The sequence below is a fragment of the Halalkalibacter oceani genome (genome assembly GCF_023715705.1).
GTDB lineage: Bacteria > Bacillota > Bacilli > Bacillales > Bacillaceae_D > Halalkalibacter > Halalkalibacter oceani_A.
Map to the genome: position 1 here is coordinate 1 of NZ_JAMBOS010000025.1, position 57,671 is coordinate 57,671.

The 57,671-nt window shown below is 48.2% G+C and carries 57 protein-coding genes, 1 tRNA gene and 1 pseudogene (1 of these 59 running past the window's edge); 2 read left to right on the forward strand and 57 right to left on the reverse strand.

Annotated features, from left to right (window positions below; translation table 11 throughout):
• Positions 1-457 precede the first annotated feature (457 nt).
• From lysS to glmU, 35 genes are all read right to left on the reverse strand, one after another.
• Positions 458-1,954, reverse strand: a complete 1,497-nt coding sequence (lysS, locus tag M3212_RS17450) for a lysine--tRNA ligase (RefSeq protein ID WP_251195258.1) — start codon at positions 1,952-1,954, stop codon at positions 458-460.
• 134 nt (positions 1,955-2,088) lie between these two features.
• The gene (dusB, locus tag M3212_RS17455; RefSeq protein WP_251195259.1) at positions 2,089-3,090 is read right to left on the reverse strand and encodes a tRNA dihydrouridine synthase DusB; all 1,002 of its coding nucleotides are present in this window, start codon (positions 3,088-3,090) and stop codon (positions 2,089-2,091) included.
• A gap of 28 nt (positions 3,091-3,118) precedes the next feature.
• Positions 3,119-3,322 (reverse strand): helix-turn-helix domain-containing protein, encoded by a 204-nt coding sequence (locus tag M3212_RS17460; protein ID WP_251195260.1) that lies wholly within the window; start codon positions 3,320-3,322, stop codon positions 3,119-3,121.
• Complete coding sequence (folK, locus tag M3212_RS17465; RefSeq protein WP_251195261.1) at positions 3,274-3,801, reverse strand: 2-amino-4-hydroxy-6-hydroxymethyldihydropteridine diphosphokinase; 528 nt, start codon at positions 3,799-3,801, stop codon at positions 3,274-3,276. The genes M3212_RS17460 and folK overlap by 49 nt, the downstream gene beginning before the upstream one ends.
• Positions 3,798-4,160 carry a dihydroneopterin aldolase gene (gene folB, locus M3212_RS17470; RefSeq protein ID WP_251195262.1) on the reverse strand — a complete coding sequence of 121 codons (363 nt, stop codon included), beginning with the start codon at positions 4,158-4,160 and terminating at the stop codon, positions 3,798-3,800. The genes folK and folB overlap by 4 nt, the downstream gene beginning before the upstream one ends.
• A complete protein-coding gene (gene folP, locus M3212_RS17475) occupies positions 4,153-4,989 on the reverse strand; it encodes a dihydropteroate synthase (protein ID WP_251195263.1) in 837 nt (278 codons plus the stop codon). Before folP ends, folB begins: the two co-directional genes overlap by 8 nt.
• Positions 4,986-5,852: an aminodeoxychorismate lyase gene (gene pabC, locus M3212_RS17480; protein WP_251195264.1), complete on the reverse strand. Its 867-nt coding sequence runs from the start codon at positions 5,850-5,852 to the stop codon at positions 4,986-4,988. The genes folP and pabC overlap by 4 nt, the downstream gene beginning before the upstream one ends.
• Positions 5,837-6,433, reverse strand: a complete 597-nt coding sequence (pabA, locus tag M3212_RS17485) for an aminodeoxychorismate/anthranilate synthase component II (RefSeq protein WP_251195265.1) — start codon at positions 6,431-6,433, stop codon at positions 5,837-5,839. The genes pabC and pabA overlap by 16 nt, the downstream gene beginning before the upstream one ends.
• A 12-nt stretch (positions 6,434-6,445) precedes the next feature.
• The gene (gene pabB, locus M3212_RS17490; RefSeq protein WP_251195266.1) at positions 6,446-7,900 is read right to left on the reverse strand and encodes an aminodeoxychorismate synthase, component I; all 1,455 of its coding nucleotides are present in this window, start codon (positions 7,898-7,900) and stop codon (positions 6,446-6,448) included.
• Positions 7,901-8,150: 250 nt separating this feature from the next.
• Positions 8,151-9,077 (reverse strand): cysteine synthase A, encoded by a 927-nt coding sequence (gene cysK / locus M3212_RS17495; protein ID WP_251195267.1) that lies wholly within the window; start codon positions 9,075-9,077, stop codon positions 8,151-8,153.
• A gap of 100 nt (positions 9,078-9,177) precedes the next feature.
• Positions 9,178-10,056, reverse strand: a complete 879-nt coding sequence (hslO, locus tag M3212_RS17500) for an Hsp33 family molecular chaperone HslO (RefSeq protein WP_251195268.1) — start codon at positions 10,054-10,056, stop codon at positions 9,178-9,180.
• A 24-nt stretch (positions 10,057-10,080) separates the two neighbouring features.
• Positions 10,081-10,845 (reverse strand): type III pantothenate kinase, encoded by a 765-nt coding sequence (locus tag M3212_RS17505; RefSeq protein WP_251195269.1) that lies wholly within the window; start codon positions 10,843-10,845, stop codon positions 10,081-10,083.
• A 237-nt stretch (positions 10,846-11,082) separates the two neighbouring features.
• Positions 11,083-13,092, reverse strand: a complete 2,010-nt coding sequence (ftsH, locus tag M3212_RS17510) for an ATP-dependent zinc metalloprotease FtsH (protein WP_251195270.1) — start codon at positions 13,090-13,092, stop codon at positions 11,083-11,085.
• A 69-nt stretch (positions 13,093-13,161) separates the two neighbouring features.
• The gene (hpt, locus tag M3212_RS17515) at positions 13,162-13,701 is read right to left on the reverse strand and encodes a hypoxanthine phosphoribosyltransferase (RefSeq protein ID WP_251195312.1); all 540 of its coding nucleotides are present in this window, start codon (positions 13,699-13,701) and stop codon (positions 13,162-13,164) included.
• A gap of 25 nt (positions 13,702-13,726) precedes the next feature.
• Positions 13,727-15,148 (reverse strand): tRNA lysidine(34) synthetase TilS, encoded by a 1,422-nt coding sequence (gene tilS, locus M3212_RS17520; RefSeq protein WP_251195271.1) that lies wholly within the window; start codon positions 15,146-15,148, stop codon positions 13,727-13,729.
• Complete coding sequence (locus tag M3212_RS17525) at positions 15,129-15,578, reverse strand: threonine/serine exporter family protein (protein ID WP_251195272.1); 450 nt, start codon at positions 15,576-15,578, stop codon at positions 15,129-15,131. Before M3212_RS17525 ends, tilS begins: the two co-directional genes overlap by 20 nt.
• Before the next feature lie 21 nt (positions 15,579-15,599).
• Positions 15,600-16,352, reverse strand: coding sequence for a threonine/serine exporter family protein (locus tag M3212_RS17530; protein WP_251195273.1), 753 nt, complete (start codon positions 16,350-16,352; stop codon positions 15,600-15,602).
• A 30-nt stretch (positions 16,353-16,382) separates the two neighbouring features.
• Complete coding sequence (locus M3212_RS17535; protein ID WP_251195313.1) at positions 16,383-17,354, reverse strand: serine/threonine protein kinase; 972 nt, start codon at positions 17,352-17,354, stop codon at positions 16,383-16,385.
• On the reverse strand, positions 17,320-18,060 hold the full coding sequence (locus M3212_RS17540; protein WP_251195274.1) for a VWA domain-containing protein: 741 nt from the start codon (positions 18,058-18,060) through the stop codon (positions 17,320-17,322). Before M3212_RS17540 ends, M3212_RS17535 begins: the two co-directional genes overlap by 35 nt.
• Positions 18,061-18,148: 88 nt before the next feature.
• Positions 18,149-20,632: a stage II sporulation protein E gene (gene spoIIE, locus M3212_RS17545; protein ID WP_434084061.1), complete on the reverse strand. Its 2,484-nt coding sequence runs from the start codon at positions 20,630-20,632 to the stop codon at positions 18,149-18,151.
• A gap of 416 nt (positions 20,633-21,048) precedes the next feature.
• Positions 21,049-21,125, reverse strand: a tRNA-Met gene (locus M3212_RS17550).
• A 221-nt stretch (positions 21,126-21,346) separates the two neighbouring features.
• Positions 21,347-21,823, reverse strand: coding sequence for a S1 domain-containing RNA-binding protein (locus tag M3212_RS17555; RefSeq protein WP_251195275.1), 477 nt, complete (start codon positions 21,821-21,823; stop codon positions 21,347-21,349).
• 75 nt (positions 21,824-21,898) lie between these two features.
• The gene (locus M3212_RS17560) at positions 21,899-22,279 is read right to left on the reverse strand and encodes an FtsB family cell division protein (protein ID WP_251195276.1); all 381 of its coding nucleotides are present in this window, start codon (positions 22,277-22,279) and stop codon (positions 21,899-21,901) included.
• A gap of 11 nt (positions 22,280-22,290) precedes the next feature.
• Positions 22,291-22,872: a spore cortex biosynthesis protein YabQ gene (gene yabQ, locus M3212_RS17565; protein ID WP_251195277.1), complete on the reverse strand. Its 582-nt coding sequence runs from the start codon at positions 22,870-22,872 to the stop codon at positions 22,291-22,293.
• Positions 22,869-23,180 (reverse strand): sporulation protein YabP, encoded by a 312-nt coding sequence (yabP, locus tag M3212_RS17570; protein WP_251195278.1) that lies wholly within the window; start codon positions 23,178-23,180, stop codon positions 22,869-22,871. The genes yabQ and yabP overlap by 4 nt, the downstream gene beginning before the upstream one ends.
• Before the next feature lie 68 nt (positions 23,181-23,248).
• Positions 23,249-23,512, reverse strand: a complete 264-nt coding sequence (locus M3212_RS17575) for an RNA-binding S4 domain-containing protein (protein ID WP_251195279.1) — start codon at positions 23,510-23,512, stop codon at positions 23,249-23,251.
• The gene (mazG, locus tag M3212_RS17580) at positions 23,499-24,980 is read right to left on the reverse strand and encodes a nucleoside triphosphate pyrophosphohydrolase (protein WP_251195280.1); all 1,482 of its coding nucleotides are present in this window, start codon (positions 24,978-24,980) and stop codon (positions 23,499-23,501) included. Before mazG ends, M3212_RS17575 begins: the two co-directional genes overlap by 14 nt.
• Before the next feature lies 1 nt (position 24,981).
• Positions 24,982-26,577 (reverse strand): putative polysaccharide biosynthesis protein, encoded by a 1,596-nt coding sequence (locus tag M3212_RS17585; protein ID WP_285874649.1) that lies wholly within the window; start codon positions 26,575-26,577, stop codon positions 24,982-24,984.
• 316 nt (positions 26,578-26,893) lie between these two features.
• Positions 26,894-27,433: a stage V sporulation protein T gene (spoVT, locus tag M3212_RS17590; protein ID WP_251195282.1), complete on the reverse strand. Its 540-nt coding sequence runs from the start codon at positions 27,431-27,433 to the stop codon at positions 26,894-26,896.
• Between the two features lie 343 nt (positions 27,434-27,776).
• On the reverse strand, positions 27,777-31,301 hold the full coding sequence (gene mfd, locus M3212_RS17595) for a transcription-repair coupling factor (RefSeq protein ID WP_251195283.1): 3,525 nt from the start codon (positions 31,299-31,301) through the stop codon (positions 27,777-27,779).
• A gap of 303 nt (positions 31,302-31,604) precedes the next feature.
• A complete protein-coding gene (locus tag M3212_RS17600) occupies positions 31,605-31,877 on the reverse strand; it encodes an anti-sigma-F factor Fin family protein (protein ID WP_285874652.1) in 273 nt (90 codons plus the stop codon).
• 26 nt (positions 31,878-31,903) lie between these two features.
• On the reverse strand, positions 31,904-32,461 hold the full coding sequence (gene pth / locus M3212_RS17605) for an aminoacyl-tRNA hydrolase (protein WP_251195284.1): 558 nt from the start codon (positions 32,459-32,461) through the stop codon (positions 31,904-31,906).
• A 140-nt stretch (positions 32,462-32,601) separates the two neighbouring features.
• Positions 32,602-33,237 carry a 50S ribosomal protein L25/general stress protein Ctc gene (locus M3212_RS17610; RefSeq protein ID WP_251195285.1) on the reverse strand — a complete coding sequence of 212 codons (636 nt, stop codon included), beginning with the start codon at positions 33,235-33,237 and terminating at the stop codon, positions 32,602-32,604.
• A 318-nt stretch (positions 33,238-33,555) separates the two neighbouring features.
• Complete coding sequence (locus tag M3212_RS17615) at positions 33,556-34,506, reverse strand: ribose-phosphate diphosphokinase (RefSeq protein WP_251195286.1); 951 nt, start codon at positions 34,504-34,506, stop codon at positions 33,556-33,558.
• A gap of 40 nt (positions 34,507-34,546) precedes the next feature.
• Positions 34,547-35,911, reverse strand: coding sequence for a bifunctional UDP-N-acetylglucosamine diphosphorylase/glucosamine-1-phosphate N-acetyltransferase GlmU (gene glmU / locus M3212_RS17620; RefSeq protein ID WP_251195287.1), 1,365 nt, complete (start codon positions 35,909-35,911; stop codon positions 34,547-34,549).
• Between the two features lie 179 nt (positions 35,912-36,090).
• Here glmU and M3212_RS17625 point away from each other — a divergent pair.
• Positions 36,091-36,765: pseudogene (locus M3212_RS17625) on the forward strand (IS3 family transposase); the annotation flags it as partial.
• Between the two features lie 60 nt (positions 36,766-36,825).
• Here the strand turns inward: M3212_RS17625 and spoVG are convergent.
• From spoVG to M3212_RS17700, 14 genes are all read right to left on the reverse strand, one after another.
• Positions 36,826-37,119: a septation regulator SpoVG gene (gene spoVG / locus M3212_RS17630; protein WP_251195288.1), complete on the reverse strand. Its 294-nt coding sequence runs from the start codon at positions 37,117-37,119 to the stop codon at positions 36,826-36,828.
• A gap of 176 nt (positions 37,120-37,295) precedes the next feature.
• Entirely contained in the window at positions 37,296-37,673 is a 378-nt protein-coding gene (gene ridA / locus M3212_RS17635; protein WP_251195289.1) for a 2-iminobutanoate/2-iminopropanoate deaminase, read from the reverse strand.
• Between the two features lies 1 nt (position 37,674).
• Positions 37,675-38,526 (reverse strand): pur operon repressor, encoded by an 852-nt coding sequence (gene purR, locus M3212_RS17640; protein WP_251195290.1) that lies wholly within the window; start codon positions 38,524-38,526, stop codon positions 37,675-37,677.
• A gap of 54 nt (positions 38,527-38,580) precedes the next feature.
• Positions 38,581-39,447, reverse strand: coding sequence for a 4-(cytidine 5'-diphospho)-2-C-methyl-D-erythritol kinase (gene ispE, locus M3212_RS17645; protein WP_251195291.1), 867 nt, complete (start codon positions 39,445-39,447; stop codon positions 38,581-38,583).
• Between the two features lie 168 nt (positions 39,448-39,615).
• Positions 39,616-39,798: a small, acid-soluble spore protein, alpha/beta type gene (locus M3212_RS17650; RefSeq protein WP_251195292.1), complete on the reverse strand. Its 183-nt coding sequence runs from the start codon at positions 39,796-39,798 to the stop codon at positions 39,616-39,618.
• 124 nt (positions 39,799-39,922) lie between these two features.
• The gene (veg, locus tag M3212_RS17655; protein WP_251195293.1) at positions 39,923-40,189 is read right to left on the reverse strand and encodes a biofilm formation stimulator Veg; all 267 of its coding nucleotides are present in this window, start codon (positions 40,187-40,189) and stop codon (positions 39,923-39,925) included.
• A 248-nt stretch (positions 40,190-40,437) separates the two neighbouring features.
• On the reverse strand, positions 40,438-41,298 hold the full coding sequence (gene yabG / locus M3212_RS17660; protein WP_251195294.1) for a sporulation peptidase YabG: 861 nt from the start codon (positions 41,296-41,298) through the stop codon (positions 40,438-40,440).
• Positions 41,299-41,348: 50 nt separating this feature from the next.
• Positions 41,349-42,230 (reverse strand): 16S rRNA (adenine(1518)-N(6)/adenine(1519)-N(6))-dimethyltransferase RsmA, encoded by an 882-nt coding sequence (gene rsmA / locus M3212_RS17665; RefSeq protein WP_251195295.1) that lies wholly within the window; start codon positions 42,228-42,230, stop codon positions 41,349-41,351.
• Positions 42,227-42,787 (reverse strand): ribonuclease M5, encoded by a 561-nt coding sequence (gene rnmV / locus M3212_RS17670; RefSeq protein WP_251195296.1) that lies wholly within the window; start codon positions 42,785-42,787, stop codon positions 42,227-42,229. Before rnmV ends, rsmA begins: the two co-directional genes overlap by 4 nt.
• Before the next feature lie 453 nt (positions 42,788-43,240).
• Positions 43,241-44,461: a G5 and 3D domain-containing protein gene (locus M3212_RS22155; RefSeq protein WP_285874657.1), complete on the reverse strand. Its 1,221-nt coding sequence runs from the start codon at positions 44,459-44,461 to the stop codon at positions 43,241-43,243.
• Positions 44,462-44,690: 229 nt separating this feature from the next.
• The gene (locus M3212_RS17685) at positions 44,691-45,458 is read right to left on the reverse strand and encodes a TatD family hydrolase (RefSeq protein ID WP_251195297.1); all 768 of its coding nucleotides are present in this window, start codon (positions 45,456-45,458) and stop codon (positions 44,691-44,693) included.
• 205 nt (positions 45,459-45,663) lie between these two features.
• Complete coding sequence (gene metG / locus M3212_RS17690) at positions 45,664-47,727, reverse strand: methionine--tRNA ligase (RefSeq protein ID WP_349774205.1); 2,064 nt, start codon at positions 47,725-47,727, stop codon at positions 45,664-45,666.
• A gap of 294 nt (positions 47,728-48,021) precedes the next feature.
• A complete protein-coding gene (locus M3212_RS17695) occupies positions 48,022-49,854 on the reverse strand; it encodes an ATP-binding protein (protein WP_251195298.1) in 1,833 nt (610 codons plus the stop codon).
• Positions 49,855-49,878: 24 nt separating this feature from the next.
• Positions 49,879-50,847, reverse strand: coding sequence for a DNA double-strand break repair nuclease NurA (locus tag M3212_RS17700; RefSeq protein ID WP_251195299.1), 969 nt, complete (start codon positions 50,845-50,847; stop codon positions 49,879-49,881).
• Between the two features lie 184 nt (positions 50,848-51,031).
• On the opposite strand from M3212_RS17700, the gene M3212_RS17705 reads away from it, so the two are divergent.
• Positions 51,032-51,322: an AbrB/MazE/SpoVT family DNA-binding domain-containing protein gene (locus tag M3212_RS17705; protein WP_251195300.1), complete on the forward strand. Its 291-nt coding sequence runs from the start codon at positions 51,032-51,034 to the stop codon at positions 51,320-51,322.
• A gap of 81 nt (positions 51,323-51,403) precedes the next feature.
• Here the strand turns inward: M3212_RS17705 and rsmI are convergent, their stop codons facing one another.
• The 8 genes from rsmI to M3212_RS22320 form a co-directional block, all read right to left on the reverse strand.
• Entirely contained in the window at positions 51,404-52,270 is an 867-nt protein-coding gene (gene rsmI / locus M3212_RS17710; RefSeq protein WP_251195301.1) for a 16S rRNA (cytidine(1402)-2'-O)-methyltransferase, read from the reverse strand.
• Complete coding sequence (locus M3212_RS17715; protein ID WP_251195302.1) at positions 52,254-53,042, reverse strand: tRNA1(Val) (adenine(37)-N6)-methyltransferase; 789 nt, start codon at positions 53,040-53,042, stop codon at positions 52,254-52,256. The genes rsmI and M3212_RS17715 overlap by 17 nt, the downstream gene beginning before the upstream one ends.
• Before the next feature lie 136 nt (positions 53,043-53,178).
• Positions 53,179-53,532 (reverse strand): DNA replication initiation control protein YabA, encoded by a 354-nt coding sequence (yabA, locus tag M3212_RS17720; RefSeq protein ID WP_251195303.1) that lies wholly within the window; start codon positions 53,530-53,532, stop codon positions 53,179-53,181.
• A 15-nt stretch (positions 53,533-53,547) separates the two neighbouring features.
• Complete coding sequence (locus M3212_RS17725; RefSeq protein WP_251195304.1) at positions 53,548-54,375, reverse strand: PSP1 domain-containing protein; 828 nt, start codon at positions 54,373-54,375, stop codon at positions 53,548-53,550.
• A 4-nt stretch (positions 54,376-54,379) separates the two neighbouring features.
• Positions 54,380-55,369, reverse strand: a complete 990-nt coding sequence (gene holB / locus M3212_RS17730; RefSeq protein ID WP_251195305.1) for a DNA polymerase III subunit delta' — start codon at positions 55,367-55,369, stop codon at positions 54,380-54,382.
• A gap of 13 nt (positions 55,370-55,382) precedes the next feature.
• The gene (locus tag M3212_RS17735) at positions 55,383-55,712 is read right to left on the reverse strand and encodes a cyclic-di-AMP receptor (protein ID WP_251195306.1); all 330 of its coding nucleotides are present in this window, start codon (positions 55,710-55,712) and stop codon (positions 55,383-55,385) included.
• A 26-nt stretch (positions 55,713-55,738) separates the two neighbouring features.
• Positions 55,739-56,383, reverse strand: a complete 645-nt coding sequence (tmk, locus tag M3212_RS17740) for a dTMP kinase (protein WP_251195307.1) — start codon at positions 56,381-56,383, stop codon at positions 55,739-55,741.
• Positions 56,383-57,671, reverse strand: the 3' portion of a protein-coding gene (locus M3212_RS22320) for an aminotransferase class I/II-fold pyridoxal phosphate-dependent enzyme (protein WP_251195308.1). The gene runs 154 nt beyond the window's last position; the window shows 1,289 of its 1,443 coding nt (coding positions 155-1,443); its start codon lies beyond the right edge, outside the window; it ends in the stop codon at positions 56,383-56,385. The genes tmk and M3212_RS22320 overlap by 1 nt, the downstream gene beginning before the upstream one ends.

A 57,671-nucleotide genomic window follows, 5' to 3' on the forward strand; every position in this document is an offset into this window, starting at 1 on the left:
CGCCGCCAGCGTTCGTCCTGAGCCAGGATCAAACTCTCCATGAAAATGGTGAGCTGATTAAGCTCTTAATTTTTTTAAAACCGCTCCACTCTGCACTCAGCAATAGCCGAAGAAAACCACTTCGTCTTTTGCTTCCAAAACCTTGTGCAGGCTCCGCTGGCTTTTTTTGACGGTGACATTCGTCACCTTTTTTTCGCTTGGCTTTTGTTCAGTTTTCAAAGAACTCGAATCGCCAATGGCGACTTTCATATCTTAACAAACTCTGTAGAGCTTGTCAACAATATTTTTTATTTTTTAAATCGCTGTCTTAGCGACAAGAAATAATATAACACTAATAATTTCTCTTTGCAATACTTTTATTTCATCTTTTTTAAAAACAATCGCTGCACACTACGAGAATCATGTGCAGCGTTGTTGCCAGTTGTTCTTACGGAACAGTTATTGCCGTTTTTCGTCCTTATTCCCCTTCACGATGTCTCATCTGCGGGAACAGGAGAACATCACGAATGGAAGGCGAATTGGTAAGTAGCATAACAAGACGGTCAATCCCGATTCCCAAACCGCCCGTTGGCGGCATTCCGTACTCAAGTGCTTCTACGAAGTCCTCATCCATCATTTGCGCTTCTTCGTCACCTTGCTCCCGTTCAATCAGCTGCTGTTCGAAGCGTTGCCGTTGATCAATCGGGTCATTAAGCTCCGTAAAGGCATTGGCATGCTCCCTGCCGACAATAAATAACTCGAAGCGGTCAGTGAAACGCTCATCCTCGGCGTTCTTCTTAGCCAAAGGGGAGATCGCCACCGGATGGCCATAGACAAAGGTCGGCTGAATTAATTCTTCTTCAATAAAATGCTCGAAAAATTCATTGACGACATGTCCATACGTCATCGTTTCTTTTACCGGCACGTTGTGTTCCTTAGCGATAGCCCGCGCTTCTTCATCAGACATCTCCTGCCAGAAATCAACACCTGTCTTTTCCTTAATGGCATCCACCATATGAACCCGTCTCCATCTTGGTTCCAAATCCACCTCGTACTCGCCGTAAGTCACCTTTGTCGTTCCAAGCACTTCCTGGGCGATATGGGCGATCAGCTGCTCGGTCAGCTCCATAATATCCTGATAATCGGCATAGGCTTCATACAGCTCAATCATCGTGAATTCCGGATTGTGGCGCGTCGAGACGCCTTCATTACGAAAAACACGGCCGATTTCATATACCTTCTCCAGCCCGCCGACAATCAGCCGCTTAAGATGTAACTCAATCGCAATCCGCATATAAAGCGTCATATCTAACGCATTATGATGAGTAATGAATGGACGAGCTGAAGCTCCGCCTGCAATCGAATGCATCGTCGGTGTTTCCACTTCGAGATAGCCCTTTGAATCAAGATACCGGCGCATTGATTGTAGGATTTTACTGCGCAAGACAAACGTATTCCGCACCTCTGGATTCATAATTAAATCAACATAGCGTTGGCGGTAGCGCTGCTCAATATCCTTTAACCCGTGGAATTTATCTGGCAATGGTCTCAATGCTTTTGATAACAGTTTAAAGTCCGAAACCTTGACTGACAGCTCGCCAACTTTTGTTTTAAAAGCGGTTCCTGTCACCCCGACAATATCGCCAATATCAATCGAATTAAATAGCTGGTACTGCTCTTCTCCGACTGCGTCCTGGCGCACGTATATTTGGATTTGGCCGCTCAAATCCTGGATGTGGGCAAATCCAGCTTTACCTTTTCCTCTTTTCGTCATAATTCGGCCAGCCAAAATCACTTCATGGTTTGTTTCTGAAAGTGCCTCTTTCTCCACTTCCCCAAATGCCTCATTCATTGCAGCCGCTGTATGAGTCCGTTCAAACCTCGAACCGAATGGATCATGGCCCTGCTCCTGTAATTGAGCCAGTTTTTCTCTGCGGACTGTCAGTTGGTCATTTAATTCAAGCTCCTCAGCCATACATGTATCATCTCCTCTTTATCATTAAAAGAACCGCTTTTATGTCAAACGTACTTTATGTAGAAAAACTGCCAGCGCTATACACTGGCAGTACACTTGTCCCAAAGGCATTATAGTGAAGTCAAGCGCAAAAGTCAAACCGCACTTACTTCCTTGGCTACATTCTCTTCCAATTCTTCCACATAAGTATACAATGTTGTCGCGACATCTTCTCTTGTTTCAAAGCTGTTAATCTTGTCGCGAATCCGGCCATTCCCGGACATTCCCTTCAAATACCACGCAGCATGCTTGCGCATTTCCCGAACGGCGACATGCTCACCTTTTAGATCAATTAGACGATCAAGATGCGTCATGCAGACATCAATTTTCTCACGCGGGGCCGGCGGCTCTAACAGCTTACCTGTCTCAAGATACTGCACGGTCTGGTAAAGCATCCACGGATTTCCGAGGGCCGCCCGGCCAATCATCACTCCGTCTACTCCTATCTCATCGAGCATCCGGCGCGCTTCCTGTGGTGTCGTCACATCGCCATTGCCGATGACCGGAATGTTGACAGCCTGCTTCACTTCCTTAATAATGCTCCAGTCAGCCTTCCCTTCGTACATCTGCACGCGGGTACGGCCATGGACGGCGACTGCACTGCCGCCTGCACGCTCCACTGCACGGGCATTTTCCACAGCAAAGATATGATCGGCATCCCAGCCGATCCGCATTTTAACCGTAACGGGCTTGTCAACTGCCTCAACGGTCGCTGCGACCATCTCATAAATTTTATTCGGGTCGAGCAGCCATTTCGCCCCGGCATCACACTTCGTAATTTTCGGAACCGGACAACCCATATTAATATCAATGATATCGGCATTTGTATGCTTATCAACAAACTTGGCAGCTTCAACGAGCGTTTCCTTTTCTCCACCGAAAATTTGTAAGCTTAACGGCTTTTCACGTTCGTCGACATACAGCATGCTGAGCGACCTTTCATTCTTGTTAAGAATCGCTTTATCACTCACCATCTCTGCACAGACAAGGCCCGCTCCGAAGTCCTTTGCGATTAAGCGGAAAGCCGGGTTACAAACTCCTGCCATCGGCGCCAAGACAACTTGATTTTTCATTTCGATATCGCCAATTTTAAGCACAAGCTTCACCTCCCTGTAAATCTGTCTTTTATTTTGAAGTTAATTCTGCTCTTGTAATTTGGAGCACGGTCACGATTTGAGTAAGCAATTCCTCATCAGGCTGACGTTGGCCTCGTTCCACTTCACCCAGAACAGAGACAGAGATGCCCAATTCCCTTGCAAAAGCTTCCTGCGTATAGCCCTTTAACTTTCTGAATGCTCGAATGCGTTTTCCGTATATGCTGGCTTCCATATTTTTATCCCTTCTTTATCCGGCAGCTTTTCACATAACTCTTCGATAGACGTTCTTTTTGTCTCCACATAGAGCTTAGGTTCAAGCTCCATAAGGGGAACCATTACAAAGGCTCGTTCCCACATCCGTGGATGGGGAATGATCAGATGCTCCATCTCCATATTTTCTTGATCAAACAGCAGAATGTCAAGATCTATTGTCCGTGGTCCCCACCGCACCTCTCGCTTGCGCCCGCATTGGAGCTCAATCCGCTGGGTAACTTCCAATAATTCACTTGCCGTCAAGGAGGTTGCCACCTCAATGACCATATTTAAAAAATGTTGCTGGTCAACATAGCCTACGGGATCGGTTTCATAAATCGAGGAACGGCGCAGGACCTTGATCGCTCCCTCATCACGAAGCAGGTTGATAGCCTGTTCCAAATAAGCCTGACGGTCCCCTAGATTTGAGCCTAAGGCGATAAATGCATGATGGTTCATGAGCGTGACCTCGTCAGCTCAACAGCCACGGAGCGGTAGTGCCCCGGAATCGGCGGGTCAGGCTTGATCACTTTGACGGTGCAGAATTGAAGTCGTTCATAAGACCGCAAAAGCTCAGCGGCGATTTTTTCGGCCACTGTCTCGACCAGCTTGACAGGCTTCCCTTCAACAATTTTGCGAACCTGCTCATACACAGCGCCATAGTCAATCGTTTTGTCAATCGCATCGGTGCTGCCGGCCTCCGACAAGTCCATCCCTAGAACGAGGTCAACGAGAAAGCGCTGACCCAGTTTGTTTTCCTCCGGGAAAACACCGTGGTATCCATAGAAGGTTAGTTCATTTAAATAGATTTTATCCATTTTTCTCTCCCTTCTTCATAAGCACGTCCATCATTTTCACCATCCGCGCCATTTCCTTAACATCATGAACACGCATGATCTGACAGCCTTTCATCACCCCGTAACATACCGTGGCACCCGTTCCTTCTAGCCGTTCATCAACGGGCAGCTCAAGTGCCTTCGCAATCAGAGATTTCCGCGAAGTACCGAGCAAAACCGGATAGCCAAGCTCGACGAACACATCAAGGTTCCGCATCACATCAAGGTTCTGTTCATGTGATTTCGCAAAGCCGATCCCGGGGTCAAGGATAATCTGGTCGCTTTTGACTCCAGCTTCACGACAAAGCTTGATGCTTTCCCGCAAATCTGCCTTCATATCCTCGATTAAGTTGCTGTAGACGGCTTCACGGCGATTATGCATCAAAATAATTGGCACCCGATAATCAGCGGCGACATGGGCCATTCTTTGATCCCATTTTGCTCCCCAGACATCATTAATCATCGTCGCTCCTGCTTCAATCGCCTGCTTCGCCACTTCTGCCTTATACGTGTCAATCGAAATGGGCAGAGGAACCGCCTCGGCGACCGCATTAATCACGGGCAGGACACGCTTCAGCTCTTCTGCTTCATCGACAGGAACGGCATTGGGCCTTGTCGATTCACCACCGATGTCAATAATATCAGCACCCGCTTCATAGAGCTCACGCGCATGGGTGACCGCCGCTTCCACTTGATTGAACTTTCCCCCGTCCGAAAAGGAATCAGGCGTTGCGTTCAAAATCCCCATCACGAGCGTACGCTGCCCAGTCTCTTGTAAAACACGGTTTTTCTTATTTCGTCTTTCCCTCATACTGAACCTCCAGTAAGTTCATCTTTACTCCATAACCGTTGCCGATAGTGTTGAAACGCGTCCGACAGCTTCCTGATAAGGAGCTGATCTGTTTGATACGTTCGCTGACCACAAGAGCGTAATGGCACGATTTCCTGAATCGAATTCGTGACAAATGCCGCATCGGCCTCAAGCAGCGCTTCCGCTTTGTAGCAGCCGATCTCGACGGGAATTCCCCACTGTTCTAACAAGGCCAGCACGAACTGCCGTGTAATGCCGTCTAAAATGCCTGTCTGCAAAGCTGGCGTATAGACGACGCCCTTTTTGATCCAAAATATATTGGAGACAACACCTTCAGCTACGATGCCTTCTTCTGTCAAAAAAATACCTTCCTGATCAGAAGCATCTCCCAATTCCCGCTTTGCCAGTACATTATTGAGATAATGATGGGATTTCAGCCTCTTTTCCCCTTCTGGCGTGTTTCTCTTTATCTGTAACAGAACCGCATCCTTCAGCTGAGCTTTCACCGGCGGCAGCGGCTTCATATAAACAATGACCGTCGGCTGCTCATAACGCCCAGTATACAGCCCTAGCTCCGCCGGTCCGGCTGATACATTCCAGCGCACATACGCATTTTTCAGCTGATTGGCTCGAAGCAGGTCTGAAAGAATGGCCAGTGCTTCTTCCCGCTCCATCCGCCATTCAATCGCCACTGTCTGTAAACCGGCATGCAAACGGCGAAAATGGTCATCCAGTAAAAACGGATGACCACCATCTACGCGAAATGTTTCAAACAGCCCGAGCCCGTACATATAACCATGATCAAACGCCGAAATTTTCGCTTCGTCCCGACCGACAACCTTGCCGTTTACGTAGATGAACACACGCGGTTCTCCTTTCGATAGGTGTCAACGAAATTGCGGAGCAGCTGCTTGCCGGCCGCCGTCATGATCGATTCCGGATGAAACTGCACGCCTTCAATCGGCAGCTCACGGTGCCGGATTGCCATAATCTCACCTTCCACGGTTTCTGCGGTGATCTCAAAACAGTCAGGCAATGTCTCCCTTTTGACGATCAAAGAGTGGTAACGCGTCGCAGTTAACGGGGAGGGCAGTCCCGCAAAGACCGTTTGGCCTTGATGAAGGATGTCCGATGTCTTTCCATGCATAAGCCGTTCAGCGCGGATAACGTCGCCGCCAAATACCTGGGCGATGGACTGATGGCCAAGACACACACCGAAAATCGGGATCTTACCTGCAAAATAACGAATCGCCTCCATGCTGATCCCCGCTTCATTTGGACTGCACGGACCAGGGGAAATCATTAAAAAGTCAGGATTTATTTCCTCGATTTCAGCTAACGTCACCTGATCGTTACGCTTCACTACCAGCTCATGGCCCATTTCCCCTAAATATTGAACAAGATTGTACGTAAAAGAATCGTAGTTATCAATCATAAGAATCATTGCTTTTCCTCCTCAGCTCAGCTGTTTCTGTTTACTCATCTCTTCTTCACTAAGCTCAAGCGCCCGCCAAAGCGCTCGCGCCTTCTTCAACGCTTCTTTATATTCAAATTGCGGCTCTGAATCAATCACAATACCGGCTCCCGCTTGAACATGCGCCTTGCCATCGTGACAAAGCATCGTCCGGATCGTAATATTAAGCTCCATGTTCTCATCAAAGCCGATCCAGCCAATCGAGCCAGTATAAATCCCCCGCCTCACCGGTTCGAGCTCCTCAATAATTTCCATCGTTCTTACTTTTGGCGCCCCGGTAATCGTTCCTCCCGGAAAGGTCGCCCGGATGACATCATAAAGATCATAGCCGTCCGCGAGCGATCCTTTTACGTTCGACACAATATGCATCACATGCGAGTACTTTTCAATTACCATTAGCTCATCGACTTCAACCGTCCCATAGGCCGAAACACGACCGAGATCGTTTCTCTCAAGATCGACAAGCATCACATGCTCGGCCCGCTCCTTTTCATTATCAATCAATGTCGCAGCAAGCTGCGCATCCTCTGCATCCGTGCGGCCGCGCGACCGTGTGCCGGCGATCGGCCGCGTACTTAGCTGCCTCCCGTCCTTTTTGACAAGAAGCTCCGGCGATGCACTGACGAGCTGAAAATCAGGCGTATGAAAATAGCTCATATAAGGGGACGGATTGAGCTTCCGCAGTCGGTCATAAACATCAAGCGGCGCCGTTGCCAGTGCCTTTGTTTGCCGGACAGAAAGATTGACCTGGAACACATCTCCCGCCGCAATATATTCTTTTATTTTCATAACCGCCCTGCAAAACTCCTGTTCCGACAACGAGGCTTCTACCGAAGCTTCGCCGTTTTCTTCGGTATCCGGCCGATTGTTCCTTACTGCTGGCGCCGGCGACTGCCATTGCTGTTTGTACTGCTGCAATCGACCCTCGATTTCTGCCTCCGCCTGCTGGGCGCCGTGAACGATGATCCACAGCTCGCTTTGTTGATGATCATAAATAAACACATCATCAAACAGCATAAAATAAACGTCCGGCAAGCCTATATCATCGCCCGCCTGTACAGGCAGCTGCTCAATTTCGCGGACAATATCATAGCTAAAGTAACCAATCGCTCCGCCTTGAAAGGGCGGCAGCTCAGGAATCGTCTCAAACGTATAAGGTGAGAGAATGCTTTTTATCCCTGCTAACAGCGGCCCGTGCTTCACTTCTGTTTTTCCATTCTGCACCACTGTTAAACACTGCTCTTTCCCTGATAAAATCGCAAACGGCCTTAATCCGATAATACTGTACCGTCCACCGCGGCCGCTTTCCAGCAAAACATGGTGCGGCTCTCCGGCTGCAAGACCTTTATAGCGCTCATACCAACAATCTTCTGCCAAAGAGAAGGACGACACTTTTTTGACCCGGCCTGACTGACAGTTCACAAAACGTTGCTCCAAAGAGGTCCCTCCCATTCCAGTTCCTTTTTGTCTATTCTACATGAGAACGGAACGAAAACACAATAAGCGATCAAGAGCGGCTCGTTTTTCCACCCTGAATAATAAAAAAAGTCCAGAGCTTGAGACAAAAACGAGCCTTCGACCGATTGGCAGTGGCCTCACACAATCGGCCACGCCTACGCTCATGACGAAAAAGCTGCTGAAAAAGTGAAAATCGCACTTTTTCAGCAGCTTCCTCGCCACAAGCAACTTATTGTTCTTCAAATTGATAAAGCGGCGTACTGAGATAACGCTCACCGTTAGATGGAATAATGGCAACAACCTTCTTGCCTGCTCCGAGCTTTTCGGCGACCTGTAAGGCAGCGTAAATCGCGGCACCTGATGAAATACCCCCAAGAATTCCTTCTTCGCGGGCAGCACGACGTGCATATTCAAACGCCTGCTCCGTTGTCACTTGAATGACTTCATCATATATTTCCGTTTTCAGGATCTTCGGCACAAAGCCTGCACCAATACCCTGGATTTTATGCGGTCCAGGATTTCCACCGGATAGAATCGGTGAATCTGCCGGTTCAACAGCTGCAATATGGAGGTTCGGGAAATGCTCCTTTAAGAAGCCGCCTGCTCCTGTGATCGTTCCTCCTGTACCAATCCCTGAAATAAAGCCATCCAATTGGCCTTCAGCCTGCTCAAGCAATTCTTTTCCTGTCGTCAACCGGTGAACTTCAGGGTTTGCTTCATTTTCAAACTGCTGTGGCATGAAATAGCCATTTTCCTTCGCAAGCTCCGTTGCTTTGCGAATCGCTCCACCCATCCCTTCAGGACCAGGAGTGAGAACAAGCTCGGCTCCGTAAGCACGCAATAGGTTGCGGCGCTCTAAACTCATTGTTTCAGGCATGACCAGCTTTGCTTTGTATCCTTTGGCGGCAGCGACCATCGCTAAACCGATTCCTGTATTTCCACTCGTCGGCTCGACAATCGTGTCGCCGGCCTTAAGGGTACCGTCCTTTTCCGCCGCCTCGATCATGGCAAGCGCGATCCGGTCCTTTACACTGCTTCCCGGGTTCATAAATTCAAGTTTTAAATAAACATCGGCATGTTTGTCTGAGACTAAGCGATTTAATTTGACTAATGGCGTTTGACCTATTAATTCAGTAATAGATTGTGCAACTTTCATCGTGACGCCTCCTCAATACCAAGTATTTTTATTGGTTTTATTAAGATTATAGTAGCAGACGTTTTCAGATAAGTCAATTAAGTTGTTTATTTTTTTCCAACTATTTTGACTGCTCGTATAACGCTTCCAATTCTTCCTTGGAAATGTGGTACGTTTCGTTGCAAAAATGACAGCGTGTCTCTGCTCCGCCATCTTCCTCGATCATTTCCCGGATCTCTTTTCTTCCTAAACTGACGATCGCATTTTCGACCCGTTCTTTCGAACAGCGGCAGGCAAAGCTGATCGGCAGCTTATCAAGCAGCTTTACGTTATCATCGCCAAGCAGTGCCTGAAGAATTTCCTCCGGCGGCATTCCGGCTTCAACGAGTTTGGAGATCAGCGGAATGGAGGAAAGACGCTTTTCAATTTGATCAACAATCGCATCGTCCGCTCCCGGCATCAATTGAATAATAAATCCGCCGGCCGCAAGAATCGAATTATCCGGATTGACCAGCACCCCTACACCGACAGACGACGGCGTCTGTTCGGAAGAAGCGAAATAATAGGTGAAATCATCACCAATTTCGCCTGATACGAGCGGCACACTCCCGGTGAAGTTCTCTTTTAAGCCAAGGTCCTTGACGACGGACAGGTATCCATCCGTGCCGACCGCTCTGGCGACATCAAGCTTTCCTTGCTGATTGAGCTCAAAATGGGTTTGCGGATTGCTTACATAGCCCCGCGTTTCTCCAGTCGTATTAGCATCGACAATAATCGCTCCAATCGGTCCCTTTCCTTCAACTTTGATCGTCAGCTTTGAATCACCTTTAAGCATCATCGCCATCATCGTTCCCGCCATCATTGTGCGCCCTAAGGCAGCCGAGGCCGTCGGCCATGTCCCCTGACGGCGCACCGCTTCATTGACCATGTTCGTCGCGACAAGCGAATACGCTCTTACTTTTCCATTAAATGCTGTGGCCTTTATTAAATAATCTTCCATATGATTGTCTGTCCTTCCTTCTTCTTAAATATTTCTTTCATAAATCATCTGCAGCCCTTTTAGGGTTAAAAATGGCTCGACGACATCAATTGAGGTTGCTTCAGAAGCGATCAGCGCCGCCAGTCCTCCTGTCGCAATGACGGTAGGCTCCTGTTTCGCCTGCGCTTTCATCCGGTTGACAATGCCGTCAACCTGACCGACATAGCCATAATAAATCCCGGCCTGCATCGCGTGAACTGTATTTGTTCCAAGCACTTTGGCAGGCTTGGTTATTTCGATTCTCGGCAGCTTTGACGCGCGAGTGTAAAGCGCCTCAGCTGAAATTGATATTCCCGGGGCAATAGCGCCACCCATATAGTTCCGGTTCTCATCAATATAGCAATACGTGGTTGCCGTGCCGAAATCGACAATCACAAGCGGGCTTCCATATAAGTGTATCGCGGCGACTGCGTTGACAATCCGATCAGCTCCGACATCTTTTGGATTATCATATTTAATGTTCAGCCCTGTTTTGATGCCTGGTCCAATCACCATTGGCTTAAGTTCAAAATATTTCTTACACATTTGCTCAAGCGTGTACATTATCGGCGGGACGACTGAAGAAATAATGATTCCCTTAATCGCGTCAATCGAAACATCCTCATGATTAAATAATGCCTTAATTGACATTCCCCATTCGTCCTCTGTTTTCTGCCGGCTTGTCGCCATCCGCCAATGATACCGAAGCGACCGCCCTTCATATACACCAAGTACAATATTTGTATTCCCGACATCAATCACTAATATCATGATCCACCACCGCCAGCTTTTCTTATTACAACATCCTCGGCAAATTCCCCTCAATTATAAAACATATCCGCCCGTTTTGCGAAATGTAGGACCTGTTCAGGACAGCCATGTACGGAGGTTTAAGAGCTTACGGATGACCAAAGTGCAAGTGAAGCCATTGAATCCTTCTGCCTTTTTCTTTCAAAAAAAAGCGGGAAGCGAACCAAGTCGTCGCTTCCCACCCGCATTACGGCTGCTTTAGTTATCTTCTTTTTTAGGTGGCACTTCATCCTCAGGAGACGTTTCAGCTGCATCCTCAGCTGTTGGCTCAGATTCATCTTCGCTCTTACGCATCTCGTCATCCTTTTTTGAATGGATATTCACCTTAACGTCACCATCTTCAGAAGGCTTTTTGTTCGTATGATGGTTCTCTGGCAGCTTGCCTTCGTTAATCAGTGATTTAATCTGCTCAGCATCAAGCGTCTCAAGCTCAAGCAATGTCTCAGCAACGAGATCGAGGCTCGCTTTGTTTTCGACAAGGATTTCCCGACAGCGTTCATAGCACTCTTTAATGATACGCTGTGTCTCCATGTCGATTTCGTGGGCAATCGCATCACTGTAGTTTTGTTCATTCTGAATATCCCGGCCTAAAAACACCTGACCGCCGGAATTAGAACCGAATTGCATGGGTCCAATCTTGTCACTCATCCCGTATTCAGTCACCATTTTACGGGCAATCGCAGTCGCACGCTGGAAGTCATTATGCGCGCCTGTACTGACCTCGCCAAACTGAACTTCCTCGGCAACACGTCCCCCGAGCAACCCGACGATCTTATCAAGCAGCTCCGGCTTGGTCATGAAATAGCGGTCTTCCTTTGGAAGCATGACGGCATAGCCGCCCGCCATTCCCCGCGGAACGATCGTCACTTTGTGAACCATATCGGCATTTTCGAGCTTCACCCCGACAACGGTGTGACCCGCTTCATGCCACGCGACGATATTCTTTTCCTTTTTCGAGATCACACGACTCTTCTTCGCCGGACCGGCAATGACCCGGTCAATCGCTTCTTCCACATGAATCATGCTGATCTTCGTCTGGTCGTTTCGCGCAGCGATTAAAGCCGCTTCATTCAGAAGGTTTTCAAGATCGGCCCCGGAAAAGCCTGGCGTCCGGGTCGCAATCGCCTTCAGGTTGACATCATCATTTAACGGTTTATTGCGGGCATGAACTTTCAGAACCGCTTCACGTCCAATCACATCCGGACGGTTGACCATAATCTGACGGTCAAAGCGTCCCGGACGCAATAAGGCCGGATCTAGAATATCAGCACGGTTCGTCGCGGCAATAATGATGATCCCTTCATTGGCGCTGAAACCGTCCATTTCAACAAGCAACTGGTTTAATGTCTGCTCACGCTCATCATGTCCTCCACCGAGACCTGCGCCACGCTGGCGGCCGACGGCATCGATTTCATCAATAAAGATAATACATGGAGCGTTCTTCTTCGCATTCTCAAATAAATCACGGACACGGGATGCCCCGACACCGACAAACATCTCAACAAAGTCAGAACCACTGATCGAGAAGAACGGTACACCGGCTTCCCCTGCAACAGCACGCGCCAGCAAGGTTTTCCCTGTTCCTGGAGGTCCAACGAGCAGGACACCCTTTGGAATCCGCGCACCAATGGCCGAGAATTTACGTGGATCTTTTAGAAATTCAACAACTTCGACAAGCTCCTGTTTCTCTTCATCAGCACCTGCCACATCTTTGAACTTCGCTTTTTTCTTATCATCGCTAACGATTTTCGCCTTACTCTTACCGAAGTTCATCACGCGGCTGCCGCCACCCTGAGCCTGGCTTAGTAAGAAGAAAAAGAGAATGAAAATAATGATAAACGGAATGATCCCTGTAAAAAAGGTCACCCAACCGCTCGTTTCATCCGCCGGCTGGAAATCTAATTCAAACGTGCCCCCCGTAGCTGACTGGGCATTCATCAACAGCTCAGCCGTTTGCTCGCTTTGCAAGGCGTACGTTTCAAAGAACTCTCCTTCACCATGATTCGTAAACTGCCCCCGTACAAGGTATACCTGGCGAACAGGCTTCACTTCAAGGTCGCGCACCTCACCCTGTTCGAGTCTCTCTGTGAATGTGGTAAACGTAACCTTTTCTGTATCTGTCTGATCAGAACTAAATACATTTACAATCCCGACAATAACGAGAAAGATAAGTAAATAAAAAATGGTGTTACGAAATATACGATTCATCCTTGACCTCCTCCCACAAGCAATATAGCTTTGTTTATCGTATCACAAATGATCTTTTGTCCACAAACGTTAACTCTCATAGATCTCAGGCTTCAGGATACCAATGTAGGGAAGATTACGATACCGCTCAGCATAATCCAGCCCGTATCCTACTACAAATTCATCGGGTACGATAAACCCAGCCATATCTGGTACTAAATCGACCTTTCGTCCTTCCGGCTTGTCTAAGAGGGTCACAACCTTCACTGTTTTCGCCTTACGATAATGAAACAGCTGAACAAGATAGCTTAACGTCAAGCCACTGTCGATAATGTCCTCTAATATCAGCACGTCCCGTCCTTCTACGGAAGTATCGAGGTCCTTTATTATTTTGACCTCTCCTGAGGAAACCATACTTTTTCCGTAACTTGACACATCCATAAAATCCATTTCAAGATGCGTATCAATTCGTTTCGTCAAATCGCTCATAAAAGGCATCGCACCCTTTAGAACCCCGACGACAAGAGGGAAACGCCCGCTGTATTCTTCAGTAATCTGTCTACCCAACTCGCGGCACTTTTCCTGAATCTGTTCTTCCGTAATTAATATTTCTTGAATTTCGTCCCTAATCAATGGCCAACAAACCTCCTGTTATTCAATCGGAACTATCGGTTAAGTCCGCTTTCATTTTCCCTTGACGGCAGCAAACAACCACGCGTCTGCACTGGCTGTCATCCACTACCTGTGCCATTCTTGTACGATGCAGGTAAGGAACCCAAAGGACTTCCCCGTTTCCATCCACAAGGATTGGCCAGCTTTCACGTTCTTGCCTTGGAATCTTACGGTCAATAAACAAGCGTCCCACTTTTTTCGTTCCTTCCATCCCTCTGCAAGCAATCCGGTCACTGCTCTGTCTCTTTCTGATAATAAGCGGCTCAGTAAGCGCCTCCTTATCAAGAACGATCTCGTTTTCCGCTTCGGTAAAAGTGGCATCCTCTGTTATGTATGCCTCAATCACCCAGCCTCCAAACTCAACACGCCCCGGAACCGGGAGAATATGCTCCTGCTCTTCCAACGTATTCCCCTGAGCAGTTGAAAAATGACAAAAATCATACTCGCGGCGAACGATACATGAGCGGGATAGGTGATATTCCCATGTTGTTTTATCCTGAATCATCAATTCGAGGATCTGCTCAATATGTATTGAGGTAATCGATGGAGAATTTTTCCCGTAAAGATAATTTAATATTAGATGAATCAACCTTCTTTGTAAAGGGAGTGCTACGCTCAGAAGGGCCTCACAGGAAATTGTAACGTTTCGTTCACTTTTTCCAATCATCACGGACGATAAACTTTCCTCCGCCAGCTTTTGTAACATTCGTTGATCGTCATCCATCCATTCGTGCCATCGCTGCATATGAGTGTGAAGCTGTTGATTTTCCCGTTTAAGGACAGGCAGCACATCCTGCCTGATCCGGTTCCGCGTATAGGTCCGGGCGTGATTGCTCGAATCAAAGCGTGCGTTTAAACGGTGCTGTTTACAGTAATGCTCAATCATTTCCTTTGTTATTCCTAAAAAAGGGCGAATCACCACTCCATCCCCAAGCTTTCTCATAACCGGAATACCATAGGCGCGTAACGGCAGCCCTCCTCTGATCATTTGCATCAGCACCGTTTCCGTCTGATCATCGCCGTGGTGGCCCGTCGCCAGCTTGCTGTTTGGAATGTCCGCAAGCAGCTCACTAAACCATTCGTAGCGCAGCTTGCGGGCTGCCACCTGTGTCCCCTCACCACTGGACGCGGCATACTTTTTCACGTCAACCCGCTTGCTGTACAATGGAATCCGGCGCTCCTGACAGAACTGGTAAATATACGCCTCATCTTCATCAGCCTCTATGTCACGCAGCTGGTGATGAACGTGGCACGCGCGGACGTCGATCAAATAGCGCGTCCGCTCCTTCCATAAAAAGTCGAGCAAGGCGATGGAATCCGGCCCCCCGGACACCGCGACAATAATCGTCTCGCCCGGCGTAATCAGCTGATGCCTGCCAATGAACCTATGGACGTCGTGCTTCATAGCGTTGTCCGATCCCTCCTTTTCCAAGTGAGAAAACGGAAAGGGCAAACACAAGACCCGCGGCGATCGCTCCAGCCTGAAGCATCGTTTCAATTCCTATTTGCAGCCCGTTTAAATAATCCCCGTCGACAAAAGCCAGCATCGTAAAGTACGCCTTACTTCCAGGCACGAGCGGAATAATGCCAGGAATACTGAACGTTGTCACCGGCACGCGGTACAGCTTCGCCATCACATGCGAGCATGTCGCGCTTGCCAATGCGGCCACGGCCGTGGCAAATACGACGGTAATCCCTAAGGTAGGTAAAGTCGAGTATAAAAACCATGCTAATGCCCCAATTGCTCCACCAACCCAGAGTACCCGCTTCGGCACATTAAAAATTACACCAAAAGCGACGGTTGCAATAAAACAAAACAGCAGTTCAACCCACATTCGTATCTCCCCTTACTAGGCTTACAAAAACAAGGCGATCGCCAACGCAATTCCTGTTGCAATCGAGAGGGCGGTAATAATAGCCTCTGCTCCCCTGCTCACTCCGGCAATAAGGTCTCCCGACATCAAATCACGAACCGCATTCGTCAGGGGGATACCCGGCACAAGGGGCATGAGCGTTCCGATAATAACCTGATCAAGATTTTCGCCCAACCCGAACCAGACAAGCCCAATCGCCAGCATGCCACTGAAAAAGGCCGACATGAACTCCGCAAAAAACTTAACCTTTGTATATTCCTGTAACGTGACGATGCTCCAGCTTGCGGCAAAGCCGGCGATAAAGGCCGGCAGCGTATCGGATACGTCCCCGCCAAATAAATAGGAAAAAGCCCCGCCTGCTACACCAGAGGCAGCGTGTAAGAGCAGGCCAGGATAATGGCTCGGTGCTTTCGCGATCTCATTCAGCTGCCGCAGCGCCTCGTCGGCATCGATTTGTCCATTAACAAGCTCCCTGGAAACCTGGTTAACGAGCGTTACTTTATTTAAATCCTGATTGCGATCATCAACACGGATCATTTGCATAAAGTCTCCGCGTCCTTTTTCTTCAAATGAAAGAAAAATTCCCGTGGTGGTCACAAAGCTGTGAACATTATGAAAGTGAGCCGATTTTGCCATCCGCTCAAGCGTTTCTTCGACGCGATAGGTTTCTGCTCCGTAGGTAAGCATGATTTCGCCCGCTAACATGCAAATATCCATCATTCGATCCGCATTCATGCTGACGCTCCACTCCTTCTCGCTCGATCCCTACATCATTTGTCCAAATAAGTATAGGATATATGCCAGTAGAAGAAAAGAGGTTAACAAGAAGATTTCAACAAAGTAGGAAGGTTTTCTTTCCTTCTTTTTTATCGTCCTCCGCTTTGTTGATTTGCTTTTTTTCACCTTTGAGCGCGGGGACTGCACCGCATCTTTGGAGAGAATATCCAGCAGACCGGCCCTCATGGATTGAGCGTCATCATATTTCCCTTGAAGCGCACGCATAAGTACATCACGGTACCTTTTTAACGACGGATGGCTCTCGATCCGCTCTTTCAACAGCGCAAGCGGCTTCTCGCCCCGCTTTTCAAACCGGTTCGGATAGGCGCAGTTGATCATAATCATCGCCACTGCAAACAGGTCGTAGCCCGGCTCCGCCTTCCGGGAGCCAAGACCCCAGTAACCACGGTCAAAGAACTCGGTATATTCCTTGATCGAGCGTCCGAGCAATGTGGTCCCTCCGACATCAAGCCAGCGAATTCGCGGAGGCGGGCCGACGACGAGAATATTATCCGGCTTTAAGTCGCCAAACACCCAGCCGGCGGCATGGAGGCGCTCCAGATCACCGAGCAGCTGAACCATCAACAGCCCAAGCCATTCCGCACCACGGTTTTGCATATAATGAATCAGACCCGGACCTTTTAAGTATTCCATTGCATAGAACGGGTAGGTACCACTCGTTGTCACGAGGTCATCAACGTCAAGCAAAGAAGGTCCAAGGACTTGCCCTTGGACCTTTGAAAAATGTTTAAGCACATTTACTTCGGACGTGATTGACATATTATTGATGCCAACTTTCAGGGCAACAAGTCCGCCGGCTGATTCAGCTAAGTAAACCGTTCCGTTCGCACCCGCCCCAAGCGTCCTGACAATATGATAGGGATTCCGGTGCCATTTCCCGACGATTTTTGTACCAGCTAATAGCTTACATTCCTGACTCTTTGAGTAGCTGTTCCTCATCACCAGCAATCAAACTCCTTCTTGAGCCTGACGTTGAAAACTTCGAGAGCGCCTCTCGCAAGGCCGGCCCAGTCGGTGTCACTCCACCGGAAGACAATTTTTGGAAAATTCCTGTCAATGCCGTCAATTGAGGTGTCCAATCCAGCAGCTTGTCGACATCCTTTCGTTTCCCGGGAAACGAATAGAGAGAGAAGCGGTTCGATCCCATGCGTGACGTGAGACTAATCGACAAATCAATCAACGACTCCTGCACCATTGGCAATTTATTGTTCATGCTGGCACTCGTATCAACAAGGATTAACACCTCAAGGCTCATCGTTTCCCCGAGCTCGTCCACGACCTCCATCACCTGGCCGCGTTTTTCCGGAGGAAGGTCCTCCATTTCCTGATCCGCTCCGAGAATCTGTTGCAGCTCTTTGTTCACGACACCGTGAATCGTCTGTGTCATTGCCTTTCGCGTCACCATTTGCACCGTTTTCGTCAGCTGCTTCGCGTAGACAATTTGGCTCACCCCGCCACCCGACAACGCGATTGCTTCAATTTCCTCAATTCCCTGCTCATTTAAGTGATTGTCATCAACAATACCAATCACATTTACCGTAATGCCCTGCTCCTTTGCCAAGGCGGCAATCGCCACCGGATCTTCACCTTGATTTGAATGACCGTCAGTAAGTAACAAAATTTGCTTTAGCGTTCCTTTACTCATGATTTTCCCCCCAAGTCATTTGAATGTTATCATCATTCACTAGCTTGCGAGGTTTTATACATCTATCTAGTAAGGAGTTTCTTCTTGTTTAAGAGAACGAAACAGCCCGCTGTGCCTTTTTCCGTGTAAAGGAAGGCGCTTTATAGAGCGGGATGGCCGCCCACTTCGGTGTATTCCGCTTCACCTTGGCGACGATCACCGTCATGTCATCATTGATCGAACCTTGTTCGGAGCGGATGATCTTCTCCAGCAATAGGTCCGCCACCTCCTGCGGATCATCGGTTTTCAGCTCGTTAATCACCCGCTTCATCCACATTTCCTTGTTCTCGACATGCTTCGGCGCATCATAAATCCCATCGCTCATCATGATCAACAGATCTCCCGCCTTTAACTGTTCGCTCACGACATCTACGTCAAACTCCTGGATCATCCCAATCGGCAAATTATTCGCCTCCACTTTCGTGACATTGCTTCCCCTTTTAATAAAGCTCGGAATCGAGCCAATTTTCAAAAATTTTGTCGTAGCATCCTGTAAATCAATCATCGCCAAATCAAGGGTTGAAAAAATTTCGTCCGTCGAGCGCAATGACAGCACAGAATTGACCGACTTGATCGCAATCGTTTCCTCAATGCCCGACTGTAAAATCTTTTGCAGCAGCTGTAACGTCTCATTGCTCTCGAGATGGGCTCTTTCCCCATTGCCCATTCCATCACTGATCGCGATCGCGTACTTCCCCGATCCAAGCTCAATCGTCGAATAGCAATCGCCCGATACCCACGCACCACCCTTGGCGACATGGGCAACTCCTGTCTCGACGACAAACTGTTTTATCGAGCTGAATGAAACATGGCTGTATCCGTTCGGATAAAAAGCCGCTTCCTCCTGTTTAACGACAACGGTTTCATTTACAATGTCGGACAGCATCGGGGCGATTACCTTTTCACATTGCCCATGCCCGTTATCAGCAGAAATGCTCATTTCAATTTCAATGTTCCCTTTCTCGAGACTATATATATCAATATGACCGATTTCCAGCCCTACACCGCGCAAGGCGTCAAGCATTTGCTCCTCCTGATAATGATGGGCCTGCTTTTCCTTTTGTATTTCCTTCGCGAAGTCACCCATCACGCGCGACACCCCTAATAATTGGTCGGCGACGAGCTTACGGCTTTCCAGCACCTGCCGCTTCAATTTCTGATTCACCTGATAATACTCATGTTCACTCGCGATCGTCTGAATGACCTTTTCCGGCTTAATACACAGCTTCTTCCATTCTGAGAGCAGCATTTGATTTTTGATTTCCCCATGCTCCTCTGTTTCTGTCATAATCCTTTGCATCGAATCATATGTTTTAGAAAAGTTCTGCACCCAGCAGCGTTCTTTTTTAAAGCAGGTTTGGCAGGTTTTTTCGGTAACATTGCTCAGGAAATAATCGGTCTCCCTTTCCTCCTCCTCTTCATTCGCTGTTTGAGGGAAGGCCTGAAAGCTGCTGGAAAGTGTCTGAAATAAAGTCGAGAACTGTTCGACGCGACCTGCCGTCAAATCACGGATTTTCCTTACATATTGCTGCTGCTCCTTCGAATGCTCAACGGTTCCCGGAATAAAGCGGGCAAGCCGCGTAATCAGATCTTTAGGCGTTAAGAAGAAGATCAGTATCGCCGCCATTGATTCCATTAAGGTGACCGATACTTGTGTAGCTCCTTCACTATAGAGACCGATTAAAAGGGTTCCGACAAGCAATCCGAGAGCGACGCCGGTTCGCTTTCCTTCTTTTAATAAGCCCCCGAGCAGTCCGGCGAAGGCGAGCAAACTCATCTGGTATAAGCTGGCAACACTCGCCAGGCTGAGAATCAGCCCGGTCACGACACCGACCGTTGACCCGATTGCCGCCCCGCCAACGAAAGCGAACAGCAGAACGAGATAGCGCGCCAAAATATGTTCAACTGTCATATCATACATCATCCAGCCGATTGTCCCCGTCATTACAGAGGCAAGCATAATGATTAAGCAGACAATTTCTTCATTTTTTAACGGCTGCTGAATTTTCTTCGCCGTAATCAACGGCACACTTTGCATAAAAATCATCGTTAAGATAAAGCTTAGTCCGGCTTCAACTGTCGCCATCATCAGCGCGTAATTCGTCACGAGCCCTTCACTGACATAGACGAGCCCCAGCCTCGTCACCATGCTGGCGATAAAGACGGTATAGGGGAGAAAACTCTTCCGCTCCGTGATAAATTTCGTCACGACCTTTTGAACGAGAACAAAGGTGATTATCGCGGCAAGGACAAAGACAACTTGTCCGTGATAGCTCAAGAGCGCACCGGCAACAAGCGAGAGTGCGGCGATTCCTGCCCGTTCACGCTTAAGCAAGTAGACGGCAGCTAAATAAGGGAGAACAAACGGGGTTAACTCGGATAAAATCATCGCTCTTCCTAACAAAAAACCAATGATTGCTACCAAAAGTCCATATTGATAAAAAATGGTATTTGCCATTGCTGAAGCTTTTTTTCCGGCGTTTCCGATCATCGACCAGTCTGTCCATTTTGCTTTTGCTACCTTCCACATCATTTCATCCACCACCCTAATCAAATTGTTGTCCTAATTATAAACAGAGGATGCTTTCATTTTTTGTCAAAACAGCCAACGAAAATCAAAAAAACGTTCGACTCGTTTCGTCCTAAATAGGTAGCGATAGCTATAGTATTCAAAAAAAGTCGGCGCCTTCTCACTCTTTATGGAAGATAATTGGAGTCTGTAGGGAATGCTGAGGAACAAAAAAAGGTTGATTTTCTCTGAAAAGAGGAATATGTGAATTTCGCATAAGAAAAACGCGTAGCGTCCTTTCTTAGAAGCACTTTGCGGAGCGAGTGGTGCAAATTACTTTGAAAGAACTCAGAAACTTTTTTAGAAAGCTACGCCCTCTTTCTTAAAACGCAAAAAAACAGCTGATCATCGTGATCACCTGTTTTATTCGTAATATGTATTGGTAGCGGCGGAGGGAATCGAACCCCCGACCTCACGGGTATGAACCGTACGCTCTAGCCAGCTGAGCTACACCGCCATTTCACTTATTTGCGACAAGTATTAATATACTTGTTTTATCCTCATAAGTCAAGCATTAATTTCAGATAATGATTTCGGCGCAGCATTTGGTCCCGCATCTGACGTGCTCCTGAAAAATCAAACCGTTGTATCAGCGCTACAAAACGCTTCGACATTCATTAAAAAAAGCCGCCCCGCTCTCGCGAGACAGCTTCATTCTATTCCAAAGATAGCAGCAAATTATCCTCGACGGGCTCCTCGACCTCCACGCTTCGCTTCTGTTTGACGCTTCAATGTTGAAATACGTTCTTCGCTGTCCTTTAAAAACCGGCTCATCTTGTCTTCAAAGGAAATGCTCGCACGAGCTTGATTTGGTCTCGGGCTTCGTCCTCCACCTTGGGGACGAGAGTTGTAAGGGCGACTTGGTCTGGCTGGACGCTCAGCACCTTCTGGTCTTGGAGGACGAGCAGGTCGCTCAGGTCGGTCTTGGGCTTTGCGAATCGACAGGCCGATTTTCCCGTCCGCTTCCACGTTAACGACCTTTACCAAAACCTCGTCTCCAACTTTCAAGAATTCATTAATATCCTTGACATAATTGTCAGCTACTTCACTGATGTGTACAAGGCCAGTAACCCCACTCGGCAGCTCTACAAATGCACCAAAATGAGTGATTCCCGTAACCTTCCCCTGTAACTTGCTGCCTACTTCGATTGACATGAAAAAATAGATCCTCCTTAAGAAATCTTAAAAATGTTCACTTGTATATATTATACCTGAATGCGAAAAAGAGTGTCAATCTGACGAACGTTCCGGTAATTTAAATAGGGTTTCACCCGGTTTGGACAGGTAATAGTCACGTCGCGCCACCTCGGCAATATAATCCAGGTTATTGTAATTCTCTATTTCCTGCTCCAACCGCTGCTCCTCAGCCTGAAGCTGCTGAAGCTGCTCTTCCAGAGCCAGTTTCTCTTGTCTTTTCTCTTCCAGTGAACTTGTTTGCGCATAAATCGTGGCGATGCCAACACATCCGACGACAATGGCCAGAATAGCCAGAGCACTTAATCGTCGTATTAATCCCCTGCGCTTTTTCGTTTGAAGTTGAATCTCCTGTTCACGCTGCTGAGTATATGCTTTATCCAATGTTCGAACCCTGGTTGCACGATTTGCGGACATGTTATCACCCCTTACTCTTTCTTTTTCCTCATCGCACTAATAAATTCCTTTATTTTCTTCAACATCGGTTCCAATTTCTTTATATGCTTTAATAGACCTGTCCATCTTAACAGCAGGAGGACCAGACCTCTAAGCGGAACAAAAACAAGACGGAGCAAAAACAGGATGACAGCGATACAGCCTGTTACTATCATCATACATAAGGAATACAGCAGTTTCAATATGAAGGTGACCGGCTTAATGACAAGATATTGAAAAAGACTGACAATGCCCCTGTAAATTGAAACCGTCAGCAAAATACACCGTTCCAACAAACCTCGATAAAAGCGGCGGAGAATTGCCTGATAGGCAGCATAGCCGCAAATAAGGGCTAAGAAGACATAAAAACGGATTTCCCCGTGATTGGTTTGCAGCAGAACATAAAATACGACAAGCGCCTGCATCAACCAAAATAGCACATCGTTGCAAGCAACAAACCAATGAAAGGAGTTCCTGCGCTTCGAAAACCGGTGATACGTATCAATCGCCGCACCAATATAGCTGCCCATCGCCACCATGGACAGCATCGTATAAAGTTGCACGCTTAAGCTCACTTGAATAACTTCCCGAAGAAGCCTTTCGATTTATCCTGATGACCTTGATCAAGATAAACGAGGTCAAAGATCTTCCCTTCGATGGAGACATTCCCAAGCTCCACGTTCAGGTTTTTCATATGCAGGTTTTGACCGCGCACAGACAGGAAGCCCATCACCGTTTCGAGCAGAAATTCCTCATTATCGAAGCTTTCAACCTGCTTCACTCCCGTTATATCAAGCTGTCTCCGCCCTTTTAATGTAATATCATGGTCATTACTTTGCCGCTCTCGCCCCATCGGTGTACCGAATTCATATGAATGATCCATCCCATGACCCTCCTCTTTTTTTACTCTCACCGCATTATATGAAAGGAGGAGGGAAATTAGAACAAGCCCTATTCAGCGGTATTCGACGTTTCGCTGACGATCGTATACATCGTACCGGCTTCTTCCTTGCGTACAATATCACGGATCGCCTCGACCCTGACGGTAACCGTCTTCTGGCCAAACTTAATGACAAGCTCGTCTCCCGCCTTCACCGTCGAACCGGCTTTCGCCACCTGTCCATTAATTTGAATTCTGCCTTTGTCACATACTTCCTTCGCCAATGTTCTTCGCTTAATTAATCGTGACACTTTTAAAAATTTATCTAAACGCATCGCTATTCTCCTCCCGTTCCAGCTGCTTTGCCTGCTCCCATCTCTCATCAAGCTCCTCAAGAGTCAGCTCAGTCAGCACCCTGCCTTCCGCACCGACCGATTCTTCAATATAACGGAAGCGTCGTTTAAACTTCCGGTTAGTTCGCAGCAAAGCCTCTTCTGGATCAATTTTATAATACCTTGCTAAATTGGCAAGCACAAACAGGATATCGCCAAATTCCTTCTTCATTTCCTCCCCGGCTCCCGCTTTCAATTCGACCATAAACTCGTTGATCTCCTCCTGAAGCTTCATCCAGATCGGCGCCGCCTCGTCCCAATCAAAGCCGCCCTTCGCAGCCTGCTTTTGCAGCTGTTCCGCTTCCATTAGCGCTGGCAAACCTTTTGGTATACTGGCCAATAGGGAGCTGTTTTCTTCTTTCCCTTTTTCCTGCTTTTTAATAGCATCCCAGTTAACAACGACTTCCTCTGCATCACTCACGCTCGTTTCGCCAAAAACATGGGGATGACGCCGGATCATTTTTTCCGTGATCGCATAAATAACATCCTCAATCGAAAAATAGCCTTCATCCTCGCCGATTTGCGCATGCAGCAAAACTTGAAGCAGGACATCGCCCAGCTCTTCAACAAGATGCTCCTCATCCTGCTCATCAATCGCTTCAAGCACCTCATATGTTTCTTCCAGCAAGTACTTTTTCAGCGACTGATGGGTCTGCTTCTGATCCCACGGGCAGCCGCCCGGACCACGCAAGGTTGCGATCACCTTTCTCAGCTTTGTGAATTCACGATAAAGCATCTCCTCTTTATGTACCGGGGGCACATAGACCGCGGTTAAGTTATTCAGTGTCGTCCGTCGATCAAGATCGTAAAGCGGGACCCGGATCAGCTCCTCATCACGTGAGCCGGCAGCAGTGACGATCGTCACCTCATAATCATCCGGCAAACGCTCCATTAATGTCAGCTTAACCTCGGAAGCAATCATCGCATCATAGACCTGGACAATGATAATATGCTCGGTCAACACAAGCTGATCGCGCTGCAGCGCTGTTCCATCAACAATTTGACAGCCTTCAATCGGATCGATCCGCAAGGCAGTATACATCGCATCCAAAAAGCTTTGCCCGCCCAAAATTTTCAGCTTAATCGTACCCTTCGCTTCCTCCGCGACAAGCAGCTGAACTGTACGCTCTGCTACAAAAGGATGGCCGGGAACGGCATAAATGACCTCATCTTCCGCACTTGCTATCAGCTCGCCGACAATCGCCTGATAGACAGCATCAAAATCCTCGTGCTGTTCATACAAGGCATCAAACGCCTTAACAGCAACCCCTTCCTCCTTTAATGCCTGGACAGCCGGATGCTCGGCCGTCCGCACATAAACGGCCTCCTGCTTTACTAAATAACGGTAGATTCCGAGCGGCATTTGCTCAATGTCACCGGCCCCTAAGCCAATAATGATTATTTCTTTCATCTCATCCGCTCCTTTTTACTAATCTTCTGATCCGCTTCAGCTTAGGAATCGTCCGCCACTCCCGTTCTGAAAAAATCGGGAGATAGACAACACCTGCCGCAATAACACACGCTCCAAGCCCGGCCGTACTGAGGGCGACGACTGCATCACCAAGTCTGCTGTCAGGAATGAGCAAGCCGCTCGCTTCTCTCCAGGCGAGAGTAAGCAGTCCCATTGCCAGCAATAGTCCTCCTATCCAAAAATAAACCTTGCCGCTCCCGAAAAAGAAAAGTTGATGCCGTTGCAGCACGACCACCGCATAGATGACCATTACTGTCAGCGCGGCAACGGTCGACCAGGCAGCGCCGAATGTGCCGAAAACCGGGATGAGGACGATATTACCGATTGTTTTTACACCGAGTCCAATTCCAACAGCCAATGCAGGATAACGCTCAAGGTGATAGCCTTGCAAAATACCGGCAAGCGTGGCAAATAAGGAGCCGACGACAATCGCCAAAGCGACCACTTGTAACACGTCCGAGCCAGCACGATCTGTAAACAGCATATGATTTGTCGGTTCAATAATGACGAGTAAGCCAACCGTTGCCGCTCCTCCTACTAAAAGCGCCAGACGATAACAAAGATATTGATACAATCCGGCCCGTTTCCCACGCTTTTGCGCAACCATGTTGGCAAGCAAAGGCACAATCGCCAGACTAAGCACGGTCGCCAGCACCACGCCAAGCTGGAGCAATGGCTGGCCCCGGTCATAAACCCCTTTAGCAGCATAGGCCGCCTGCTCTTGAAGCCCGTTTCTCGCCAGCAGCCGAATCACGGTCAACGCATCGACGAGCTGAAAGAGGATGAAGACAAGTGCGCTCATGCTGATCAGCAGTGCCTGGCTCCATAAGGCGGTCATTTGCTTTCGCAGGCGCTGCCACGGAAGATGCTGCGGCAAAATAAGCTGCCGCAGCCACGCCCCCTTGTTCAACAGCTGAAGCACGAGAAAGCCGGCCGTCACCCCAGCAATCGAGCCGACCGCCGCTCCGGTTCCGATTTGATACACATCAGCCCCTTCATGGAGAAGCGATATCGTTATCGCTAAAATACTGCCGACGCGCACAAGCTGCTCGATCATATGAGAAGCCGCTGTCGTTCCCAGCTCGCCCCGACCCTGGTCATAGCCCCGGCTCGTACATAAAGCCGGCAATAACAAAAACAGAAAACTGATCGCCCGAATCGGTCCCGTCAGCCCGCGGTCTCCCATCAGCACCGCAAGCGGTTCAGCCAAGCTAAAGAGAGCAATCCACCCTAGCAAGGCGCCGAACAGCTGACTGTAAAAAAAGATACTGACGATTTCGCTCGCCTGTTGCTGATCAGCTTGCCTGAGCCCGGCGAGCTGCTTCGACAGCACGACAGGAAAGCCGTACATCGCCAAAACCGCCATAATGCCATATAACGGATAGGTTTGCTGATAGACGTAAAAGCCTATATCGCCAACCATATTTTGAAAAGGAATTCTGTAGATCGCACTTAGCAGCTTTGCCAAAACCGCTGCCCCTGATACTAATAAAAAGCCATACCAAAAAGAAGGCCTGTTCTTCGTTTCTATGTCCAATCACCTGTCGCCTCACTTTATGATCCAATGCTCCTCTATCATACTAGAATAAGAGGACCGACGCCAAGCCGATCCGCGAACATAGCGCTCAGGCGAAAGATTTTTTTACCCTTTGCCGAGTCCCCCAAGCATGAGCGTAAGCGCCCTGCCTTCTAAAGTCACGAAAAAAAGCCCGCCGCCATCCCGTTTCCGGGACGGGCCGACAGACCAAGCACCTTAAAACTCTCGTCCACTTCCTATCATCGTTTTCCCCGCTTCCCCCATTCAAACAAAAGAGCCGTGACAAAAAGGATCAATCCCCCTTGTCACGGCTGCTTTATTGTTCCATTTGCCGGGCGAGAAAACTTGCTGCCGTTTCGGCAAGCTTCTGTTCAATTGTCCCGGATAGCTCCTGGTCCTTGCTGAATAAGACGACGGCCCCAATCGGATCCCCATTTGCAATGATCGGAGCAATGACATAGCCTTTCAGATCATCCAGATGGTCACCGACAAGATTATATTCTCCACTCTTGACCTCAACCTTCGTTTGTCGCTCGTTCATCACCTTCTCAACGATCTCACCGACACTTTTGTTTGTATATTCCTTTTTCGGTGCGCCTGCTACAGCAATAAATGTGTCGCGGTCAGCAATTAAGACGTAATGATTTAAGCTATCATATAAGGCCTCAGCATATTCCTTGGCGAAGTCGCCAAGCTCTGAAATAGGTGAATATTTCTTAAGGATGACTTCACCATCGCGATCAACAAAGATCTCCAATGGATCTCCCTCGCGAATTCGCAATGTTCTTCTAATTTCCTTCGGTATGACCACACGTCCTAAATCATCAATGCGACGTACGATTCCTGTTGCTTTCATATTGACTAGCCTCCCTTTCTAATGATGTGAGTACTTGGTGAAGTGGAATTATCTATAGTATCTTTCTTAGAAAAAGAACTATTCACCAATACATGAATTTCTTTGGCTGCTTACAACATCAATCCATAAGAAAAGACAGACGCCTGTATCGTCTGTCTTTCCTTTGAAGCAGCATGCGAAGCCGTTACAATCTGTTGAGGATGACTGAAAACGGGGTTCTTTCAGTCACCCGTGTAACGCGCTAAGCCGACGCCCTTCCTCGAATCAACCCGAAAATGTTCAGCCCTCCTTTAAAAAACCAAGGAAAGGGTTTCCCCGGATTAACCACTGTCCGTTTTCCTGTTTAATTCTTTTTCGCGTCTTCAATACCACCGATGATCGTTTCAATCATCGTCAGGAGCTGTTCATCGCTTAACGTCTTCGTTTTAATCGAGAATTTGATTTTTTCTCCGGCTGTGCCGAGAGCAACCTCGCGCCCAAGCTGATGAGCGACTTCAAACAGCTTTGCCCCGTCAAGGTTCTGTGTCGCTTCAGCCGATACGAGAATGGTCACCTGATTTTTGCCTTCAACAATCTGCTCGATTTTCTCCTGATTGGCTTTCAGCTTTATCGCCGTTAAGCGCAACAGAAAGTCCACCTGCTTCGGGTATTCGCCAAAGCGGTCGAACATCTCCTCCTGGAGATCCTTTATATCTTCAACCGTTTCGGCTCCCTTAAACCGTTTGTACATCTCGATCTTTTGCTTTGCATCATTGATGTACGTCTCCGGAATATAAGCATCGACCTTAACATCAATTTCTGATTGGAAACGTTCTTTCTTCGGCTTATCGCCTTTTCGTTCCTCGATTGCCTCCTTCAGCATTTGCGAATAAAGGTCAAACCCGACCGATTCAATAAAGCCATGCTGCTGCGACCCAAGCAGATTCCCGGCTCCACGGATCGTCAAATCGCGCATTGCAATTTTAAAGCCTGATCCAAGCTCGGTAAATTCCTTAATCGCCTGCAGCCGCTTCTCCGCTACTTCCGTTAATACTTTATCACGTTGATACGTGAAATAGGCATACGCGACACGATTGGAACGTCCGACACGTCCACGGATTTGATAAAGCTGGGAAAGACCCATTTTATCGGCGTCATAAATAATGAGCGTATTTACATTTGGTATGTCGACCCCGGTCTCGATAATCGTCGTCGTTACCAATACATCGCTGTTGCCTTCCAGGAAGTCAAGCATGATCGTCTCTAATTCCCGCTCGTTCATTTGCCCATGAGCGTAGCTGATACGGGCATCCGGCACGAGCATCGACAGCTGCTCTGTCATCCGCTCGATATCCTCGACGCGGTTATAGAGAAAATACACCTGACCTCCGCGTGTTAACTCCCGCTCAATCGCCTCGCGCACAAGGGCGGCATTGTATTCAACGACATACGTCTGAACGGGAAAACGGTTTTCCGGCGGCGTTTCAATAACCGACAGGTCGCGAACACCAAGCATCGACATGTGCAGCGTCCGCGGAATCGGAGTCGCCGTAAGCGTCAATACATCGATATTTGCTTTTAGCTGCTTAATTTTTTCTTTATGCGTCACACCAAAGCGCTGCTCCTCGTCTACAATAAGCAGGCCAAGATCGTGAAACACCACATCCTTCGAGAGCAGCCGGTGCGTCCCGACAATCAAATCAACCGTTCCGGCCTTCAAGCCTTTAAGCGTCTCTGTTTGTTCCTTTTTTGAACGAAAGCGGCTCAAGACGCCAATTTTGATCGGATGCTCGGAAAAGCGCTCCTTAATCGTTTCATAATGTTGCTGGGCAAGGATCGTGGTCGGCACAAGGATGGCGACCTGCTTCCCGTCCATGATCGCTTTAAAGGCGGCGCGAATCGCGACCTCTGTTTTCCCGTAGCCGACATCGCCGCATAATAAACGGTCCATCGGACGCGGACGCTCCATATCCTTTTTAATTTCGAGGATCGCTCTTTTTTGATCCTCTGTATCCTGATAGGGAAAGGAGGCTTCAAATTCAGCCTGTTCCGGCCCATCGCCTGAGAAGGCAAACCCTTTGCTCGCTTCACGCTCGGCATAGAGCTTGATTAAATCATCGGCAATATCTTCGACCGATGACTGCACCTTCTTTTTCACCTTTTTCCAATCACTTCCACCCAATGCATAAATTTTCGGATCCTTCTCTTCCGATCCGACATACTTTTGCACCTGATCAATCTGCTCGACCGGTACGTATAACTTATCGTTTCCTTTATAGCGTAGGTGGAGATAATCCTTGTGGAGGCCATTAATTTCTAATGTCTCCACGCCTAAATATTTTCCGATACCATGATTCGTATGAACGATTAAGTCACCGACTTTAAGCTCTGAATAGCTCTTAATCCGTTCGGCATTCGATAATGTTTGCTTTCGCTGCGGACGCTTCGCTCTTTTCTTCGCGAACACTTCTTCTTCCGTAATCACAACTAACCTGCTCGAAGGCAATTCAAAGCCGCTTTGCAGGTTTCCAACCATAATATACGTTTGACCTTCCCGTAACTCTGTGGAGCGTTCCACAAATCCGGCTTCTATTTGCTCGGCCTCAAGGTTTAAGGAGAGCCTCTGCGCCCTTTCCTTGGAGGCGGCAATAAAAACGACCGTCTGTCCCGCCTTTTTCCAGCGCGCCACTTCAGACTGGAGCAACTGCATTTGACCGTGAAATTGTTGCATCGATTTGCACGTGATGCTGATCACATTCTCAGGATTGGTCTGTGCGACATGCTTCAAAAATAGCGATAAATAGATAATCGGATAATGAGAATGCTTTAACTGCTCGAAAACCGCCACCGACATTGAGACGTCGTGAATGATTTCCCCTTGTTCCAGCAGGGCGATATTCCACTCCGCTTCTTCCTTATCGAGGCTTTCGGCCATTTCCTTGACCCTTGCCAATTCATCAACGATCAACACGGCATTGGCTGGAAGAAACGACAGCAGGGAGTGCTCACCTTCATAGTAAAGCGACATGTATTTATACATTCCCTGAAAGGTCGACCCTTGCTTCAGCTGTCCGATCTCATAAGAAATATTTTGCGAAAGCTTCTCCTTCGTCTCTTTTGCGCGAACTTCCTTAAGCGTCTTCGCCAGGCCTTCCGTCAAAGCAGCAGCCGCCTGCTCATAATGTTTCTTCTCGAGCAGCACCTCCTGAGCCGGACCGATCCTGACCGCCTTCTTCTCTTCTTTTGAGCGCTGATTCTCGACGGAAAAGGTTCGAATTGAGTCGACCTCCGTGTCGAACAGCTCGATTCGAATCGGATCCGGTTCAGTCAACGGATACAAATCAATAATGCCTCCGCGCACGCTGAATTCACCGGGCGAGGCAATCATATCGACACGCTGAAAGCCCATTGCCACTAGCTTACTTATCAACTGGTCAATATCGCCGATATCGCTTCCAAGCTCAACATCGATTTGATGATGTCTCCAAACGCTTACCGGGGGCAACTGGCGTCTGACTCCGGCAAGCGGGGCGATGACAACCCCTTTGAATCCATAAATCAGCTTATTTAACACGTCAATACGTTGCGCCTTCATCTCCGGGCTCGCTATGGCGATTTCTGCTGAAATAAGCTCATTGACTGGATACAAAAGAATCTGGTCTTCCCCTAATAAATCAACCAAGTCATCATACAACTTCTGAGCCTGATACAAATTATGTGTAACAAGCAGCATCGGCCGCTGCGCATCACGGTAAACCGTAGAAATAAATAACGTCCGTGCCGATCCGGTTAAGCCCGATATAAGCTGCTCCTTCATATTCGCTTCAAGACTCGTTGAAACCGCTTTTATCTCATCATTATTTTGATAATATTGCTGCAATCCTAACATGCTGTTCCCCCTGTTATTCCAGTAACGCCATGGTTAGTGTTCAATTTATATTTATTCTGTTAATCTCATAAAAGCACTGTTTACTGTTTATTCTTGCTAGAAGCCTAGAATCCTGCTTTATCCTGATAAGAGACAGAGCTTCGCCCATTGCTTAAAGGAGGTCCGCACGATGGTTTTTCAGCCGGTTTCCTTTGTTTGCTTATCCAGAGCGGAACGACCGCCTGTTGCTGAAAGGCGGTTCATTGCTTAAAGAGGTTGTCCCAAAGCGTGGCTTTTGGGACAACCCCTTTTGTACTGCTCATTCTATTGTATCATTCTGTCCAGCTCATGTAAGCCGGGATTTCGCATAAGAGCCTCGTGACAGTCCTCACATATAACATTCACATGTATATCACCATTCGGCTCATATGTCAACATATCGGTTCGTTCCGTGCTCGTCAAACTGTCAAAGCCTAGCGCTTCAGCCCGCAGCTCTTCATCAATCGCTCCAAGCTCGACCTGGCAATGACGGCATTTGTAATGAATCGCCACCGTATCAAGCTCCTTTCCCGCTACTCCTACCTTTAGTATGAGCAAGGCGGAAAAACTCTATACGACGACGCTCAATTAAATTGATTCATCACTTCAAGAAACGGCTTCGTTGTCCACGCCTCGACGGCCTTGGCTACCAGTTCAACCGACTCTCTAACCGACTCTATTTCCTCGGGATAATAGTTCCCCAATACATAATTAACGACCGTCTCCCCGTTGCGCGGCCGGTCAATTCCGACGCGAATCCGGTTAAACTCCTGTGTACCCAAATGCGAAATGAGCGACTTAATTCCATTATGACCGCCGGCACTTCCTTTTTGCCGCAGCCGGATTTTCCCCGCCGGCAAATCTAAGTCATCATAGATCACAACGATATCCTCAATCGGTATTTGATAATAATCCATCAGCGGACGTACGGATTCCCCTGACAAATTCATATAGGTCAACGGCTTCAACAGAAACACTTTCTCACCGTTGACGACACCTTTACCAAACACCCCTTTAAATTTGCTTTGGTCGAGTGCAATTCCCCACTCTTCTGCACAGCGATCGACACAATCAAAGCCAATGTTATGGCGCGTGCCATCATACTTGCTTCCTGGATTGCCCAGCCCGATTATTAATTTCACCCTCACCCGCTCCCAACTTTACTTCATCTCGCTCATCAAAAAAGATTCCCTTCCTGTAAAAGAGGCGCCGCATCTGTTAAAAGCCTAGAGTGGAGTGGGATTCTCCTCTCTAGGCGGGTGCAGCTTTATTTATTTGAATCTTATTCCTCTGTTTCTTTCTGCTCTGTCTCTCCAATCACTTCCGGCTCTTTCGCCTCAGCCTCTGTTCCTTCAGGCTCGACTTCTGCTGCCGGCGGCTGGACTGTCACAATTGTTTCTTCATCATCGCTCGTGACCTCAACCGGGACAGTTGACCGAATATCAGCTACTTGAATCGAGTCGCCAATCGTCAGCCCGGAAATATCGACGCTGATTTCCTCCGGAATATCCGACGGCAAACATTTCACGTTAATTTCGTACATTAAGTGAGAGACAATGCCGCCTTCCTTCTCACCCGGTGCATCACCTGTTAACCGGACCGGCACCGCCGCATCAATTTCCGAACTCATATCGACTTCAAAGAAATCAATGTGGAGATATTCGTTTTTCAGCGGATCGATTTGCAGATCATTGATCATAACCTGATGCTTACTCTTCCCGGATACGTCCAAAGAGAATAAGCCGTTTTTTCCAACCTCTCTAACCGTTTTCAGAAGGTCTACTCCTTCCACCGCGACAGGCTGACTTTCAATTTTGTTTCCGTATAATACAGCCGGCACATAGCCGTCCTTACGCAATTGTCTCGTTGCCGAACCTTTCAAATCATCTCTGGGACTTGCTTTTAAGATCGTAGTCATCTCGCCTCACCTCAATCATTGTTTTCAAGTCTATATCACTTGTATTCCCTAAATGAGTCAATTTAAACCACTTACTTACGTTTTCGCAATATCCCGCTTCCTATGAAGCTGCTGAAAAAGTACGATTTTCACTTTTTCAGCAGCTTTTTCGTCATGAGCGTAGCCGTTGCCTGATTTTGAAAGCCTTGCTACGAGTGGGTTTCTCGAAGCAAGGCGCGCAACGCGCGGAGCCATTACTCTTCTTCGAGTTACGAAAAAGGATGTTTTTCAGTGGCCTCCTTCCTATCGGGGTTCATTCACCAACGACGGATCGCTCTATTAATCAAACAATGTGCTGACCGACGCATGCTCATGGACGCGAATAATCGCTTCAGCCATCAGTGGCGCTACAGAAAGCTCGGTGATCTTCTCGCTTTTCTTATTCTCATCAAGCTCGATCGTATTCGTGACGACAAGCTCTTTAATTTTTGAATTGTCAATCCGCTCCATCGCCGGCCCTGAAAGCACTGGATGCGTACAGCATGCATACACTTCCTTCGCTCCGTGCTCCACCAACGCGTTCGCCGCCAAAGTAATCGTTCCGGCTGTATCAATAATATCATCAATAATAATCGCCGTTTTCCCTTCAATATTCCCGACGATATTCATCACCTCGGCCACATTCGGACGCGGACGGCGTTTATCAATAATCGCGATCGGAGCTTTTAAACGGTCAGCCATTTTTCTGGCACGGACTACACCACCGTGATCCGGGGAAACGATAACAATATCTTCTAATTGCTTTCCTGAGAAATAATCGGCTAAAATCGGTACACCCATCAGCTGGTCAACCGGAATGTCGAAAAACCCCTGGATTTGCGTCGCATGAAGATCAAGCGTCAATACGCGCGTCGCCCCTGCTGTTTCAATCAGATTCGCGACGAGTTTCGCCGTAATCGGCTCACGGGCGCGTGCTTTCCGGTCTTGACGCGCATAGCCGTAATAAGGGATAACGACATTAATCGTTTTGGCCGATGCGCGCTTCATCGCATCAATCATAATTAACAGCTCCATAATATGTTCGTTGGCAGGAGCTGAAGTCGATTGAATCAAATACACATCGCAACCGCGGATGCTTTCTTCAATGTTGATCTGCACTTCTCCATCGCTAAAGCGCGTCACTGAGCTTTGACCCATCGCGACACCGATATGCTCTGTAATTTCATGAGCAAGACCTTTATTTGAATTTAATGTAAAAACCTTTAAACTTGGATCACCGTATTTAGCCATTTTTATGATTTCCCTCCAAAAATTCATTACACCTTAGTGGTTATTGTTTGCCTTTTTGATACTCTTCTTTATTTGTCTGTCTTGCCCGCGCGATGGATAATGCTTCACTCGGCACATCATCGGTAATCGTAGAGCCTGCCGCAACTAAAGCGTTTTTTCCAATCGTAACCGGTGCAATTAAATTCGCATTGCAGCCGATAAAAGCCCCGTCTTCAATGATCGTTTTAAATTTGTTCTTGCCGTCATAATTAACGGTTACAGCCCCACAGCTGAAATTAACCCCTTCGCCGATTTCACTGTCACCGATGTAGCTTAAGTGGGAGGCTTTGCTTCCATTTCCAATTGTCGATTTTTTAATTTCGACAAAGTTACCGATCCGCACGTCATCGCCGATCGTCGACTGCGGGCGAATATGGGCAAACGGTCCGATCCGTACGGCCTTGCCGATCTCACTATCATGAATGACCGACTGTGAGATCACAGTTCCGTTATCGACGACACTATCTTTAATTTCGCTGTGCGGCCCAATGTCACAGTTCTCTCCGATTACCGTTTTCCCGTGGATGATCGTCCCCGGCCGGAGTACGGTATCCCGACCGATTGTCGCCTCACTTGAAATATACGTTTGCGCCGGATCGATCATCGTCACTCCCTGACGCATCCAATAATGATTAATCCTTCTTTTCATAATATTCTCTGCCTCTGAAAGCGCTATCCGGTCATTGACCCCCATTGTTTCTTCGAAATGCGGTGTTTGATAGGCAGCGACTTTCTCTCCGGCATTTTTCAATAATTCAATGACATCTGGAAGGTAATACTCCCCCTGAACGTTGTCATTGCCGACCTGCTTCAGCATCGCAAACAGGCTCGCGTTGTCAAAGCAATATGTCCCGGTATTAATTTCACAGACGTTCCGTTCCTGGTCGGAGGCATCCTTGTGCTCAACAATTCGTTCAACAAGCCCTTTTTCGTCGCGGATAATCCGTCCGTATCCGGCAGGGTCTTCCGCTATCGCGGTCAGGACGGTTGCCTTCGCTCCTTCTTTTTCATGACAGTCTAGCAACTTCCCGATCGTCTCGGCCGTCAGTAAGGGTGTGTCTCCGCATAGGACCACCGTTGTCCCTTGCTCTCCCTTTAACAGGCTTTCTGCCTGCATGACGGCATGACCTGTGCCAAGCTGTTCTTCCTGGACAACGTAGGAGACCTGATCTCCCAGCTGCTGCTTGACAACTTCAGCGCCGAAGCCGACAACTGCCACCTTTTTTTCAAACCCTAACGCTGTGACTTGATCAACGACATGTTGAACCATCGGTTTTTCACATACTGGATGAAGCACTTTATACAGACTTGACTTCATCCTCGTTCCCTGTCCAGCTGCTAATATGACCGCAAAACGACTGCTCATGGTTTCCCCCCAGGTGTTCCTTTTTCCCTTACGAATATATCCTAAAACCAAGGGTATTTCAAGGAGATGTCGCAAAAGGGTATTTTTAATCTTTTGTGACATCGCCAAGTTGAAAACCGTCCTTGTGCACGCGACCAAAAGAAAGGAACCGCTTGCTATTTTTACCAGTCAAACTAACGGGAGTGCTTACGATTAGTGATGAGCTTGCGAATCGTGGGCAAAAAGTGAATCACAAGAAGGTTCAACGGATTATGAAAGAATTAGGTTTAAAGTGTATTGTACGTATGAAAAAATATAAGTCTTATAAAGGGACTGTTGGGAAGATCGTACGAAATATTTTAGATCGTCATTTTACGGCAGACGCCCCAAACCAGAAATGGGTAACGGATATTACGGAGTTTACATTATGTGGCGAGAAGATTTATTTGTCACCTGTTTTAGATTTATTTAATGGAGAAATTATTACCTATACACTTGGCTCTAGACCAACGTATTCGCTTGTTTCAGGGATGTTGGAAAAGGCTTTCGAACGCCTACCGGAAGAACATCAACTATTGATGCATTCAGATCAGGGATGGCACTATCAAATGAAGCAATATCGTCAAGCGCTAGAATCGAGGGGAATTGTACAAAGTATGTCTCGTAAAGGAAACTGTTACGATAATTCTGTAATGGAGAATTTTTTCGGGATTATGAAGTCTGAGTTTCTCTACATAAAAGAGTTTGAAAGTGCGGAGCATTTTAAAAGCGAATTAGAAACGTACATAACTTATTACAACACAAAACGGATTAAGGCAAAATTAAAAGGCATGAGCCCGATACAATATCGAACTTATGCCCAACCCGTTGCCTAATGAGATAACTGTGTCTAACTTTTTGGGGTCACTTCATAGTCGTGGAACCCTCATTGTGATTTAAGAAGCACCCGCTTCTTCATATTCAACTTCTTCATATTCGCCTGCTTTGTCGTATTCAGCCAGCACAGCCGTTTGAATCTTTTCTCTTGTTTGAGAAGAGATCGGATGGGCAATATCACGGAATTCTCCATCAGGCGTTCGCTTGCTCGGCATAGCTACAAATAGGCCGTTATTACCATCGATTACTCGAATATCATGCACCACAAATTCATGGTCAATCGTAATGGAGGCAATAGCACGCATTCTGCCTTCTGTATTGACTCGACGCAATCTGACATCTGTCACCTGCATGTTGGTCACCACCTCTAGAATGTTATTCTTGCTATAACAATTCTCTAAAAAGATGGCAATTCCTTCTTCTAAATCAAAAAATTAAAAAACATTTTAAATGTAAAGGTACCATCGTCGCACAGAAGTTCCCGAAACCGTTTATTCCCCTTCCATTCCGGTTTTCCGGCAGATCCTTTTTACGCCTTCACAAGGGCGATCACTTCAATTTCTACCAAAACATCCTTTGGCAGACGAGCGACCTCCACACACGAGCGGGCGGGCTTGTGCTCACCGAAATACTCGCCGTACACCTCGTTAATAACAGGAAAATCATTCATATCCTTAATAAAAACGGTCGCTTTGACGACGGAGTCAAGAGACGCACCCGCCTCAGCCAATACCGCTTTTAAATTGTTGAACACCTGGTGAGTCTGTTCTTCCACCGTGCCGTTGACAAGCTCTCCTTCAGCAGTGAGCGGAATTTGACCGGAGCTGTAAAACATATTATTGACAATGATTCCCTGAGAGTAAGGACCAATGGCGGCTGGCGCATTGTTTGTATGTACAATTTTCATTTTATTTTTCATCCTCCAATGTGACTGTTTTTAATAAATCCAACACATTTCCTGGTTCGACCGTAATCGTCCGGTCTTTAACATTGACTTCCGAGAGCCGTGTGATCGACATGTATTCGTCAACAAGTCGTTCTTCGACCCCGACCGATTCAACGAGCACGCCAATTCCGACAAGCTCCGCCTGAAATTCATCAAGCAAGTCCATCATCCCGCGGATCGTACCACCGGCCTTCATGAAGTCATCGACAATAAAGACGCGGGAATTTGGCGCAAGGCTTCTGCGGGCAAGCGTCATCGTCTGAATACGCTTTGATGAGCCCGAGACATAGTTGATGCTGACCATTGAGCCTTCGGTAACGAGATGATCCCGCCGGACAATGCTGACCGGAACGTCCAAATACTGGGCTACGGCATATGCAAGTGGAATCCCCTTTGTCGCCACTGTCATGACCGCGTCAATATGTTTATTCGCCAGCACGGACGCAAACACCTGCCCAACGCGCTGAATAAATCGCGGGCTACCGAGTAAATCCATCATGTATAAATAACCGCCTGGCAAAATCCGCTCCGGCACGGCAAGCTGATCAATCAACTCCCGCATAAACACTTGAGCCTGGGCATAGTCAATTCGTGGAATAAACTTCACCCCGCCGCTCGCTCCCGAAATCGTCAGCAAGGTGCCATAGCCTTCATCCTCGAAAATTTCTTTAATAATCACCAAGTCTTCGCTGATCGAAGACTTTGCCGATTGATACCGTTCTGAGAAATGAGTTAGTGAAATGACCTCGTGTGGATGCTGGAGCAAATAATAGGTCATATCAACAAGACGACCGCTTCGTTTAAGCTTTTTCATGCTACCTCCACAAAACCGAATATTTTCCTTTAACATAACATTTTTATACGGTTTCTAGCAAGTATCTGTTGAGCGAATCAGGCGTACCGCGTACACATCCTGACAAAAGCCTCGCAACCCGTTATAAATGCGGTGGAGCCGTGATTCGTGTTCGACCAGGCCGAATACCGTCGGTCCGCTGCCGCTCATCAGGACGCCGTTCGCCCCGAACCGAAGCATCTGCTCTTTAATATGGCGCACCTCTGGATACATATCCAATGTCACCGATTCCAATACGTTATGGAGGTTGGCGCATATCCCGGTGAAATCCTGCTGTCTGATCGCCTCGATCATCCGTTTTGTTGGCGCATGCTCAATGTTTTGAAGAGTGAGCCGCTTATAAATATCTGCCGTCGAAACGCCAATAGGCGGCTTTGCCAAAATCACCCAGCAGGAAGGAGGAGCCGGAATCGCCTCAATGATCTCTCCTCTGCCAGTTGCCAATGCTGTTCCACCATAGACACAAAAAGCGACATCCGAGCCGATCTCCTTGCCGATCTCCGCCAGCTCGTCCAATGAGAGCTCCAGCTTCCACAGCTTATTTAGGCCTTTTAACGTTGCAGCGGCGTCACTGCTTCCGCCAGCCAGTCCGGCAGCCACGGGAATCCGCTTTGTAATATAAATCGAAACGCCCTTTTTCACATTCATTCGCTTTTGTAATAATTCCGCTGCCTGATAGGCCAGATTCCGCTGGTCACTCGGGACAAACCCTTCGGAAACATCGATGACAATTTTCCCGTCATCGGTTTCGGTTAAATCAATCCGGTCGGCTAAATCAACTGTTGTCATAATCATCTCCACCTCGTGGTAGCCGTCCGGTCGTTTATGAAGAACATCCAATGTTAAATTAATTTTTGCTGGGGCCTTTACTGAATATCTCACTTTTGTCACCTTCTACTCATTCCATTTGCTTACGCTATTTTATCACTTGTTTGCTGAACATACCACTCAAGAAGTATCCCGTCGCTTCCCGACAAAAAACAAAGGATGCCCAGAAGGTCAGTTTCGACCCGCCAGACATCCTGTATACATAAGAGAATGACTCTTCTCTTATGAATTGTCACGATTTGCTAATTGGTTTTCTGCTATTTCAATGGCCCGTTTCACCATATTCCCGGCATCTCTCGCTTTAATACCGCCCCAGCCTTCCTTTTGGACCGTATCATAGAAGCCAAGCTCCTTTGCCAGCTCTTCCTTAAAGCGCTCTGACATGACTCCTCTGCGTCTGCTCATGTCTCAACCACTCCTTTTTGTAGGTTAGCAATGTCGTGACATTCTTAGTGTGGGCAGCCGCAACACAAATATGCCTCCCTGAAATTAACAGGAAGGCATATTTGACTTTGTATCCAATCGACGCTTACGCTTTGGAAACCGTTGAATCAACGTTATCCTCGCAAAGCATAAGTTCAACTGTTTCTGTAAGGATATCAGCATAGCTGTATGAAACTCGCTCGAAAGCATTTTCTTGTTCATCTAATTTCACAATGAAAACAGACGGGTATGTTTCTTCGAGTAGACCAGTACGCTCTGACGTTTTACGACGACCACCATTTGCTTTAATTGTAATCCTCTTACCAACATTAGCATCCAAGGCACGCTTAATGTCTATTAACGTTTTTGCCATAACTACACCCACCTCACTCTGTATTTAGTATAGCACAGCTTGCATAATTCGTCAAATAAATTTTAAATTATAACAAGCAAACAAGAATATTGTCAATAAATTTCTCTTCAAACAACGGTTTTTTTACGTTCCTGTCATTCATTGTTCGTTAGTATGCCTTATTCACCGCGTAATATGTATGGAAATAAAATCAGGAAAAACCAAAAAGGATATGCACCCCGGTCTGGTTTTGCACATCCTTCAGCTGTTCAATTATCGACTTTCAGCGGCATCCCCCGCCTCATGACACCCTTCGTTTCAATCCCTCCGAGTCCTTTCTCCCCCGTAATCGTATTGCGCAGCACATCCGTTAACCGGATCGATTCCATAAACGATGTCAGGCTGATTCGGGCGGCAATATAGACAGGATCAAGGGCGTGAATATTGACGCGGTCCGGTGAACTGGCGAAATTCGCTCCCGCTTTAATTAATGTCTCAAAGTGAGATTGGCACGCTCCGGCAAAGATGATCAGCTCATCGCGGTGCCATGTCTGCTTCCGCGCCACCCGGACGCACTCGGCGAAATATTTTGTATGCCGATATGCGCGCAGATCCCGTTCATCGCCTTTTGTTTTTAAATAGGCGTCATGCCCGGTGATGACGACAATGTCTGGTTGTACCATTTGCAAAAGCGACTTTATTTGTTCAGGCATTTCTTTCTCATGTAAATGAACTCCGTATACCGGCACACCAAGCTTTTCATACAGATCGGTGCACTTCCGCAAATATAAGCTATCCCCGTCGATATGAAGCACTCGTCCCCTCAGCTCAAAGTAGTTCGGACTCGTCGTATATTCCGACGTTACCTCGTACTCGCTTCGCTGCTTCATCAGCTTCGCATCTTGTCTGAACAAGCGATAGGAGTTCTCTTCAAGGGCTTTGGCTTCCTTCTGATAAACTGTCCGTTCTTCTTCGGAAATGAGAACGAGGTCCTCCACCGGCGCATCCGCGAGCAGACGCATATCCTCCCCGGCCAATTCGGCTGTATTGTCCCTGATGGAAACGACCCGAAATAATAAATCGCACTCGTATGAAAGGCGGGCAACGATATCTCCTTTTTTCAGTTTCATCGGCACGGCCTCCTCTCCCCTTAGGCTATGTCAAAAGAGGAGGGAGTGTGCTAGGCCTTCGGCAACCTTTTATATAAGCTGTCGCTCAGACGGGCAAATTCCTCAAGCGAGAGTGTTTCTCCCCGGCGCTGCGGATCAATTCCAGCCTCCTCAAGCGCCGCAAGCACTGCTGGCTTCTGCTCCTTCGTGCTGTGATTATGAATCAGATTATTTAATATCGTTTTGCGGCGGTTCGCAAAACAGGCATGGAACACGCGGAAAAAATAAGCCTCATCTTCGACTTGAACGGCCGGCTTATCACGCAGCGTCAATCGCAAAACAGCCGAATCGACCCGCGGCTGCGGAACGAAAACCGTTGCTGGGACGGTCATGACTTTTTCGGCTACCGCATAATATTGCGCGGCAATGGAGAGCGCACCATAATCCTTCGAACCTGGGGCAGCGGCGATCCGGTCCGCCACCTCGGCTTGAATCATCACCACAATTCCGCGAATCGGCAGCTTTTCTTCGAGCAGCTTCATCAGAATCGGCGTCGTCACGTAATACGGCAGGTTGGCGACGACCATCACATCGGATACATCGGACAGTTCAGCCGCCAGCGTCGCCTGAAGATCGGCCTTCAACACATCTGAATGGACAATCGTCACATTCTCATAGGGAGACAGTGTTTCTTCCAGGACAGGCAAGAGCCTCTGGTCAATTTCAAACGAGACAACTTTTTTCACCCGTTTTGCCAGCTGCTCCGTCAGCGCCCCGATTCCCGGACCAACCTCCACCGCGCCGGATTCCGGGCCAAGCTCGGCCGCCTCGACGATTTTGTGAAGAATATTCGTATCGATCAAGAAATTTTGCCCCAGGCTTTTTTTAAAGCTGAAGCCGAATTTATCGAGTATTTCCTTCGTTCGCATTGGTGTCGCAATATCTTTTGTCATTCGTTGTTTTCCTCCTCAAACAGCTGATGAACAGCCCGGGCAAATTCCTCTGCTGTAATTCGAAACTTCTGCAACCGTTTATGAAATTGCTTTCCATTCGCGTAGCCGATGTTCAATATGATTCCAAGACGCTCCCGGCGCTGTTTCGCTTTCGGCCCGGCAATTAATCCTGCGTCGAGAAGAGCCTGCCGGTCAATAAGCTCTTTTAGCGCTTCCTCTTCTTTCTTGGCATGCCTCAGGGCGTACCTGATTGCCTCCGGTGAGGCGTTCTCTACGCCCAAATCGTCTTTCTTCCGCGAAAGAGCTTCTCGCTTTGGTAGAAATGCATGCTTACAGGCGGGGATGCGCTCACTGATAATCCGTCTGATTCTCTCTCCGGGATAATCAGGGTCCGTTAAAATAATTACCCCTCTCCGCTGCTGAGCCAGCTCAATTTGCGCCAGCACTCTTTCATTTACCGCCGAGCCGTTCGTTTCAATTGTATCGGCGTCGACAGCCCGCTTAATCGCGACTGTATCGTCTTTTCCTTCCACCACAATCATTTCTTTAATCTTCATCATTATTCTCCTAACAACATTCCTTATTCCATTGTAGCTTGTCTTGCGGCTGACGGCAAAAAAGCGCTGACCCCAAAAAGGTTGATTGGTACCCTTTGGGATCAACGCCAAAGCAATGCGGAGCCCTGCATCATTTCAAAGCTTATCTTAAAAGTGACTGCAATCAGCAAAAAACCAAGGCGCAGCGCCCTGGTTTTCTTATCAATGGTGGTTGCTTGAAACGCGAAATCGAGATTCTGATCAAGCTAAGAACAACGCTTCGCGACAAGGTGTGCCACGAAGTCTCCCCAAATCAAAACAGGCCTCTAGCGGTCCGCTGAATTGCCGCCCGGGCAAGAGGCGTTATCAGCAGACTTACCTGTTCTGAATAAGCCTTTTTCTTTCCTGCGGCCAATTCAAGCAGGTGTGGCTTACGGGGTTTTTTTCCCTTTGCCACACCACAGCTTGTGTGTTTTAGTTCAGAATCGTAATCTTTACTTGCTTTCTTCCCCATCGTTGCGCATCTGCCTTTGTCGGCACATGAACATCAATTTTATTCCCCTGAATCGCTCCACCTGTATCCGCAGCGACGGCTGTTCCATAGCCCTCTACGTGGACGCGGGAGCCTAACGGGATCACATTGGGATCGACCGCAATCACTTTCGCATTGCGGTTGTTATTTAAATTGATTCCTGTTGCCGTTACACCGCTGCAGCCGTTGCACTGAGCCGTATAAGCGGTTGCTGTAACCGTCAGCGTGCGGCCTTCCCCGCCCTGACTGGCAGAAGCTGTTGATGGAGCTTGACTTCTCGCAACAGTCGGAGCCGCCGGACGCGTTCCAACCGCGACGATTTTGTCTGTGCTTTCCCGAACAGTCTCTGTCTTCACCAGCTCGCGGGAAACCTCTTTGCCATCTTCAAGCACGACTTCAAAGTGCTTTTTCACCCGTCCTTCTTCGCCTTCCTGAACGACGGTTTCCTTGCCGCTCTCCAAACTGCTATCCTTCCGGGTTACCGTCCCGAATTCAACGGCCTCTTCCACCACATCGGTGACTTTTTCTACACGTATCACTTTAATGTCTGTCTTCTCGTCTATCCGTTCTTCCAACGCTGGTTCGACGCGATCAAGTTCACCTAATGAAACATCCTCTTTCTCTAAAAAGTCAGCGACAGTCGTCGAAGTTGTCCAAAAATCCTTTTGTTCACCGTCACTAGAAAGCACTACCTGAAAGGCAGATTCATAGACCAGGCTCATTTCGTCCGCAATTTCGGTTTCGAGTGAGGGCTTAAGTAAATCGTGCTCTTTGTACTCAATATTTAGTTCATGTATAAGTTGTTCGACATTATCTGCTGTGGTCCATACCGACTCTTCTTGTCCGTCAATGGTGACAAAGACCTCCTTGGCCCTATCCCATGTAAGAGCCATATTGCCTGATATCTTTGTATCTAAACCAGGTTCAACACGGTCATACTCTTGGACATTCCAATCCTGCTCTCTCATCAATTCGGCAACTGTAGATGCGTGCGTCTGCACCGTAAGATTCTCACCATCAATCGAGATCGTTACCGTAGCCTTTGTCGTCTCATAAACTGCGTAAATCATTCCGCATACGAAGAGAATAAGACTGATGACGGAGAGTACCACATTTCTCCAAAAGTGGTTGACTGGAAGAATTCGGAGCTTATTGGCTTCCATGTCATGCATTCCTCCTTCTCAACGTCCGAATTATATACACTCAGCCTCCCTTTGTCAACTTTTTGATTTTGTTTCTTCGCCGCATCGACCTTATTATCCATGAACGAGCCGGCAAAGAAAACAAAAACTTATCGACACGTCCACTGTATGCAGTTCATCTCTTGTGTAGAACTTTTTCGAACGAATGAGTCGTTAGACAAGCTTCGTCAACAGGCGTCAGAACCGGCTATCAAGAAATGCCAAAAAGTTTTTTTGCATTTTCTCTCGTTGCCGCGCTGAGCGCTTCATAACTCATCTCTCTCAGGCTGGCAATCTGCTCGGCTACGAGCTTCACATAGGCCGGCTCGTTCCGCTTGCCGCGATATGGATGGGGCGCCAAATACGGGCAGTCGGTTTCAATCAGCAAACGGTCAAGCGGAATCGCCTGGGCAACTTCCTTTGGCCGCCTCGCATTTTTAAACGTTACCGGCCCTCCCAAAGAAATATAAAAATTCATATCAAGACATTGTCTGGCGATTTCCACACTGCCACCAAAGCAGTGCATAATCCCGCCAACCTCACCTGCTCCTTCTTCCTTCAGTAAATCAACGATATCCTGATCAGCTTCGCGGTTATGAATAATAATCGGCAGCTTCACTTTCTTTGCGAGGCGAATTTGTTTACGGAACACCTCTTTTTGCACATCCTTCGGTGACTTGTCCCAGTGATAGTCGAGTCCCATTTCCCCGAGAGCGACAACCTTCGGATGGGAGGACAGCTCCTCCAACCAGGCAAGATGCTTATCGGTCATATCAACAGCATCCACGGGATGCCAGCCGACCGCCGCATAAAGCTCCTCATAACGTTCAACGAGTTCAAGTGCCCGCTTGATTGTTTTTTCATCAAACCCGACAACAACCATATTCGTCACGCCGGCTTTCCGGGCGCGTGTCAGCACTTCGTCCAGATCATCCTCGAACTGATCCGCATTCAAATGCACATGGGTATCAAATAACATAACGATCTCCTTTTTTATTATGGTAAGAAAATTTCCGACCAGTAAAAATAATGCGTACCCGATTGGAAAGAGGTCGTCCAAAAGGAGTGAAAAATCCTGTACAGACGACCTTTTACCACAGGTCTGTGACGTTCTCCCCGCAGGGACCTTTTACATCGACCATGGGCGAAACAAACATTATTTTACCATCATTACATATCTTCCTTTATTTTACTTTCGCTCCATTTGGCAGATTACCATCAATCGTAGCAAGTTGCAGCTTTTTTCCTTTTGTTCCAGCGAGAATCATTCCTTGCGACAGCTCACCTCTCAGCTTGACCGGCTTCAAATTGGTTACACAGATAACTTTTTTTCCGACCAAGTCGTCCGGTGCGTAATACTTCGCGATCCCGGACACGACCTGGCGCTGTTCGTAACCGAGATCAAGCTGGATTTTCAACAGACGATCCGCCCCCTCAACAGGCTCGGCGCCCAGCACCTCGGCAACCTTTAATTCAACCTTTGAGAAATCGTCAATCGTAATCTCGTCGACTTCAGGAACATCTCTGTCGTCTTTCTTATTTTCATCAGCCCGCTTCACCGTACCGCCCATTTGCGTCACGATATAAGCCACTTCTTCTTCCATATCAAGTCGTGGAAAAATCGGTTCGCCTTTTTGCACGGCTGTTTTAGCCGGAAGCTGACCGAACGACCGGAGCGATTCCCAGCTCGTGTGCTCATCCGTGACGCCGAGCTGTTCCCAGATTTTCTTCGGCGTGCTAGTCATAAACGGCTGCAGCATCACCGAAATATGACGGAGCGATTCAGCAAGATGATACATCACCGAGCCAAGCTCCTCTTTTTTCGCTTCTTCCTTTGCCAGCATCCACGGTTGGGTTTCATCTATATATTTGTTCGTCCGGCTGACAAGCTGGCCAATCGCTGTCAACGCGACGGAAAACTCCATTTCCTCCATCGCCGACTCGACCTTTGTCACTGTTGCGCTGACAAGCTCAACAAGCTCCCCGTCAAACGGCGTCGCATCCTTCACATAGGCCGGAATCTCGCCGCCAAAGTATTTATCAATCATCGCGACCGTACGGTTCAACAGATTGCCGAGATCATTGGCGAGATCATAATTGACTCGCTCCACAAATGCTTCCGGCGTGAACACACCATCCGAGCCGAATGGCACCTCTCGCAGCAAATAATAGCGCAGCGCATCAAGGCCGTAACGATCAATCAATGGCACCGGATCGACAACATTCCCTTTTGATTTCGACATTTTTCCGTCCTTCATCAGCAGCCAGCCGTGTCCGAACACTTTCTTCGGCAACGGCAAATCAAGCGCCATCAGCATGATCGGCCAGTAAATCGTATGGAAACGGACAATTTCCTTGCCGACAAGATGGACATCAGCCGGCCAATACTTGCGGTAAAGCTCCTCATTTTCAGAGCCGTAGCCGAGCGCCGTTATGTAGTTCGACAGAGCATCAATCCATACATAGACGACATGCTTCGGATTGCTTGGCACTTTAACTCCCCACGTAAAAGAAGTCCGCGAAACGGCCAAATCTTCAAGACCTGGCTTAATGAAGTTATTAATCATTTCATTTTTGCGCGACTCCGGCTGTATAAAGGAAGGGTTTTCCTCATAAAACTTCAGCAGACGGTCGGCGTATTTGCTCATTTTAAAGAAATACGATTGCTCCCGGACCTTTTCGACCGGATGACCGCTGTCAGGGCTTTTTCCGCCGATAATCTTTCCATTTTCGTCCTTGATCGGGTCGACAAGCTGCCGTTCCGTATAGAAGGTCTCATCAGGAATTGAGTACCAGCCTTCATACTCATCCAAATAAATATCACCCTGTTCAAGCAGCTGCTCAAAAATTTGGGCAACGACCTTTTTATGGCGCTCCTCTGTCGTCCGGATAAAATCATCATAGGAAATGTCGAGCTTCTTCCAAAGCTCCTGAATACCGGCGACAATTTCGTCAGTAAATTGCTGCGGTGTCTGCCCCTTTGCCGCCGCCTTCTGCTCAATCTTCTGCCCGTGCTCGTCCGTCCCGGTCAAATAGCGCACATCGTAGCCGCGCAGACGCTTATAGCGCGTCATCGCATCTCCAGCCACCGTCGTATAGGCATGGCCGATATGAAGCTTGTCACTCGGGTAATAAATTGGTGTCGTTAAATAAAACGTCTTTTTTTCTGTCACGTTCATTTCCTCCTTTTTTGCATAGAAAAAGCCCTCATCCGCATCGGGACGAGAGCGACTCTCACGTGGTACCACCCAGCTTCCCCTTCACTTCGCAGCAAAGGGCTCATGAAGTCTTCGACGACTTCCTCTGTTAACGCCAGCTACGTCATCCCCTTACGGCTTAGCCACTCGAAGATGAACTCCTCCCGGGACCATTTTCCGACCATCCTCTATACCGGTTTCCAGCTCCCCCGGCTCTCTGCATAGCACACTAGGCTACTAATAGACGACCCTGTCGTACTTATCCCTTCATCGGATCAACGCTTATCTTTTTTTCTCCATTATGTCTGGATTATACCCAAAATATACCGAAATCAGGCGATCCCGTCAAGGCTCGGTATACAGCGTAGCAAACGGTGTCTTTTCTTTTTTCAGCAAACCGTCGCGACTAAGCCGGTCAAGCTCCTTCTTCCATTGCTGCACATCCCAGCTTTTCTGTGCCGCTTCATTTAATGAGGTCAACTGATTCATAATGCTCGTTTCCGCCAGCGGAAGCTGTGGCTTGAGCGCCTCAAGCAGCTGGCTGCTGTCCTGCTGCTTCATCTCCCGCAGCTCGTCGAACGGGTTTAACGTATGTGGACTGGCCGAATGCGCCATCCGGATCCGGACAGCCATCGTCCGCCCCATGATCGCTGAGGAAACAAAGACATCCCCGGAGCGAAGATAAGGCAGCCGCTTTCCCTCCTCATGCGTCAAATCGGTCTCTTCCTTGATCGTCTGAATATCGGTGCCGCGCACGGTACGAAAGACGAACTTTGAATTAAGCTGGGCCGTTATCGTCTCATCAAGCAGCGTCGGACGCTGCGTCGCAAAAATGAGAAAGACTCCGTACTTCCGGCCTTCCTGGGCAATTTCCTTGAGCACCGACTTCGCCGGCGCGTCAAAGCCTTTCGGCGCAAAATTATGAGCCTCATCGGTCACAATGACAAAAGGCGGGAAAAACTCCCCCTGCAGCTGCTGGAGCTTTGCATCCTTATAAGAGCGGCGCTTACCGTATAATGCGCCGACGACATAGCTCGAAAACACTTGCAGCAGCCATACCGGTCCCTGAACGACAACAAGCTGTCCACTATGGATTCCTTCTTCGATTGAGCGGATATTTTGCTGGAACAGTCCGGCCTGATTAAGCCGGTTCACCCGCCATTGAATCCCTTTCACCGAAGCAAGCGGCAGGCTGCCGAATTGATCAAGCAGCTTGCGGTATGTATCAAAGCGCTCCAGCTCATCCCGCGTCATCCCGCCGTCGTGCAGCATCGCCTCCACTTTCTGCTTCCCTAATTCCAAAGCCGCGGCAAGGTTGGCAATCCGGTCGCTGAAGGACTGGTAGCTGTCCCTGCGTTTATGCGTCGATTGAATGACGTTAATCATCGACTCGGTCAACGAGCCGGCAGCCGACAGCAGCCGTTCCACATCACGAACGGACAAAGCCGAAAAGTCAACCCCGACATCTCTCCCGATTTGAACGACGATATAACGCTCCTCATAATTAACTGACTCTGTTGCTCCCTCAGCCCGGGAAGAAAAATTCATCTCAAAATGAGGATCAAAAACGAGCGTCGGAATGTGCAACTTCATCAGCTCCTCCAGCATCACCCGCAAGCCGAACGACTTCCCTGAACCAGAACCGCCGAAAACACCAATATGCGGGTATTGCTGCATCGCCCGGATATCGAAAATGAACGGAACACCGTTCTGTGGACGGACGCCGTCATGGTCCTGCACCGAAAGCAGACCTTTCAAGGAAGCCGGAATCGTCTCGCTAATAAAGTCGGTCGACTTCACTTCTCCAAGAACGAGCCCTTCCTCCGGAGCAGTCTTGACCAACAAGGAAGAAATTTCATCAAAATGGGGATGGCGCACCTCGGCTCCGGTCTGGATCGGCTGGACCGCTTCCTCAAATAGTCTTACTTTCGCTAAGTGGATGTCATCCGCTCCAATATCATAGCCGATATGCTCAAGCGTTTTTAGCACTTGATCATCAGCCAGCCCTTTATCAAAGCCCATCGGAATATAACGGTTATAGGAAAAGGTTTCGACCACCTCTCCTTTCGGCTGGTACAGGTCTCCATCTTCAATGACGACCATTTCATTCATGCGAAATTTATGAACCTTTGACGCGACGTATACTTCATGCTGCGTCGTTACCCCTACAACTTGCATCAGCCTTCCTCCTTCCTCTTTCTCCTAATACGGACGGTAGTTTCTCTTTTTGGCAAAAAAGCGGTGTTGCAGCTCCGGGTCGATATATTGCTCGACAAGCGCTTCAACCAGTTTATCAGTGACGCGCACCTCTCTGTCGATATAGTCGAGCCAGAGCGGAATGCCGCGCCCATCCTTTGGCGTTAGCGTCGCGAGCAAATTGCCAACCTCTTCCTTCAGGTGGGCCTGCTCCTCTAGCATGTCGAATCCGGTAATCGCCGGATCAGCGCTCGGCCGCATCCAGACAGACTGCAAGCCAGCCTTATGCTGAATCGTTTCGACATAAACAAGCTCATCACGCTCCAATACCCCGAATAACAGGTCGCGGTCGAACGCCTGAGGCCGATTACGGTACATATGAAATGCTTCAAGCTTCATTAAATTTTCCGTCGTGATTTCTTCCGACACGCCAATTAAGACGACATCCTTTTCAAGCGCCTTTTGCCGCAGCCTTTCCCATTCTTCCTGGGCATCAATCCGATAATGATAGAGCGCCCCGTCCATCAGCAGCAGCCCGACATCCCTTTGTTCAAGCAATTGAAAAGCAGCCTCAAGCTCCAGCTTGGCCAAAATATGCGCCCGCCAATTTTTTCCCTGGTCTTCTTCATCATTTTTTTCCAATATAGGCGCGTACACATCTGATGTTAAGCATTGGTGGCCAGTTGTCGTTTTTGCGAGCGCCTGGAAAACGTAAAGCACATGAGGGGGCTCTCCCTTCGTCTGGTTGACAGAACCGTCAACCCCTGCCACCTCCCGTCCATGCAGCCACTCGGAAATGGTTTCTGTCGAATATCGACACATTTGTCGAAATTCCGCACCTGCCTTAAGAAGATTTTGTCGAATAATCTTTTTATCCTCTTGATTATGCTGATATGTTGCTTTTATTTTTCCATTTATACCCTTGATCTTTTCTACTAATAAAGAGGATATTTCCAGCAAACTCGTTCCCTCCATTCTAAAATCCCTTATTTGCTCCCGTTTTCTTATCATTTTTTTGAAATTTCACGAATTTTTACATAGTTAGACAAAAAAAGAATTGACTCGTTTTGGAAACACTGGTATTCTTAGTTCAGATAGAAATATGTCGAATAATGACACATCATTATAAAATATATACTTTTGAGAGGGGAAATAGTAAATGAAATCTACTGGTATTGTTCGTAAAGTTGACGAATTGGGACGAGTTGTGATTCCAATTGAACTGCGCCGCACACTTGACATCGCTGAAAAGGATGCACTCGAAATCTATGTTGACAATGACCGCATCATTTTGAAGAAGTACAAGCCTAACATGACTTGTCAACTTACTGGCGAAGTGTCCGATGACAACCTTTCCATTGCCAATGGAAAAATCATTTTGAGTCCACAAGGTGCCGAAGAAGTGTTGAAAGATCTTCAAGAATACCTTGCGCGCACTACAAAAGCCTAACAGATGATCGTTCCGGAGATGTCTCCAAGGTGTAAAAGCCTTTGAAGACATCTTTTTTTTTGCGAAATGAGCTGCGGCGTTTCAGTCAAGCTGATGAAAAACTGCGTAAACCTCCCTTTTCGGAAGACCGCGATCCTTTGCTGTTTGCTTAATCGCTTCCTTCTGGTTCATCTCTAATCCGATATAATGATGAACATGCTGAATGACGCTCAGTTCTTCCCACCAGACATCAGCCTCTGCCTGACCATCCGACCCTTCAACGACCAGACAAAATTCACCTTTAATTGTTCCTTCCTCACACCAGCGTAATGCCTCTTCAACCGTACCGCGCTGATACTCTTCAAACTTCTTCGTCAGCTCCCGGCAAATGACGATCCGCCGATTTCCGAGTACCGTCAGCAACGCGTTCAGCGTCTCCTTAATCCGGTGAGGCGCCTCATAAAAAAGCAGCGTCGATTCATGCTGCTTGACCTGCTCCAGCACCGCCTGCCGCTGTTTGTTCTGCCTTGGTAAAAAACCGATAAATTGAAAGCGGTCCGCGGGAAGGCCAGATGCAATCAGACTCGTCAACGCGGCATTCGCCCCGGGCAGCGCCACAACGGGCAGCCCTACGGCAATCGCCTGCTGGACGAGCTCTTCACCAGGGTCTGAAATGGCCGGCATGCCGGCGTCGCTGACAAGCGCGATCCACTTTCCTTCCTGCATGTGCCGAATCAACGTCTCTCCTGCCTTATGCTTATTATGCTCATGGTAACTGACGAGCGTGTTTTCGATCTCAAAATGGCGCAGAAGCTTTATCGTCTGTCTCGTATCCTCGGCAGCGATCAGATCAGCCTCTCGGAGAGTGCGTACTGCCCGATAAGTCATATCCTCCAAATTTCCGATCGGCGTCGGTACGAGATAAAGTCCACCTTCGTTCCTTTCGGCAAAGCTATTTTGCTGCTGCATTGCAATTATCCTTTCTCACTGTTTGCTGTTGATCGGCGTTGTTTTCATAAACGGCACGAAACGCCGCGCTGTATTCCCCTTTTTCATTATAAACGGTTAACGGCGGCAAGCAGATCATCCCTGCCTTCCCATCCTTAATGCCCTCTAACAATACCATGTTTGCTTCTTTACCCGCTTTCGGGTGAATCAATTGCATCCGCTTCGGCTCAATACGATAGGCACGCATCAGCGTGATCAGATCACCAAGCCGCTCAGGCCTGTGGACAAGGGCGACCTTCCCTTTTTGCTTCACGCATTCACTGCAGGCACGGATCACATCATCAAGCGTGCAGTGGATCTCATGTCGGGCAATCGCAAGATGCGGATTAAGATTCCGCTCGGCGATTGTCGCTGTTTGAAAGTACGGAGGATTGCATGTTACGACATCGAACGAGTCACGCCTGATATCCTGCGGCAGCTGCTTAATATCCGCCTCAATAATAGTGACCCGACTGCTGAATCGATTCGCCTCCACCGTCCGCCTTGCCATATCGGCAAGACGCGCTTGCAGCTCGACGCCAATGATCTCCGCCTTGGAGCGAGTCGCCATCACTAAAGGAATGACACCGTTGCCCGTGCATAAGTCAAGTATGCGGCCTTTCTGAATCGGCAGATGCACAAATCTGCCTAGCAGAATCGCATCGATTGAAAAAGAAAACACATCCGGACTCTGGATCACGCGCAGCTCAGTCCCGGCAATGTAATCCCAGCGTTCGCCTTGTAATAAATCCACTGCTTGTTGTCATCTCCTTTTCTTAGAAGCACTGTGCGAAGCTAATGCCAGTGCCTTCCCCAAAATCGCTCCTCTAAAGAAAAGGTTGCCCCCAAGCCGACAATATCGACCTGCTCGGGACAACCTCGCATACTGCTTATTTCTGATGTAAGAAGGACAGGCAGAATAAGCAATCATCTCCATCTGAACGAATGCTTCCATAATGTGTATTACAAATATGAAAACCTTCTTGATATAATCTTGCTAAATTATCATACCCTTCGCCGACAAGAGGCTTTTTTTGATTTGGTTCTTTCTTTCGATTGGCCTTCGCTTCGCTTTCCTGCTGCCCTTCCAGACGTTCGCGCAGCTTTTCATTTTCAATGCGGAGTGAATGATTTTCTTCTATTAAAAAAGCGAGCTGTTCTTTTAGGCCGCGCACATCATGATGAAAGGAACCGACCCTTTCTTCAAGCTGACTCATTTGCTTAAATATTGCCTTTTTGTCCACTCTGCTCACACCTCATTATTCTGTGGCTTCTGTTGGCACAAATTCTTTGTTGAATAACTCATCCATTGTGAATTCGAGAATCCGCTCTCCATCAGCCAGCTCCACCTGAATTAAACGTTCAAGGAGATTAAGCCCAATCACCTTTCCCTTTCCATGAGGTGTTTTAATCCGCTTTCCGATATCAGGAAGCTGCTGTTTCGCTGATTCATACATGTCATTCTCATATTTGAGGCAGCACATCAGCCGTCCGCACAGTCCTGATATTTTGGCCGGGTTCAGCGAGAGATTCTGATCCTTCGCCATTTTGATCGAAACCGGCTCGAAATCACCGAGAAACGAGGAACAGCAGAGCACCCTTCCGCAAGGACCGATACCGCCGAGCATTTTCGCCTCGTCCCGCACACCGATTTGCCGTAATTCGATTCTCGTCCGGAAAATCGCCGCCAGATCCTTCACCAGCTCGCGAAAGTCGATTCGCCCATCTGCCGTAAAATAAAACAGCACCTTATTCCGATCAAATGTATATTCTACATCAACAAGCTTCATATCGAGCTCATGGGCCGTGATCTTCTCTGCGCATACCTCAAAGGCTTTCTTCGCCGCCTCGAGATTTTCCTGGACTGTTAATTTATCTTTCTGTGTGGCAATTCTGATTACCTGCTTTAACGGCAGGACGACATCATTTTCACCGACTACTTTCGTTCCGATTACAACCCGTCCATATTCAATGCCTCTTGACGTTTCAACAATGACGGATTCTCCTTCCTCCAACTGAAACGTACCAGGGGAGAAATAATAGATTTTGCCCGCTTTTTTAAAACGGACGCCCACAACTTGATGCAATCTTCTATCCCTCCTGTATTGTAAGCAACAGCTTCTCCATCAGGAGCTGCAGATTCGCATTGGCTTGAAGCTGTCTTTTTGCCTCCTCGACAAATGACATCTTTTCGCTGACGCGATCATGCGAGCTTGAGAACGCCTGTTGTTCGATTTGCTTCTGCTGATCAATGTAGGTCAGACTGTCCTGCTTTCCAACCTTGATGTACATCACATCTCTCAGCCATAAGAGCATCATATCAAGGCCTTTTTCCTGCTGCCAACGCTCCTTGCATAAAGGAAGCCACTTTTCCTGCAACGTAAATAATACCTGATTTGGCCGTTGATAAAGCTCTTCCATCAATTGTATCACTACGCTTCGTGCTTTCGCAATCCAATCTCCCTCTAATAGGGTGATTGCCTCGTTGTAATTTGTTGTCAGTCCAGCCAATAAAGCAGCATTCCCGCTAGAAATCCCTTCTCCTTCCAGCTTGTCTACAAACAACTGACGCGGCAAGGGGGCAAAGCTGAGCTGCTGACTGCGCGAATGAATCGTCGGCAGAATTTTCTGGCGTCGCTCTGTCATCAGCACTGCCAACGTATCCGCAGTCGGTTCTTCCAGAAATTTCAGCATGCTGTTTGCCGCACTGGCTGTCATAAGATCAGCATGGTTGATGAGATAAACTTTTTTTCCTGACTCGACGCCTCGATATGTAAATTCCTTTTGCAAGTATTCAACCTGATGCTTCTTGATCGACTGCCCGTCCGGCTCGATAACATGCACATCAGGGTGATTGCCATGTTCAATCCGGCGACAATCGCTGCACGTTTGGCACGGCTCGGCGCCCGCCCGGTTCCGGCAAAAGAAGCTCTTCGCTAACTGAAGAGCCACCTGCTGCTTTCCTGTCCCGCTGCTGCCTTCGAACAAATAGGCATGCGCCAGCCGGTTCTTTTCAATGACTTTCGTCAGCATGAGCACCACTCTCGGCTGCATGACGCTTAACTGCTCCCATGATTGCATTGCTGTTTCCACCTCAAAACTGCTCAAATTGCTCGACCGGCAGGACAAATACGGTCGCTCCTCCAACCTGCACCTCTACCGGATACGGGACGTAGGAATCTGCATTGCCCCCCATCGGCGAAATGGGAGCGACAAGCTGATCACGGCTTTGGCAATTTTCCTTAATGATCGCCATCACGTCGTCGACATGCTCATCCTCCGTTCCGATCAGAAACGTCGTATTACCGGCCTTCAAAAACCCTCCCGTACTTGCCAGCTTCGTCGCCCGATAATCAGCCTTTACAAGCGCATCTGACAAACGGTTGCTATCCTTGTCCTGCACAACAGCCATGATTAGTCTCATCTTTTTTCAGCTCCTTTTCATAATCGCTACTTTATCATTTGAGCATCTAAAAATGCTTTCACCTGACGAAGCGCCTCTTCCTGTACCTGCTCGATCGCCTGATTGGCATCAATACGTCTGATCCGCTCGGGGTATTGTGCAAGCACGAGCTCGTAACCGGCGCGCACTTCCTGATGAAAGCGAAGGTTCTCCTGATCAAGCCGGTTCAGCTCACGGCTGCGGTCGGCTTCAATTCTGGCGAGACCGACCTCGGGCTCCACATCAAAATAGAGCGTGATATCCGGCATATACCCTTCAATCGCAAACTCATTTATCGCTTTTACTTCCTCAAAACCAATTCCTCTTGCATAGCCCTGATAGACAAGGCTGCTGTCAATAAAGCGGTCACACAACACAACCGTTCCTGCCTGTAATGCCGGAATGACCTTTTCGACGAGGTGCTGGCGGCGGGCGGCAGCGTATAACAACGCTTCGGTGCGGGCATCCATTTTTGTATGGGCAACATCGAGAATCACTGCTCTGATTTGCTCGGAAATATCAATCCCGCCAGGCTCTCTTGTACGCATCACCTTATGCCCTTCCTGCTGTAAGCGGGCCTCGATGTAGTGCAGCACGCTCGTTTTGCCAGCTCCTTCTCCGCCTTCTACGGTAATAAAAAGTCCTTCCTTCATTATCTTTCCTCCAACTCTGTCACTAAAACCGATTCAAGCTCCGGCTGACTACCCTGAAACGTCGCTCCCGCCTGCTGCAGCCGGCGAATGCTTTCCACTGCACGGTCCGTGATCGTTTCCCCTTTGATGACAAGCGGAATTCCAGGCGGGTATGGAATGATCGTTTCAGCGGCGATCTTGCCGCTCGCTTCCTGTAAACGGACCCGCTTCTTTGGCATATGAGCCAGCTCTCCAGCAGAGGCATGAAGCCTTGTTACCCGGCTGATGTCAATTGGAAGCTGCTTGCTCTCAGCCACCAATTCATGCGGGCGCAACAGCTCCTGTAATTGATCGATCGCCTGTTGCGGCACCGTTCCCTTGCCAAGGCCGAGCGTTAGCAGCACATGGCGTTCATCGGCCATTTCCGGGTAAAGCCCTGTCTGATAAAAAAGCTCCTGAAGCTGATAACCTGTTAGATTTGTATTTGATTTAATTGTAACTTTTAACGGGTCGAAATGATACCTTTCTTCCGACCAATTTACGATTTTTATTTGCTCTATTTCAGCGAGCCTTCGCTTCAGCTGATCAACCTCGTCAAGGATCGAACGAATGTCGTTCGCCTCCAGCTCTTCAAGATACGCCCTCGCCCCGTCAAGCGAAGCAAGCAGCAAATAAGACGGGCTGCTCGATTGGAACATCGCCAGCGTCTCCTTCACGTTGCCGCGCTGCACTTGAGTCAGCGTGCCGTTCAGATGCAGATAGGAGCTCATCGTCAAGGCCGGCAGCATTTTGTGCGCCGATTGGACGACGGCATCCGCCCCGGCTGTTAAGGCTGGGGGCGGAAACGGCTCCCCTAAGCAAAAATGAGCCCCATGAGCCTCATCGACGACCACCAGCAGACCCGCCTTCTTCGCCACCTCCAGTACCGGCTCAATCGCCAGACTGACGCCAAAATAATTCGGATAGGTCAATACAAGTCCTTTTCCCTCGGGGTAATTGGCAAGTGCTTCCTCAAGCGCGGCCGCTGTAAGGCCGACTGCATGCCCGGTGCCCTTATCATATTCCGGCCCGATCAATATCGGCTGCACGCCGGCGATCTCAGCTGCATGGAAGACCGACTTATGGCTGTTGCGTTGAATAAACACCCTGTCACCACGGGAAAACAGAGCATATAACATCGCTAAGTTTCCGACTGTCGTTCCTCCGACAAGAAAGAAGCTTTCCTGGGCGCCGTACAGCCTGCTCGTTGCCTCCTGCGCCTCCTTAATCGGTCCCTCCGGCGCATGCAGGTCATCAAGACCGATCAGTT

What these genes read in the sequence shown, in the direction of transcription:
- mfd (WP_251195283.1), bottom strand. Translation starts at nt 31,301, where the DNA reads ATGTTAGGATTGCAGCAATATTATCAAAATAATGATGAGATAAAAGCG.
- cysK (WP_251195267.1), bottom strand. Translation starts at nt 9,077, where the DNA reads ATGAAAGTTGCACAATCTATTACTGAATTAATAGGTCAAACGCCATTA.
- folB (WP_251195262.1), bottom strand. Translation starts at nt 4,160, where the DNA reads ATGGATAAAATCTATTTAAATGAACTAACCTTCTATGGATACCACGGT.
- purR (WP_251195290.1), bottom strand. Translation starts at nt 38,526, where the DNA reads ATGAAAAAGCTTAAACGAAGCGGTCGTCTTGTTGATATGACCTATTAT.
- M3212_RS17650 (WP_251195292.1), bottom strand. Translation starts at nt 39,798, where the DNA reads ATGAGCAGACGCAGAGGAGTCATGTCAGAGCGCTTTAAGGAAGAGCTG.
- rsmA (WP_251195295.1), bottom strand. Translation starts at nt 42,230, where the DNA reads ATGACAAAAGATATTGCGACACCAATGCGAACGAAGGAAATACTCGAT.
- M3212_RS17610 (WP_251195285.1), bottom strand. Translation starts at nt 33,237, where the DNA reads ATGACTACGATCTTAAAAGCAAGTCCCAGAGATGATTTGAAAGGTTCG.
- yabP (WP_251195278.1), bottom strand. Translation starts at nt 23,180, where the DNA reads ATGGATCATTCATATGAATTCGGTACACCGATGGGGCGAGAGCGGCAA.
- ftsH (WP_251195270.1), bottom strand. Translation starts at nt 13,092, where the DNA reads ATGAATCGTATATTTCGTAACACCATTTTTTATTTACTTATCTTTCTC.
- rnmV (WP_251195296.1), bottom strand. Translation starts at nt 42,787, where the DNA reads ATGAAGATTAAAGAAATGATTGTGGTGGAAGGAAAAGACGATACAGTC.
- M3212_RS17535 (WP_251195313.1), bottom strand. Translation starts at nt 17,354, where the DNA reads ATGAGGAACAGCTACTCAAAGAGTCAGGAATGTAAGCTATTAGCTGGT.
- veg (WP_251195293.1), bottom strand. Translation starts at nt 40,189, where the DNA reads ATGGCAAAAACGTTAATAGACATTAAGCGTGCCTTGGATGCTAATGTT.
- M3212_RS17735 (WP_251195306.1), bottom strand. Translation starts at nt 55,712, where the DNA reads ATGAGACTAATCATGGCTGTTGTGCAGGACAAGGATAGCAACCGTTTG.
- M3212_RS17555 (WP_251195275.1), bottom strand. Translation starts at nt 21,823, where the DNA reads ATGTCAATCGAAGTAGGCAGCAAGTTACAGGGGAAGGTTACGGGAATC.
- yabG (WP_251195294.1), bottom strand. Translation starts at nt 41,298, where the DNA reads ATGAAACTGAAAAAAGGAGATATCGTTGCCCGCCTTTCATACGAGTGC.
- spoVT (WP_251195282.1), bottom strand. Translation starts at nt 27,433, where the DNA reads ATGAAAGCAACAGGAATCGTACGTCGCATTGATGATTTAGGACGTGTG.
- M3212_RS17700 (WP_251195299.1), bottom strand. Translation starts at nt 50,847, where the DNA reads ATGGAGGGAACGAGTTTGCTGGAAATATCCTCTTTATTAGTAGAAAAG.
- pabA (WP_251195265.1), bottom strand. Translation starts at nt 6,433, where the DNA reads ATGATTCTTATGATTGATAACTACGATTCTTTTACGTACAATCTTGTT.
- rsmI (WP_251195301.1), bottom strand. Translation starts at nt 52,270, where the DNA reads ATGCAGCAGCAAAATAGCTTTGCCGAAAGGAACGAAGGTGGACTTTAT.
- M3212_RS17505 (WP_251195269.1), bottom strand. Translation starts at nt 10,845, where the DNA reads ATGATATTAGTGATTGATGTCGGGAATACAAATATTGTACTTGGTGTA.
- holB (WP_251195305.1), bottom strand. Translation starts at nt 55,369, where the DNA reads ATGCAATCATGGGAGCAGTTAAGCGTCATGCAGCCGAGAGTGGTGCTC.
- folK (WP_251195261.1), bottom strand. Translation starts at nt 3,801, where the DNA reads ATGAACCATCATGCATTTATCGCCTTAGGCTCAAATCTAGGGGACCGT.
- M3212_RS17685 (WP_251195297.1), bottom strand. Translation starts at nt 45,458, where the DNA reads ATGTTATTTGATACCCATGTGCATTTGAATGCGGATCAGTTCGAGGAT.
- folP (WP_251195263.1), bottom strand. Translation starts at nt 4,989, where the DNA reads ATGAGGGAAAGACGAAATAAGAAAAACCGTGTTTTACAAGAGACTGGG.
- M3212_RS17525 (WP_251195272.1), bottom strand. Translation starts at nt 15,578, where the DNA reads ATGTGGGTTGAACTGCTGTTTTGTTTTATTGCAACCGTCGCTTTTGGT.
- M3212_RS17705 (WP_251195300.1), top strand. Translation starts at nt 51,032, where the DNA reads ATGAAATCTACTGGTATTGTTCGTAAAGTTGACGAATTGGGACGAGTT.
- M3212_RS17575 (WP_251195279.1), bottom strand. Translation starts at nt 23,512, where the DNA reads ATGCGTTTAGATAAATTTTTAAAAGTGTCACGATTAATTAAGCGAAGA.
- tilS (WP_251195271.1), bottom strand. Translation starts at nt 15,148, where the DNA reads ATGAAGCACGACGTCCATAGGTTCATTGGCAGGCATCAGCTGATTACG.
- spoIIE (WP_434084061.1), bottom strand. Translation starts at nt 20,632, where the DNA reads ATGATGTGGAAGGTAGCAAAAGCAAAATGGACAGACTGGTCGATGATC.
- M3212_RS17540 (WP_251195274.1), bottom strand. Translation starts at nt 18,060, where the DNA reads ATGAGTAAAGGAACGCTAAAGCAAATTTTGTTACTTACTGACGGTCAT.
- M3212_RS17615 (WP_251195286.1), bottom strand. Translation starts at nt 34,506, where the DNA reads ATGGCTAAATACGGTGATCCAAGTTTAAAGGTTTTTACATTAAATTCA.
- mazG (WP_251195280.1), bottom strand. Translation starts at nt 24,980, where the DNA reads ATGAAAGAAATAATCATTATTGGCTTAGGGGCCGGTGACATTGAGCAA.
- M3212_RS17460 (WP_251195260.1), bottom strand. Translation starts at nt 3,322, where the DNA reads ATGGAAGCCAGCATATACGGAAAACGCATTCGAGCATTCAGAAAGTTA.
- M3212_RS17530 (WP_251195273.1), bottom strand. Translation starts at nt 16,352, where the DNA reads ATGAATGCGGATCGAATGATGGATATTTGCATGTTAGCGGGCGAAATC.
- tmk (WP_251195307.1), bottom strand. Translation starts at nt 56,383, where the DNA reads ATGAAGGAAGGACTTTTTATTACCGTAGAAGGCGGAGAAGGAGCTGGC.
- lysS (WP_251195258.1), bottom strand. Translation starts at nt 1,954, where the DNA reads ATGGCTGAGGAGCTTGAATTAAATGACCAACTGACAGTCCGCAGAGAA.
- ridA (WP_251195289.1), bottom strand. Translation starts at nt 37,673, where the DNA reads ATGAAAATTGTACATACAAACAATGCGCCAGCCGCCATTGGTCCTTAC.
- M3212_RS17560 (WP_251195276.1), bottom strand. Translation starts at nt 22,279, where the DNA reads ATGTCCGCAAATCGTGCAACCAGGGTTCGAACATTGGATAAAGCATAT.
- spoVG (WP_251195288.1), bottom strand. Translation starts at nt 37,119, where the DNA reads ATGCAGGTGACAGATGTCAGATTGCGTCGAGTCAATACAGAAGGCAGA.
- glmU (WP_251195287.1), bottom strand. Translation starts at nt 35,911, where the DNA reads ATGAGCAGTCGTTTTGCGGTCATATTAGCAGCTGGACAGGGAACGAGG.
- M3212_RS17695 (WP_251195298.1), bottom strand. Translation starts at nt 49,854, where the DNA reads ATGCAAGTTGTAGGGGTAACGACGCAGCATGAAGTATACGTCGCGTCA.
- M3212_RS22155 (WP_285874657.1), bottom strand. Translation starts at nt 44,461, where the DNA reads ATGGAAGCCAATAAGCTCCGAATTCTTCCAGTCAACCACTTTTGGAGA.
- hslO (WP_251195268.1), bottom strand. Translation starts at nt 10,056, where the DNA reads ATGGAAGATTATTTAATAAAGGCCACAGCATTTAATGGAAAAGTAAGA.